The organism is Streptomyces sp. NPDC027672 (assembly GCF_055566335.1).
On sequence record NZ_JBVHSO010000004.1, the window covers coordinates 57,234 to 114,285 of the forward strand.

The following is a 57,052-nucleotide window of genomic DNA, read 5'->3' on the forward strand; positions in this document are numbered from 1 at the left end:
GCGGGGGCGTCGTGGCCGGGCGCGCAGTTCCCCGCGCCCCTTCGGGCGCGCTCCCCCCGCCGGGCGCGGGACGAGGACCGGGTGCTTCGGAGGTGGCGCCAGGTGCGGGAGCGTCGTGGCTGGGCGCGCCGTTCCCCGCGCCCCTTCGGGGGCGCTTTCCGCGCCGGGGGCTGTGGGGGTTTCAGCGTCGGGCGGTGAAGTGGTCCGCCAGGAGGGTCCGTACGCGCTCCACGTCTCCCGCGGCCAGCGCGTCCAGCAGGGCCAGGTGGTGTGCCGCGTCCGCGGCGAGGTCGGCCCGGGCCGGCGGCCACTGGGCGCGGCGGTGCAGGTCCTCGGCGATCCGCAGGAGCTGCTCGTTGCCCGCCAGGGCGAGCAGCGCGCGGTGGAAGGCGCGGTCCGATTCGGCGTACGCCGCCGGGCAGCCCGTGGCCGCCGCGCGCGCCGTCTCCTCCGCCAGCGGCCGCAGCCCGGCCCACCGCTCGGCCGGCACCGTGCGCGCGAGCCGCAGCAGCACCGGCACCTCGATGAGCGCGCGCACCTCCGCCAGCTCGGCCAGTTCCCGCGCGCCCCGCTCGACCACCCGGAAGCCGCGGTTGGGCACGACCTCGACGGCGCCTTCCAGCGCGAGCTGCTGCATGGCCTCCCGCACGGGCGTGGCCGAGACGCCGAAGCGCTCCCCGAGGACCGGCGCCGAGTAGACCTCGCCGGGCTTCAGGTCGCCGGTGACCAGTGCCGTGCGCAGCGCGTGCAGGATCTGCCCGCGCACCGAGGAGCGCCGCACCTCGGCCCGGGGCCCGGGCTCCGGCCGCTCGGCGTGGGCGTGCTCGCCGCGCGCCGGGCGTGACTGCGCCGGCACCCGGGCCGCGACCGGCTTGCCCGGGGGGCCCTGCACGCCCTGCTTCACGGGTCCTCCTGGCGGCTTGTCGGCACTTGGGGTCATTAACGACGGCTTGTCGGTTGTCCGTCAAGCACCTTAGGCGTACCCGGCGGCAGTTCAAACTCCACCGGGGTGGGTAAGGTAAGGCTTACCTGTGAAGTCCGGTCCGTGTGCGCGGACGTACCGAGAGATGGGTGGTACCGCCATGCCCGCCGCCGCCTCGCCGCTCACCGCCGCCTACGACCGCCTCACCGCGGTCTTCCCCGGGCTGACCGTGACCGAGCTGGGCCCGGACGACCCGGCGCCCTGCGGCCCGGAGTGGACCGGGGCCGCCGGGCTCGCGGCGGGCGGCGCGGAGCTGGACGCCTTCCTCGCCTGGGACGCGGCCCAGGTGGCGCGGGACCACGGCCGGCCCGCCCGCCCGGACGTCGTCGCCGGCTTCGGTCTGCACCGCTACGCGTGGGCCGCCTGCCTGCTGATCACCGTGCCGTGGTTCCTGCACCGCCGGGTGCCCCGGCTGCCCGTGACGCACGTCTCCTACGACCGTACGGGCGGCCGGATGGCCGTACGCCGCCCCGTCTCCGTGGCCTGTCTGCCGGGCGACGGCGCCGCCGCGCTGCCCGGCACGGTCGTCGTGGCGGACGAGGAGGCGCTGCGGGCCGAGGTGCGGGCGGCCGTGGCCGAGCACCTGGAGCCGGTGCTCGCGGCCTTCGGGCCCCGGATGCGGCGGCGCGGACGCGCGCTGTGGGGCATGGCGACCGACGAGGTCGTGGAGGGGCTGTGGTACGTCGCCGGGCTGTTCGGCGAGCGCGCGGCGGAGCGGGCCGTACGGGAACTGGAGCTGCTGCTGCCGGGTTCGGCCGCGCCGTACGCCGGCTCCGCCGGGTTCCGGGTGCTGACGGGCCCGGACGGCTCGGCGCTGCCCACCCGGGACCGGGTGAGCTGCTGCATGTTCTACACCGTGCGCCCGGAGGCCGCCTGCGTGACGTGTCCGCGGGTGTGCGACGGCGACCGGGTCGCCCGACTGACCGCCTCCGCCGCCGCCTGAGGAGACGTCAGGTCACGGGCGGGGCCGGCCGTCCACTAAGATCACCGGCATCGGGGCGCCCGGCCGCGGAACCGGCTCCCGGGCAGGTGCTGCACAATTTCCTCACCTGTCACGGGAACTTTCCGCGGAACCACCCGGACGGGTAGTCTTATTCGAACTCAACTCCCGCCCCTCATGCGGCAGTTCGAGCAGAAAGCCGTCCTGGGCATCCCTCTCGCACTCCCTTGGCGGCCTCTTGCCCCGAAACCCCCTGAGGGCCGTCGGGAGTGGGCCACTATGGCGGGCGTTACGCCCTATCCCCATGCAAGGGACCCTCTGATGAGACTGACCGACATATCGCTGAACTGGCTGCTTCCGGGCGCCGTACTGCTCCTGGGCATGCTGGTGGCGGTGGCGGTGCTCGCGCGCGGCAAGCGCTCCTCCGGGGACAAAGCGAGCGCGGACGACTCGTGGGAGCGCAGCGAGGAGCGCCGCCGGCGCAAGGAGGCCATCTACGGCACGGCCTCCTACGCGCTCCTGTTCTGCTGTGCGGCGGTGGCGGCGGCCCTGTCCTTCCACGGCCTCGTCGGCTTCGGCGAGCAGAACCTCGGCCTGACCGACGGCTGGCAGTACCTGGTGCCGTTCGGCCTGGACGGCGCGGCGATGTTCTGCTCCGTCCTCGCGGTGCGCGAGGCCAGCCACGGTGACGCGGCCCTCGGCTCCCGGATCCTGGTCTGGCTGTTCGCCGCGGCGGCGGCCTGGTTCAACTGGGTGCACGCGCCGCGCGGCGTGGGACACGCGGGCGCTCCGCAGTTCTTCTCCGGCATGTCGCTGTCGGCCGCCGTGCTGTTCGACCGGGCGCTGAAGCAGACCCGCCGGGCCGCGCTGCGCGAGCAGGGCCTGGTACCGCGTCCGCTGCCGCAGATCCGCATCGTCCGCTGGGTGCGCGCGCCCCGGGAGACCTACCGGGCCTGGTCGCTGATGCTCCTGGAGGGCGTCCGCAGCCTGGACGAGGCGGTCGAGGAGGTCCGCGACGACAAGCGGCAGAAGGACGAGACCCGGCAGCGCCGGCGCGACCAGCAGCGCGTGGAGCGGGCCCAGCTCAAGGCGATCAGCCGGGGCCACCGCGGCTTCGCCGGCCGGGGCGCCGGCCGGCAGGTGGAGGTGCAGACGGTGGAACGCGCTCCCGCCCCGGCGACCGCGGAGCCTGCCATAGCGGCCGAGCCGCTGCCGGTGCGCGCCCGGCCCTCCCTGCAGCCGGTCCGCGGCAAGACCGAGCCCGTGACCGTCGACCTCACCGCCGAGGACGACACCATGGCCCTGCCGCGCCTGGACTCGCTGGAGCGCAAGCTGAAGGACCTGGAGCAGCAGTTCGGCTGACGGCCGGCGCGCGGTGCGACCGCGCCACGGGACGGGGCGTGACCACGGCGGTCACGCCCCGTCCCGTTGCCGTCACCGGCTCACGCCGCCTCGGCGTCCAGTTCGAACCACACCGACTTGCCCACCCCGTGCGAGCGCACGCCCCAGGCGTCGGCGAGGGACTGCACCAGCACCAGCCCCCGGCCGTGGGTGTCCTCGTCCGTGGCCGGGCCGTGCACCTCGGGTCTGCGGCCCACGAAGTCCCGCACCTCCACGCGCAGGACGCCGCAGTCCACGACGGCGGTGAGGACGGCGTCCTCGTCGGTGTGGACGAGCGCGTTGGTGACGAGTTCGCTGGTGAGAAGTTCGGCGATGTCCGAGCGGCCTGGTTTGCCCCAGTGCCGCAGCAGTTGGCGCAGTTCCCGGCGGGCCTGGGGCACCGCCTTGAGATCCGCCCGGCCCAGCCGCCGCCGGAGCCTGCGCGGATGATCCGTGATGATGCCGGCCCCGTCCCCCGTCGTCTGCGAGAAGGCCCCGACGGTCCCGGGACCGCCCCCTCGTGCCTGCCTCTTCATGACCCCCGCCCGCACGCCGCCGGTCCCTGCCCTTCCTGGTCGAACACGTTCACGGGGGGATGCTTGCCCAGCGGGCACGGGGGCAGTCCTGGCACACGGCCGATGCCCGGCTGTTCGGCCATCCCCGCGGGCCGCCCCGGCCGGTCACCGCACCCGGCCGCCACCGCGCCTCGGGCGCCCCGGACGCCGCTGGGCGCCACGGACGCCACGCGGCGGCGGTCCGGTGCCGTCCGGCACCGGCGGTCGGCACGCCGTCACGCGCCGTGAAACTGGCCGGATTACGCTCCTCCGGCACCGTCAGGGGCGCGGCACGTTGCGCAGGTTGGAGCGGGCCATCTGGAGCATCCGGCCCACCCCGCCGTCCAGGACGATCTTGGAAGCGGACAGGGCGAACCCGGTGACCATCTCCGCGCTGATCTTCGGCGGGATGGACAGGGCGTTGGGATCGGTGACGACGTCCACCAGCGCGGGCCCCTTGTGCCGGAAGGCGTCCTTGAGGGCCCCGGCGAGCTGCTTGGGCTTCTCCACCCGCACGCCGTGGGCCCCGCAGGCCCGGGCGACGGCGGCGAAGTCCGGGTTGGTGTTGGCGGTGCCGTACGAGGGCAGGCCCGCGACCAGCATCTCCAGCTCGACCATGCCGAGCGAGGAGTTGTTGAACAGCACCACCTTGACCGGCAGGTCGTACTGCACGAGCGTCAGGAAGTCGCCCATCAGCATGGCGAAGCCGCCGTCCCCGGACATGGCCACCACCTGCCGGCGCCGGTCGGTGAACTGGGCGCCGATCGCCATGGGCAGCGCGTTCGCCATCGACCCGTGGGAGAACGAACCGATGATCCGGCGACGGCCGTTGGGCGAGACGTAACGGGCGGCCCACACGTTGCACATGCCGGTGTCGACGGTGAACACGGCGTCGTCGGCGGCGACTTCGTCGAGTACGGCGGCCACGTACTCGGGGTGGATCGGGACGTGCTTGTCGACCTTGCGGGTGTACGCCTTGACCACGCCCTCCAGCGCGCCGGCGTGCTTCTTCAGCATCCGGTCGAGGAAGCGCCGGTCCGTCTTCTCCCGCACCCGCGGGATCAGGCACCGCAGCGTCTCGCGCACATCGCCCCAGACGGCGAGGTCGAGCCGGGAGCGGCGGCCGAGCACCTCGGGCCGCACGTCGACCTGGGCGATCCGCACGTCGTCGGGGAGGAAGGCGTTGTACGGGAAGTCGGTGCCGAGCAGGAGCAGCAGGTCGCACTCGTGGGTGGCCTCGTAGGCGGCGCCGTAGCCGAGCAGTCCGCTCATGCCGACGTCGAACTTGTTGTCGTACTGGATGAACTCCTTGCCGCGCAGCGCGTGTCCCACCGGTGACTTGATCTTCTCGGCGAACTCCATCACCTCGGCGTGCGCGCCGGCCGTGCCGCTGCCGCAGAACAGGGTGACCTTGCCGGCCGCGTCGATCATCTCCACGAGCCGGTCCAGTTCGGCGTCGCCGGGCCGCACGGTGGGCCGGCTGGTGACGAGCGCGCTCTGCGGGGCCTTCTCCGGTGCCGGTTCGCCGGCGATGTCGCCGGGCAGCGCGACCACGCTCACGCCGCGCCGCCCGACCGCGTGCTGGATGGCGGTCTGCAGCAGCCGGGGCATCTGCTTCGGGCTGGAGATCAGCTCGCTGTAGTGGCTGCACTCCTGGAACAGCCGGTCGGGGTGCGTCTCCTGGAAGTAGCCGAGGCCGATCTCGCTGGACGGGATGTGCGAGGCGAGCGCGAGCACCGGGGCCATGGAGCGGTGGGCGTCGTACAGGCCGTTGATCAGGTGCAGGTTGCCGGGGCCGCAGGAACCGGCGCAGGCGGCCAGCCTCCCGGTGAGCTGCGCCTCGGCGCCGGCCGCGAACGCGGCGGTCTCCTCATGGCGTACGTGGATCCAGTCGATGGCGGCGTTGCGGCGGACGGCGTCCACGACCGGGTTGAGGCTGTCCCCGACCACACCGTAGAGGCGGCGCACGCCCGCGCGGACGAGGATGTCGACGAACTGCTCGGCGACGTTCTGTTTGGCCATGGCGCGTCTGCCCCTTCGCTGTCCCGGGATACGGCCCTCCCGTCCCATCAATTCACAGGGCCCGCGGTTACGCCTCCCACAGCGCCGCCGCCGCACGGCCGCCTGCGTGGCCCCTGCCCCGCGTCCGGGCGGCGGCGGAACCCGGCGGGGTACGGCCGGACCAGCGGCGGGCCGGGCGGACGCGCAGGCCGCACTCTTCGCACAGTGGCCCGGCCAGGCCCGCCGTGCCCACCACCCGCGCATCACCCGGGCGGGCTATCGAGGCCCGGCACGGGAACGGCGCGCGAGGCGACCCGGCCGCGGCTGCGAACGGGTGAGGCGAACACCGGGCCCCCGACGCCACGGCCGCCCGCCCGGGCGGCGCGTCCGGCTCGACGTCCTGCCAGGCACCGTCCCGCAGCCGGAACAGCCCGCCGTCGTCGGCGCCGGAGACCACGCGGGCAGGGCAGCCCGGGCGCCCGGGCAGCGGCGGACAGCACGGGCATCGGGCGCGAGGCCCTGCCCGGCGGCGCTCGCCCGGACCCGGCCGAGGCCACGGCCGGTGAGCCGACGCGGCCCCGACCTCAGGCCATCGCACCGAGCCGCCCGGACACCGGCCACGAGCCACTGCCCACCACAAACCGCTGACAGCCGCGGCCCACGGACCGCGCGAGCCGCCGGCACACCTCGGCCGCCACCGGGCGTGCCCGGCGAGGTCCCCGCGCCGGGCGCCCTCGCCGCGAGGGCCGGCCGGAGCCGACGTGGCCGAGAGCGGCGGCTGCCGGGGTCGCGGGCGGCCGGGCCGGCACCGCGGTCCGGGCCGGGGTGAACCGGGTGGCCGGGGAATCGGGCGCCGTCGTGGGGGTCCGTGTCCCCGGCGGGCCGTCGTACGGCCGCCGCCACCGGTTCGCCCCGTGACGGGCGGCCCGTCACCCTGCCGGCTCATGCCTCCGCCGGTCCGGGAAGTCAGGCCGCGCCGCCGGGAGTTGCGGGTGGGCGGCTGAACGGCCTTAGGGGCGGCGGTGGTTGTCGCCGGGCGGTCCCACCCCCCACGGGAGGACCGCCCGGCGACGTGTGAAGTGGCCCGGTCCCGGTTCCCCTACCCGCGCTCGCGCGCGTCCGGGTCCGGGCCACGGCATCGGACGGGTTCCCGGCGAGGCGCCGCAGGACCCGGCGAACGGCCTTGTGTGCCACGGCCGCTGCCACCTTGGCAGACGGGCCGCCGGTACGGCGATGATGTCGGGTGGCGGGTTCGCGCCGTGGCCGTTTCCCGCCATGGCGCCGCACCGCACCAGGGCGTTGGCGGGAGAAGGGACGCGGGGGATGCTGGCGGCGATAGGGCTGGACGAGACGCACGAGGCGGTGTACCGGGCGCTGGTGTCCGTGGGCGCGGCCGATGTGGCCGGTCTGGCGCGGCGGCTGCCGCTGGCCGAGCAGGACACCGAGCGGGTGCTGCGCCGGCTGGAGCGGCACGGTCTCGCCGCCCAGTCCCCGGCGCGGCCGGGCCGCTGGGTCGCGGCGCCGCCCGGGGTGGCGCTGGGCGCCCTGCTCGCCCAGCGGCGGCACGAGCTGGAGCGGGCCGAGCTGGCGGCGGTGCTGCTCGCCGAGGAGTACCGGGCGGCGGCGGCCGAACCGGCGGTGCACGACCTGGTGGAGGTGGTGACCGGCGCTTCCGCGGTCGCCCAGCGCTTCCTCCAGCTCCAGCTCGGCGCGGCCGAGGAGGTGTGCGCGCTGGTGACCGCCCACCCGGTGGTCGTCTCCGGGATGGAGAACGAGGCGGAGGAGCGGGCGGCGGCACGCGGGGTGCGCTACCGGGTGGTGGTCGAGCGCGCGGTGCTGGACCTGCCGCACGGGCTGACCGAGCTGACGGCGGCGCTCGGCCGGGACGAGCGGGTCCGGGTGGCGGACCGGGTGCCGACGAAGCTGGTGGTGGCCGACCGTTCGCTGGCGATGGTGCCGCTGACCTCGAAGACGGCGGAGCCGGCCGCGCTGGTGGTGCACGCCAGCGGGCTGCTGGAGCTGCTGGCGGGGCTGTTCGAGTCGGTGTGGCGCCAGGCGCTGCCGCTGCGGCTCGGCGCCACCGGGGTGACCGAGGAGCGGCCGGACGGCCCGGACGCCGCCGATCTGGAGGTCCTCTCGCTGCTGCTGGCCGGGCTGACCGACGCGAGCGTGGCGAAACAGCTCGGCGTGGGCCTGCGGACCGTGCAGCGCCGGGTGCGGCGGCTGATGGAACTGGCGGGCGTGACGACCCGGATGCAGTTGGGCTGGCAGGCCCTCGACCGGGGCTGGGTCACCCGGGAGGACCCGCGCTGAGCCGCGCCCGGGCGCGCCGGGCCGGATGTCAGGGCGCCGGTCGGCGGATCAGCGCGCGGTGGACGGTGTCGGCCACGACGGCCATGCCCGCGTCGGTGAAGTGCAGGTGGTCGCCCGGGTCGTAGGCGGGCAGCAGCCGGGACGGGGCGGCCGGGTCGCGGAGGGCGGCGTCCGCGTCGGCGACGGCGTCGAAGGCGCCGCCGGTGCGGATGAAGGCGTTCACCCGCTGCCGTACCGCCTCGCCGGCCGCCGTCCAGGCGGGATAGCCGGCGTACGGCGTGAGCGTGACGCCGACGACCGGGATGCCGCGGGCGTGGGCGCGGGCGACCAGGGCGCGGTAGGCGTCCGCGTAGGCGGCGGGGTCGCTCGCCTCCGGGGCGCCCTTGATGTCGTTGATGCCCTCGAAGACGACCAGGGTCCGCACCCCGGCCCGGTCCAGGGCGTCGGCGTCCAGCCGGGCGAGGGCGCTCGGTCCGGTGCCGTCGCGCAGCAGGCGGTTGCCGGAGAGGCCGGCGTTGAGGACGCCGGTCCGGTGTCCGCGCAGCCGCCGGGCGAGCCGGTCGGGCCAGCGGCGGTTGGTGTCGGGCGTGGAGCCGTCGCCGTCGGTGAGCGAGTCGCCGAGCGCGGCGACGCTGCCGGCGGCGGGCCCGCGCACGTCGACACCGGTGACGTAGTACCAGCGGCTGGTGGTCGCCGTGTACGCGCCGCCGTCCACGTCGGCGGCGCGGCCGGCGCCGGACCGGGCCAGGTAGCTGGTCTGGAGGGCGGTGCGGTGGTAGGTGGCGGGCCCGGAGTCGTCCGGGGTGTACACGGTGACGAGCAGGTCGGCGGCGGCCGGCACGGACAGGGCCACCGCGTCGGTGACCGTGTCGGCGCCCGGCGGGACGGTCACCGAGGCGGCGCCGTGGAAGGTGGCGGTGCGCAGGGTGCCGGGTACGGCGCCGGGGCCGGCCGCCCGGCGCAGCGCGACGGTGACCGCGCCGAGCCGCAGCGGCCGGGTGCCGAACCGGTTGCTGAGCCGGACCCGGACGGCCAGGCCGCCGACGCTGAGGTGGACGACGTTGCGCAGGGCGGCGCCGGGCAGCGCGGCGGCGGTGCCGGAGGGTGCGGTCTCCCAGCTGCCGGTCCAGGGCAGCGGGGCCGGCTCGGCGACGGCCGGTGCCGTCAGGCCCGGCAGCAGCAACGGCAGCAGCACCGCGAGGACCCGTACGACCATGGCCATGTGTGCCCGCCCTTCCCCGGCACCCCCGGGGACTCCCCCGTGGCCCGTCGCAGGCGACCGTGTCACACGGCCGGGGCGCCGCGCCGGAACAACGGGGTCGGTCCACCCGCTCGGCGCAACGCGGGGCGCCGGGGCGGAAGGTTCCGGCGGGCGGCGGCTCACCCGAGCACACCCTCCAGGGTGAGCAGCCACACCTTGCGCTCCACGCCGCCCGCGTAGCCGGTCATCGTCCCGTTCGCGCCGATGACCCGGTGGCAGGGGCGCACGATCAGCAGCGGGTTGGCGCCGATCGCCCCGCCGACGGCGCGCACGGCCGCGCGGGGCGCGCCGATCCGGGCGGCGATCTCCCCGTAGGTGACGGTGGCGCCGTAGGGCAGTTCGTCCAGCGCGGTCCACACCCGCTGCCGGAACGGGGTGCCGGCCGCCCGCAGCGGCAGCCGGAACTCGGTCAGCTCACCGGCGAAGTACGCGGCGAGCTGGTCGACGGCGGCGCGGAACGGGCCGGGGTCGTGCCGCCAGCCGTCCTCGGCGGTCCGGCCGCCCTTCTGCCCGGGCACGGACACCGAGGTGAGCGCGCCCTCGGCGTCCGCGGTGAGCAGCAGCCGCCCGACGGGGGCGTCCAGGTGGGTGCAGTAGACGGTGCTCATCTGGCTGGTGTACCTCGGCGTTTCGGTGGTGAGTTCGGCGGTCGGCAGGTGCGGGGCGGGCGGGCGGATGGCCGACGGGAGGCGGGCGGCCGGCGGGCCGGCGGTCACGGGAGCGGCTCCCCCGCCACCCGCAGGTGCTGCACGGCGTACGACCGCCAGGGCCGCCAGCCGTCGGGAACGGGTGTGCCCGGCGGGGCGGTGTCCGGGTCGCCGAGGGCGCGGACCCGCAGGGCGGCGACGGTGTCCGGGTCCATGCCGGGCAGGGCGAGCAGGGCCGCCTCGGCGCCGTCCCGGTCGGCGCCCGCGTCCAGCCGTACCACGCCGTCGGCGAGGGCCGCGGCCAGTGCGCCCAGCGGGCCGCCGGGCTCGGCCTCGGCGAGCGCCGCGGGCTCCGGGAAGAGGTGGGTGAGGCCGCCGTGCGGCGCGTCGAGCAGTTTGCCGTAGCGCCGGACCAGCCACTCGGCCCGGTCCCGTCCCGCCAGGGCGTGCACGGCGGGTTCCAGCGGGTCGACGGCGCCGGGGACGCGCAGTCCGGGCCGGGCGGCGACCAGCGGGGCGAGCCGCGGGTCGGCGGCGAGCCGTTCGTCGACGGCGTAGGGATCGGCGTCGAGGTCGAACAGCCGGCGCAGCCGCTGCACGGCGGTGGTGAGGTCCCGGGGGTCGGTGAGGTGCAGCCGGGCGTCGAGCCAGCCGCCCGGGCGGGTGCCGGTGCGGGCGCGGGGGGCGCGGACGCGTTCCTGGACGGCGGCGATGCCGGTGCCGTACGGCAGCCGCAGGGTGCGCCGGTAGGTGCGGGCGCCGGGGACGCCGGTCACCTCTTCGACGCCCGGTACGGCCTCGCGGGCGAGTTGGTCGAAGACGGGCGCCGCCTGGTAGGGGCCGCGGTGGGCGAGCCGGAGCGGGATGCCCGTGGCCGGTGCGGTGCGGCGGGCGGCGCGGTCCCGGGGGGCGGCGGCCCGCAGTCCGGTCGGTGTCGTGGCGTACACCTCCCGGACGGTGTCGTTGAACTGCCGCACGCTGGCGAACCCGGAGGCGAACGCGATCTCGGTGACCGGCAGGGCGGTGGTCTGGAGCAGGACGCGCGCGGTGTGGGCGCGCTGGGCGCGGGCCAGTGCCACGGGGCCGGCGCCCAGTTCGGTGGTGAGCTGCCGCTGCACCTGCCGGGCGCTGTAGCCGAGCCGTGCCGCGAGCCCGGCGACGCCCTCGCGGTCCACGACGCCGTCGGCGATCAGGCGCATGGCCCGGCCGACGACGTCCGCGCGGACGTTCCACTCCGCCGAGCCCGGCACGGCGTCCGGCCGGCACCGCCGGCAGGCCCGGAACCCGGAGCCCTGCGCGGCGGCGGCGGTCGCGAAGAACCGCACGTTGTGCCGTTTCGGTGTCACGGCGGGGCAGCTCGGGCGGCAGTAGATGCCGGTGGTCTCGACGGCGAAGAAGAAGACTCCGTCGAACCGCCCGTCGCGGCTGCGCACCGCCTCGTACCTGCTGTCTTCGTCCTTCACATGCTCCAGTGTGGGCCCCGGGAGAGGGCCGGGCCAGCGGAAATCGGACATGGAGGTGTGGGTGTCGCCACGCCCCGCTCCGGCCGGACTCCCGCGTGCCCCGCCCCCGGCGCCCGGTGTCGTTCCCCTACATCCAGCGCCCCCGCTTCGCCTCCATCGCCGCCCTGCCCTCGGCGCCCTTGCGCTTCCAGTCCTTCTTGATCTCGGCGCGGACCCGCGCGTCCGTCTTGGCGACGATCCGCTGGTTCTCCCGGATCAGCTTGCGGTAGCTGTCCAGGCGCCGCGGCGGGAGTGCGCCGTCCTCCACGGCGGAGCGCACCGCGCAGCCGGGCTCGCTCTCGTGCGCGCAGTCGTGGAACCGGCAGTCCTCGGCGAGTTCCTGGATCTCGGCGAACACCTGCCCGACGCCGGTCTCCGCGTCGAAGAGGCCGACGCCCCGCAGTCCGGGTGTGTCGATGAGCACCCCGCCGGCCGGCAGGGCGAGCAGGTTGCGGGTGGTCGTGGTGTGCCGGCCCTTGCCGTCGACGTCACGGGCGGCCTGGACGTCCATCACGTCGGCGCCGACGAGGGCGTTGGCGAGTGTGGACTTGCCCGCGCCGGACTGGCCGAGCAGCACGCTCGTACCGGCACCGGCCAGCGTCACCAGGGCGTCGAGTCCGTCGCCGTGCAGGGCGCTGACGGCGAGCACGGGCACGCCGGGCGCGCTGGTCTCCACGTCCCGCACGAGGTGGGCCAGGGTGACCGGGTCGGGCACGAGGTCGGCCTTGGTGAGGACGACGACGGGCTGCGCGCCGGACTCCCAGGCGAGGGCGAGGAAGCGTTCGACGCGGCCCAGGTCGAGGTCCACGGCGAGGGACACGGCGATCACGGCGTGGTCGACGTTGGCGGCGAGGATCTGCCCCTCGGACCGCTTGGAGGAGGTGGAGCGGACGAACGCGGTGCGGCGCGGCAGGTACGCGCGCACGTAACGGGGGTCACCGGCGGCGTCGACGGCGACCCAGTCGCCCGTGCACACGACCTTCATCGGGTCGCGGGGCACGACGAACTCGGTGTCGCCGCGGACGGTCCCGGCCGCGGTGACGATGTCGCACTGGCCGCGGTCGACCCGGACGACCCGGCCGGGCAGCAGGCCGTCGGCGGCGTACGGGGCGAACGCGTCGGCCCACGCCTCGTCCCAGCCGTAGGGAGCGAGCGCGGAGGAAGCGGTGGAGCTGGAAGTCAAGGCAGACCCTTCACAGGGGTGGCCCCGGGCAGCCGCGTACGGTGCGCGGCCGGTTCAGCCGGTGGCCACGGAGGTGGACGTGAGACGTTCCTGGATGCGGGCAGCGCCCGGCACAGTGACAGCCATCGGTCGACACCTCCTCGTCCTCGCTCGTGTGTGCGCACACCACCGTGGCGTGCGGGGCAACTCTAGCCCGTGCGCGGGGCCGCGCGTCAACGGCTTTTCCGCGCGACCGGCCCCAACCCACCGCGCGGGGCGCGCCGTTCGCGGAGAACCGCGTGGGGCGCGCCGTTCGCGGAAGACCTCGCGGCGGGGCACAGGGCCCGTCCCGTTCCCGTCCGGCGAGCGGCCGGTTCACCTCCGGTGACCGGCCGCCGTGGCCGTCCGGCTCACCCCCGCGCCGGTGCCTGCGGCCGCTGTTCCGTCGTGGCCGCGGGCAGGCTGTCCATGAAGGAGCTGACGGAGAACACGGCACGGCCGGGGCCGGGCGGGCCGTAGCCGGGCGGGGAGGACAGGCCGAAGTCGTCCATGGTCTGCCGGTAGGCCTGGAGCAGCCGGATGTGGTACTCCAGCGGCGCGCCCTGCGGGTTGGCCTTGCCCAGCGGTGTGGTGGGCTCCGGGCACCAGGTGGTGAAGCGGGGCGTGATGCCGTGCGACATGAAGAAGCGCAGGCCCTCGGTGGTGGAGGCGATGGCCTCGTCGACGGTGGTGAAGCCGAACGGCTCGGCCATCTCGACGCCCGCCACGAAGTTCGGGATCACGTTGCGGGCGCCGAACACCTCGGCGGAGTCCAGGATCCGGCGGTGCCACTCGTCCCGGCCGACGTAGCGCTCCTTGCCGGGGCAGTACAGCTCGAACAGGCGGCGGTCCCACACCTCGAAGTTGGGGTGGTAGATCTGCACGCCGTAGTCCTTGAACCGCTGCACGTCCGCCTTGGGCAGCGCCTGGGCGACGACCTTGCCGATCCAGCGGCCCGGGAAGCGCTCCTCGATGGCCTTGGCGTAGTGGCCGTAGAAGTCGGCCTCGTCCCGGCCCGCCACCTTGGAGGTGATCGCGCCGCCGGTGAGGGTGTAGGCGGTGGACGCCTTCTGGGTGTCGTACCGGTCGATGATCTCCAGGGCTTCGAGGACCTCCTCGACGTCCTTCACGCCCGTGTACGGCCGTCCGGCCGCCTTGTGCTGGCGCCAGTTGTGGTTGATGTCGCAGTACTGGCACTCCTCCTTGGCGCCGAAGTACTGGCAGACCCGGAAGACGGTCAGATAGATCAGGTAGCCCCACTGGATGGTCGGCGCGACCTCCATCACGGACTTCCCGTTGGAGAGGGTGTGCCGGTAGTACTCGGGCATCGGCGGCACGCCGACGTCGGCGATGCGCCTGCCGTCGAGGTACAGCCCGAGCAGGCCCTCCTCGTCGGCGGCGACCCGGTAGGGCGAGGCGGGGTTCACCCGCACGGAGACGACCGTGCGCCGCAGGTCGTACGGCCCGCCGGTGAGGATGATCTCCTCCGGGGGGCGGCGCAGCGCGGCCTCGCCCAGCTCGGGCAGGGTGCCGTGGTCGAAGGAGAAGATGAAGTAGGACTTCGGCTTGACGTCCCCGGCCTCGTTGTCGCTCAGGGCGGACTTGTCGAAGGCGACACCGCCCCGCAGCAGGTCCTCCTTGACGACGGCCTCCCGCGGCACCTGCGGGAACCGCTCCATCAGATCCTCGACCAGCGCGGTACGACTGCCCATTCGTCTTTCTCCTCCCGGTTCAGGCGTACGGCTCTCACCGTATGCCCCCGCCGCGGGCCCGTCCGTGCCGGGTCCCCGCCCGGCACGTGACGTGTTCCGGTACGGCGGCCCCGGGTCGTATCCCGGGTACGGCGGCGGGCCGTGCGGTCAGGCCGTCCGCTCCAGCTCCGCCCGGTCCACGGCGTACCGCAGCGCCGCGCCGGACGACAGCCGCTCGGCCTCCTCCACCACCACCCGGCCGAGCCGGGCCAGCTCGTTGCCCTGGGAGCCGGCCAGGTGCGGGGTGACGAAGGCGTTGGGCAGGTCGTACAGCGGGGAGCCGGCGGGCAGCGGCTCGGGGTCGGTGACGTCCAGTACGGCGCCGAGGCGTCCGGCGCGCAGCTCGGCGGTGAGCGCCTCGTGGTCGACCAGGGCGCCGCGCGCGGTGTTGATCAGCACCGCGCCGTCGGGCATGAGGGCGAGTTCGCGGGCGCCGATCAGACGGCGGGTCTCGGCGGTGTGCGGGGCGTGCAGGCTGACGGTGTCGCTGGTGGCGAGCAGTTCGTCCAGCGGCAGCAGCGGTACGCCGAGGCGGGCGGCCTCCGGCGCGTCCACGTACGGGTCGGCGAGCGCGACCGCGAGGTCGAAGGGGCGGAGCAGTTCGATGAGGCGGCGGCCGATGCGGGAGGCGCCGACCACGCCGACGCGGCGGCCGAGGTTGCCGACGCCGGTCAGGACGCCGTCGTAGGGGAAGGCGCGCCCCTCGCGCAGCCGGTCGCGCAGCGCGAAGACGTCCTTGCCGGTGAGCAGGATCATGGCGAGCGTGTACTCGGCGACGGGCAGGGCGTTGGCGGCGGCGGCCGAGGAGACGGCGATGCCCCGCCGCCACACCTCCGGGCCGGTGAAGCCCTTGACCGAGCCGGCCGCGTGCAGCACGGCGCGCAGCCGCGGTGCCGCATCCAGCACGTCCGCCTCCAGGCGCGGGCAGCCCCAGCCGGTGACGAGGATCTCGGTGCGGGCGAGGGCGGCGCGCACCCGGGGCTCGGTGAAGTCCCGCGCCACCAGGGCGGGATCGATGTCCACGCAGGCGCGCAGCCGGGCCAGCAGTTCCGGCGGGAAGACGAGCGGCAGGTTCTCGGCCGTCATGGCGAACAGGGCCTGCACGCGCTCGGTCAAGGAGGGGGCCTTCCGGCTCGGCGACGCACGGACAGCAATCGGTCTCTACGGTAGGTCCCGGCCAACCAGAGGGTCAACGGACCCGCAGGCGGGGAGGAAACCATGGCAGACATGCCGGAGACGGTCACCAACTGGGCGCGCAGCGTCACGTATACGGCCAAGGAGTTCTACCGGCCGGACACGGTCGAGGGGTTGCGGGCCGTGGTGGCCGGCAGCGGGAAGGTGCGGGTGCTGGGCAGCGGGCACTCCTTCAACCGGATCGCCGATCCGGGCGGTGAGGGCGTGCTCGTGTCGGTCGCCGGTCTGCCGCCGGTGATCGACGTGGACGGCACGGCCCGTACGGTCCGGGTCTCCGGCGGCGTCCGGTACGCGGAACTCGCCCGTGCCGTGCACGCCCGGGGTCTCGCTCTGGCCAACATGGCGTCGCTGCCGCACATCTCGGTGGCCGGATCGGTGGCGACCGGCACCCACGGGTCGGGCGTGGGCAACGGTCCGCTCGGGTCGGCGGTGCGCGAGGTGGAGTTGCTGACCGCCGACGGCTCGACGGTGGTGCTGCGCCGGGGCGACGCCCGCTTCGACGGCGCCGTGACCTCGCTCGGCGCGCTGGGCGTGGTCACCGCGCTCACCCTGGACCTGGAGCCGGCCTACGAGGTCGAGCAGCACGTGTTCACGGAACTGCCGTTGGCGGGGCTGGACTTCGCCGCGGTGTCGGCGGCGGCGTACAGCGTGAGCCTGTTCACCGACTGGCGGCGGCCGCAGTTCAGGCAGGTGTGGGTCAAGCGCCGGACGGACCAGCCGGCCGTGGACTTCCCGTGGGCGGCGCCGGCGGCCGAGGCGGTGCACCCGGTCCCGGGGATGCCCGCGGCCAACTGCACCCGGCAGCTCGGCGTGCCGGGCCCCTGGCACGAGCGGCTGCCGCACTTCCGGGCGGAGTTCACACCGAGCAGCGGCGAGGAGATCCAGTCGGAGTACCTGCTGCCGCGCGGGGCGGCCCTCGACGCGCTGCACGCGGTCGACGGCATCCGGGACGCGGTCGCCGGTGTGCTCCAGATCTGCGAGGTGCGCACGGTCGCCGCGGACGCGCAGTGGCTGAGCCCGGCGTACGCGCGGGACTCGGTGGCGCTGCACTTCACCTGGGTGCGCGACGAGGCGGCGGTGCTGCCGGTGGTGCGCCGGCTGGAGGAGGCGCTCGCCCCCTTCGATCCGCGCCCGCACTGGGGAAAGGTGTACGAGATACCGGCGGCGGACCTCCGTGACCGGTACCCGCGACTCGGCGATTTCCGCGCCCTGGCCCGCTCCCTGGACCCCACGGGCACGTTCACCAACACCTTCGTACGGGAACTCCTCGACGACTGACCCACCAGACCGTCACGACCGCCCTCTCGATCCTGCCCCTGCTGTCGGTGTTCCTCTTCCTCCAGCGCCGGCTGGTGCGGGGATCGCGCAGACCGGCAGCAAGGGCTGAGCTAGGAGACCCATGTCCGTCCGCACGACCACCGCGTACGTCGAGGACGTCTCGCCGGGCTCCGGAGCGCTGCCGCCCCGCGCCTGGTACGCGGCCTGCGACTCCCCCTCCCTGTCCCTCAACGGGCGCTGGCGCTTCCGGCTGTCGGACACGGCCGACGCGGAGGACGACTCCTTCGCGGCGAAGGACTTCGACACCGGCGGCTGGGCGGAGGTGTCCGTGCCCGGCCACTGGGTGCTCCAGGGCCGCGGCTCGCCCGTCTACACCAACCACCTCTATCCGTTTCCGGTCGACCCGCCCCGGGTGCCGACGGAGAACCCGACCGGCGACCACGTGCGCGTCTTCGCCCTGCCCGCCGGCTGGCCCGCGGACGGCGGCGCCGTGCTCCGCTTCGACGGGGTGGAGTCCTGCGCCCGCGTCTGGCTGAACGGCACGGACCTCGGCGAGTTCAAGGGCTCCCGGCTGCCGCACGAGTTCGCGGTCGGGCACCTGCTGGAGCCCGGCCGCAACGTGCTGGCGGTCCGTGTCCACCAGTGGTCGGCGGGCTCGTACCTGGAGGACCAGGACCAGTGGTGGCTGCCGGGCATCTTCCGGGACGTCACGCTGCTGCACCGGCCGCCGGGCGGCGTCGGGGACTTCTTCGTGCACGCCTCGTACGACCACACCACCGGCGAGGGCACGCTGCGGGTCGACGCCGACGTGGCCGGCCGGGTGACCGTCCCGGACCTCGGCGTCGACACGGCGACCGGCGAGCCGGTGACGGTGCCGGCCGAGCCGTGGTCGGCGGAGACACCCCGGCTGTACGACGGCGTGCTGGCCGCCGGGGGCGAGCGGGTGGCGCTGCGCATCGGGTTCCGCACGGTGGAGCTGGCCGACGGCCTGATCAAGGTCAACGGCCGCCCGGTGCTGTTCAAGGGCGTCAACCGGCACGAGTGGCACCCCGAGAAGGGCCGGGCGCTGGACCACGCGACCATGCGCGAGGACGTGCTGCTGATGAAGCGGCACAACGTCAACGCGGTCCGCACCTCCCACTATCCGCCGCACCCGGCCTTCCTCGACCTGTGCGACGAGTACGGCCTGTGGGTGATCGACGAGTGCGACCTGGAGACGCACGGCTTCACCGAGCAGGGCTGGCGGGACAACCCCGTCGACGACGACCGCTGGACGCCGGCCCTGCTCGACCGGGCGGCCCGGATGGTCGAACGGGACAAGAACCACCCCTCCGTGGTCGTCTGGTCGCTGGGCAACGAGGCCGGCACCGGGCGGGGCCTGACCGCGATGGCCGAGTGGATCCGCGCCCGGGACGGCTCCCGGCTGCTGCACTACGAGGGCGACCCCACCTGCCGAGACACCGACGTGTACTCCCGGATGTACGCGGACCACACCGAGGTGGAGCGGATCGGCCGGCGCCTGGACGGCGGCCCGCGGCGGCGCCGCGCCCTGCCGTTCCTCCTGTGCGAGTACGCCCACGCCATGGGCAACGGGCCGGGCGGACTCGCCGACTACCAGTGGCTGTTCGACACCCACGACCGGCTCCAGGGCGGCTTCGTCTGGGAGTGGATCGACCACGGCATCGCCCATCCGGAGCTGGGCTACGCCTACGGCGGCGACTTCGGCGAGGAGCTGCACGACGGCAACTTCGTCTGCGACGGCCTGCTGTTCCCGGACCGGCGGCCCTCGCCCGGCCTCGTCGAGTACAAGAAGGTGATCGAGCCGGTCGCGATCACCGGCGACGGCCCGGCCGGCGCCGTCCGCGTCACCAACCGGTACGACTTCGCGGACCTGTCGGCGCTGGCCTTCACCTGGTCCTACGAGGTCGACGGCGAGCCCGCCGGCTCCGGCACCCTGACGGTGCCCCCGCTGGCCCCCGGCGAGTCCGCCGCCGTCGAACTGCCCGCCGTGCCGGACGGCGCGCCGGACGGCGAGGCCTGGTGGACCGTCCGGGCCCGGCTCGCCGCCGGCACCTCGTGGGCGCCGGCGGACCACGTGGTCGCCTGGGGCCAGCTCCCGGTGTCGGGGCGCCGCACGCCGCGGGTCGCCGCGACCGCCCGGCCGGTGCCCGGCGACGGGACCGTGACGCTGGGCCCGGCCGTGTTCGACGCCCGGACCGGCGCGCTGCGCAGCGTCGGCGCGGTGTCCGTCACGGAGCTGCGGCTGGACGTGTGGCGGGCCACCACGGACAACGACGACGGCGCCGCCTGGCAGAGCGGCCCGCGCTACGGGACGCTGTGGCGGAAGCTGGGCCTGCACCGGATGCGGCACCGCCTGGACGCGGTGGAGGTGGGCGCGGACGCCCTGACGGTCCGTACCCGGGTAGCGGCGGCCGGCCGGGAGCCGGGACTGAGGACGGAGTACCGGTGGACCTCGGACGGGGACCGGCTCCGGCTGACGGTGTCCACGGTCCCGGACGGCGACTGGACCGTCCCGCTGCCCCGCCTCGGCGTCCGCCTGCGCCTGCCGGCCGCCGACCGGGTGCGCTGGTACGGCGGCGGCCCGGGCGAGGCGTACCCGGACACCAGGGCGGCGGCGCTGACCGGCCGCTGGGAGTCGACCGTGGACGCGCTGCAGACGCCGTACGTGCGCCCCCAGGAGAACGGCGCCCGGATCGACGTGCGCTGGGCCGAGCTGGGCGGGCTGCGCATCGAGGGCGACCCGGCGTTCTTCCTCACCGCCCGCCGCTGGCCGACGGAGCTGCTGGACGCCGCGACCCACCGCACGGATCTGGTGCCGGCCACCGGGGACGTGTGGGTCAACCTGGACCACGGCCAGCACGGCATCGGCTCCCAGTCCTGCGGCCCGGGCCCGCTGCCCCGCTACCACCTGCGCGCCGAACCGGCCCGGTTCTCCTTCGTCTTCTCCGCGGCCGACGGGACCTCCCCGCCCGTTTCCTAGATACTCTAGGATGACGCCTAGACATCCAAGGAGGCGGGCGTATGGCACGGGCGGGGCTCAGCGCGGAGCGGCTGGTGGCGGGGGCCGCCGAACTGGCGGACGAGGTCGGTCTCGACCGCGTCAGCGTCTCGGCGCTGGCCCGCCGCTTCGGCGTCAAGGACGCGAGTCTGTACTCGCACGTCCGCTCGCTCCAGGACCTGCGCACCCGGCTCGCGCTGTACGCGGGCGGGGAGCTGATCGACCGGATCGCGGCGGCCGTGGCCGGCCGGGCGGGCAAGGAGGCGCTGACGGCGTTCGCCGGCGCCTACCGCGCCTACGCCCTGGAACACCCCGGCCGGTACGCGGCCACCCAGCTCCGCGTCGACCAGGCCCTGATCGCCGACTCCCCCGCGCTGCGCCGCACCGCCGAGATCACCTACGGCATGCTCCGCGCCTACGGCCTGGCGGAACCGGACCTCACGGACGCGGTGCGGCTGCTGCGCAGCACCTTCCACGGCTACTGCGTCTTGGAGAGCGCGGGCGGCTTCGGCGCGGACCGGGACGTACGCGCCTCCTGGGACAAGGCGGTCGAGGCCCTGCACCTCGCCCTCAGCCACTGGCCCCGGGAGCACCGGGCGGAGCAGCAGAAGCGGGAGGAGCACGACGATGTCTGACACGCCGTCCTACGAGGTGACGGGGCGCGGTCCCGTGCTGCTGCTGGTGCCGGGCGGGGCCGGGCACCCGATGGGGCTCGACCCGCTCACCGACCGGCTGGCCACGCGCTTCACCGTGGTGACGTACGACCCGCTGGGCCTCGCCCACGGCCGGCTCGGCGAGCCGGTCGCCGAGCAGCGGGTCGCGGACTGGAGCGAGGGCGCGCGGCGGGTGCTGGAGGAGGTGCTGCCGGCCGGCGACACGGCGTACGCGTGCGGCACCAGCTCCGGCGGCATCGCGGTCCTCGACCTGCTGGCCCGGTATCCGCAGCGGCTGGCGCACGTGGTCGCGCACGAGCCGCCGTGCGTGACGGTGCTGCCGGACGGGGCGGCGCGGCGGGCCGAGCTGATCGGACAGCTGGACACGGAGCCGCGGCCGGCCGCCGAGGGCGGGTCGGCGACTCCCATGGGCGTCTTCCTGGGCCGGGTGCTGCGCCCGTTCACCCGGTACGCGCCCGCCGTGCCGGCCTTCCCCGGCCGGCTCACCGTCGCCGCCGGCACCGACTCGCGCGGGCAGCTCCTGCACCGCACGGCCGAGGCCGTCGCCGGGCGGCTGGGGTGCGCCTTCACCGAGTTCCCCGGCGGGCACCTGGGCGCCCTCGACCACCCGGCGCACTTCGCGGACCTGCTCACCGAGACGCTGCGCCCGAGCGCGCGGACGCGGTCGTAGCGGACGCAGTCGTAGTCGTAGCGGACGCAGTCGTGCGAGAGCGCCGTCCCCGCCCGGGACGGCCGGCCGCCGCGTCCACGGCCGCGCCCGGCGCCCCGCGGTACGGCGGCGAGCCGAGGCAGGCCCGGCGCACGGGGCCCCGGACGGCCGGGGGCGGCTCAGCCCGGCGTGACCGACCAGGCGTTCCCGTCCGCCGGGGTGAACCGGAAGACGGCGGCCGGGCCCTCCGCCCAGCTCACCCGCACCTCGCGGTCCTGCCCGGCGCCCGCCTCCGCCCGCACCGCCACGGACACCAGCTCCGCGAGTGGCGCCGGTTCGGGTTCCCCGGTGAGCCGGGCCAGCGCCACGAAGAGCGCCGGCTCGCCGTCCGCCCCGGTGACCCCGGTCAGCTCCGCCGACAGACCGGCGGCCGGGGCGAGTTCGGCGTGCACGCCGTCCCCGGCCGGCCAGCCCGTCACCCGCACCGGTGTCCCGGGGGCCGCGCCCGCCACCAGATGGGCCCGCACCTCCACGGCACCCCGGACCGCCACCAGCGTGGTGACGGTGATCCCGGCGCGCACGGTGTGCCGGGAGGCGGCCCAGTCCGCGCCCGTGCCGAGCGGCTCGATCCCCGTGCGGCCCGGTTCGCCGCCGACGAGCACGCTGTTGTCGTACGACGGCACGGGCGCGGTGGCGGTCGAGTAGGCGAGCCGGGTGTAGTACGGGTCGTACCGCGCGTCCTCGCTGCCGTGGTTGTGCAGCCGGACCAGTCCGTCCGAAGCGGTGGACTGGAGCAGCCAGTTGGCCGCGGGCACCGGGTGCGCCGCGTCGGCGCGTTCGGCCGGTGCCGGTTCCTCCGGTGCCGTCCACACCTCGTGTCCGGGCGGCAGCAGCAGGCCGAGGAAGCCCTTGCTGGCCCAGTACGGCGAGGCGGGGCCCGAGTAGCTCTGCACGAGCGAGGTGTCGGGGCCGAACCAGCCCAGCGGCAGCAGGCCCCGCTCGTCGACCGCGCCGCCGTCGACGAAGTACCGCAGGGCTCCGGAGGCCAGGCGCCGGGTCTGTCCCGGGGGCAGGGGCGTGTGCCCGGTCAGCGCGCCCAGCCAGAGCGGGGCCGCCGTGGCGAACCGGTAGGTCAGCGAGCGGCCCTGGCGCAGCGGGGCGCCGTCGCCGCCGAACAGGCGGGCGTAGTCGGCGAGATGGCGGGAGAGCCGGCGGCCGTAGCGGGCGAGCAGGCCGGCGTCGCCGGCGAGCCAGGCGTGCAGGACCGGGTACAGGTGCAGGGCCCAGCCGTTGTAGTAGTCGAACTTCCGGCCGTCGCCGTCGGTGTACCAGCCGTCGCCGGCGTACCAGCGCTCGATCCGCTCCAGGCCGCGGTCGACCGCCTCGCGGGCCTCCTTCTCGCGGTGGCCGATCTCGGCGAGGAAGCCGCCGACGGTGACCGGGAACAGCTCCCAGTTGCACGGCCAGGGCACGGCGGTGAGCGCGTCCGCCAGCCAGTCGGCGGTCCGCCCGCGCACCGCGTCGTCGAGGCGGTCCCACAGCAGTGGCCGGGTCAGCCGCAGGGCGAGCGCGATCGAGGCGGCCTCGACCAGCGGCTGGCTGCGGTCAGTGATGCCGGGCCAGACGCCGCGGGGGCCGGCGGCGAGGCCCTCGGCGTACCGGCCGAGCGCGGTCTCGTCCCGGCGCAACGCGGCCAGCAGCAGGGTGCGGGCGTAGCCCTCCAGGCCGTCGGAGAGGCGGCCGGAGTGGCTGACGTGGTCGCCGGGCAGGTGGTAGAGCGCGCGGTCGGGGCTGGCGTACGGCTCGACGGCGGCGAGCAGCGCGTCGGCCGCGGCCTCCCAGTGGGCGCGGGTGTAACCGGTGTACGGGCTGGTCTCGCGGTCGTCCTCGGGCAGTTCGATCACGGCGGTGGCCGTCCTTCCTCGACGGGGAACCCGGGACGCCCCGGTTCCGGCCGGAGCGCCCCGGGCGTCCATCCCACCCGTACCGCCCCCGCGGGCACCAGACCCCGGGCGAACGGTTCGTCACGGACCAGGCCCGCGGCCGACGGCACCGTGGCCGGGCACCGGGCGCTTCCCGCCCGCCCGCGCCTCCGTCCGGCATCCTCCCGCGCCGGCCGCGCACCGCGTCGACTAGCGTCGTGTCATGACCAGCGACGACACCTCCATCGGCCTCGCCGCCGCCCTCGCCGCCGGGACGGTCGTCCTCGACGGCGGCATGTCCAATCAACTGGAGGCGGCCGGGCACGACCTGAGCGACGAGCTGTGGTCGGCACGGCTGCTCGCCGAGCGGCCCGAGGCGGTCACGGAGGCCCACCTCGCCTACTTCCGCGCCGGCGCGAGCGTGGCGATCACCGCCAGCTACCAGGCCACCTTCGAAGGCTTCGGCAGGCGCGGCCTGGACCACGCGCGGGCCGCGCGGCTGCTCGCCCGCAGCGTGGAACTGGCCCGCACGGCGGCCCGGCAGGCGGCGGACACCGGCATCCGGCGCCCGCTGTGGGTGGCGGCGTCGGTCGGACCGTACGGCGCGATGCTCGCGGACGGCTCCGAGTACCGGGGCCGGTACGGACTGAGCGTGGCGGAGCTGGAGCGCTTCCACCGGCCCCGGCTCGAGACGCTGGCCGCCGCCGCGCCGGACGTGCTGGCGCTGGAGACCGTCCCGGACACCGACGAGGCCGCCGCGCTGCTGCGGGCGGTGCGCGGACTGGGGGTGCCGGCCTGGCTGTCGTACACGGTCGACGGAGCGCGGACGCGGGCCGGCCAGCCGCTGGAGGAGGCGTTCGCGCTCGCCGCCGGTGCGGACGAGGTGATCGCGGTCGGGGTGAACTGCTGCGCGCCGGCGGACGTCGGGCCCGCCGTGGAGACCGCGGCGCGGGTCACCGGCAAACCGGTCGTGGTCTATCCCAACAGCGGCGAGGACTGGGACGCCCGGGCCCGCGCCTGGCGGGGGCGGACCACGTTCGACGCGGAGCAGGTGAACGCCTGGCGGACCGCGGGCGCCCGGCTGATCGGAGGCTGCTGCCGAGTGGGCCCGGAGGCGATCGAAGCCCTGGCGCACACGGTGGCGGCCGCCTGAGGCCCCTCTTCCACGGAGCGCGGGGTCCGGCGGCGGACGGGTCCCGGGAGGGACCGGCGGCCCGCGCCGGCCGACACGGACGCGCGGCCGACGTGCCCCGGGCGCACCGGCGGGCACCACCCGGCGGCCGAACGGACGCGTAGCCGACAGGCCCCAGGTGCACCGGCGGGCACCAACCGGCCGACACGGACGCGTAGCCAGCGCGCTTCGGGCGCACCGACGGGCACCGCCCAGCCACCACGGACGCGTGGCCGGCACCGGACGCGTGCCTGGCACGCCCCGGGCGCACCGGCGGGCACCACCCGACCAGCACAGACGCGTGGCCGGCAGGCCCCAGGCGCGCCGGCGGGCACCACCCGGCCGGCCCCTGAGGACGTTCGGCCCGTGCCGCGCCACCGGCGCGCGCTCCGCCCTCCGCACCGCCGGGACCGCTCCCCCGCGCGGTCGCGGACCCGGTCCGGCGACCCGGCCGGCGCTGAGCGACGTACCCGTGTCGCAGGGCGCCCGCCGGGCGGTGGTTCAGTGCCGCAGGGCGCCCACCGAGTGGCGCAACCGGCGCATCGCGGCGGCGAGTTCGGCGCCGGGCGCGCGGGGCACGGCCTGGCGCGGGGGTTCCGGGACGGTGGCGGCGGCCGTCCACAGGGCGATCTCCGCGTCCCGTGGCCCGTACACGGTGTGCGGGTCGCCGTCGCCGAAGACCCGGACCGGGTGGGTGGCGTCCCAGGCCGGCCAGCCGGGGTCCCCGGTCGCCGCGAACCGCACCCAGGCGGTGTGCATCGCCTCGGACAGCGCGCGCGGGGCGCCCTCGCCGGCCAGCTTCTTCGCCTCGGGCAGGTCTCCGGTGCCGAAGACGAACCCCAGTTCCAGCGCGTGGCAGGCGCCGAGACCGGGCAGCCGGGACGGCCAGGCGAACTCGTACAGGTAGCTGCTGCCGGGCCGGGCGTCGGCGAGCCGGTGCAGCGGCACCCGCAGCAGGTGATCGGTGACCATCTGGCCGACGATCTCGGCGGTTCCGGCACCGGGGCGCAGGGCGCGGTAGCCGCGCGGGATCTCGTGACCGGCGCGGCAGCGGGCCATGGCCCCGGCCAGGGCGACCGCGCCGAGCCGGTCGACGCGCTCCAGCAGCCCGCCGGGCACCAGCCACAGCCGGTACTCGTCCCGGGTCCAGCCCATCAGCAGTTCGGCGTCCGGGGCGGCGGTGCCGTCGGTCAGCGCCTTCAGCGGGTCGCGGGGTACGAGGTCGCCGTCCACGACGATGCCGAACGCCGGGCCGCCCAGCACCGGGCTGCCGAGCCGGCCGACCTCGGCCTGCGTGCGCAGCAGCAGGGCGCGGTCGACGGCGGCGAACGCCTCGGCGGTGGCGGGAATCCGCAGCCGGGCGGCCATCCGGCGCACCATGCGCCGCACCTTGTCCCGGTCCGCGACCTCGGGCGGGCCGCTCTGCAGCACCGCCCGCCGGATCAGCCCGCGCGTGCGGGGCGCGGCGAGCAGGACTCCGGTGCCGATGGCGCCGGCCGACTGGCCGCACAGGGTGATCCGGCCGGGGTCGCCGCCGAAGGCCGCGATCGTCTCGTGCACCCAGCACAGCGCGGCGAACTGGTCCCGCAGGCCGGGGTTCGGGGGCGCGTCCGGGAACAGTCCGAAGCCCTCCACGCCCAGCCGGTAGTTGACCGACACGCACACCACCCCGTCGCGCGCGAAGCCGGCGCCGTCGTACACCGGCACCGCCGACGAGCCCCTGGTCAGCGCGCCGCCGTGCAGCCAGACCAGCACCGGGAGCCGGGCGCCGGGGCCGGGCTCGGGCGTCCAGACGTTGAGGTTCAGGCAGTCGTCGCCGGGGACGGCCGGGTCGGACAGGTACGGCGCGAAGGCCTCCGAGTACGGCGGTTTCGGCGCGGTCGGCCCGAAGGCGGCGGCGTCCCGGACGCCGTCCCACGGCTCGGGCGGCCGGGGCGGGCGGAACCGCCGGGGACCGAAGGGCGGCGCGGCGTACGGAATGCCCCGGAAGACGGCCACTCCCCGCTCGTACCGGCCGCGTACGGCTCCGTGAGGCGTTCCGACCACGGGGCCCGTCTGGTCTGCCGTCATCGCCACCCGCCCTTCACCGCGCCCGCGCACGCGCACAGCGGTGCGTGCACCGTTCACATAAGAGCGCCACCACGCCCGGATGTATTCCGCTGCACGCAGGTGCCGCCCAGGCCGCCGGAGGGGGCGTGAGGCGCGGCCTCCGCGTCACTCCGTCTTCCCGGGCCGCCGGGCGGTGACCCCGCCGCCGCGCGGGTCGTTGGCCGGGTATGAACCACACCACGCGTATCGCTGCGGCCCTCGCCGTGGCCGCGGCAGCCCTGCCCACCGGCTACGGCGCGGCCCAGGCCGGCGGCCGCACGCTCGCCCCCGGACCGCAGCGGGTCACCGTGGCCGCGCCCGCCGACGAGCACGACCCGGAGGAGGATGTCGAGCTGGACGAGAACGGCCGCCCCGATGTCACGGAGGACTGAGCCGGGCCGCCGGGCGGCGGTCCCGGCACGGTGACGGCCGGGCACTCCCCGCACGGGGTGCCCGGCCGCCGTCGGAGTCCGTCGTCCCTCAGTCCTCCCCGCCCCGGCCGCCGGCGGCGACGAGGGCCTCCACCACGTCCACGGCGCTGCCGTCGTGGTCGCTGCCGGCGGTGCCGCTGCCGTTCTGCACATTGGCCGCGCGATCGACTTCGAGCCAGGAGTCGGCATGGGAGTTGTCGATCACGGTGATCAGGCTGTCGGACGCGACGACGGGTGCGGCACCGGCCCCGAGGAGCGCGGCGGCGGCCGTCGTGGCCATGCCGAGCCGGGACACGGCACGGTTCACACGCCCACGCCCTCGGGAGTGAGCCGCTCGGGGGCGATGTTGCGCTCCAGCAGGCTGGTGGACGCCTGCACGCCGACCCCGCTCGCGGGGTCCACCTCGGGCAGCCGGCCGTCGGCCTCCTTCAGGCCGGTGAGCGCGGTGTCCATGGCCTCGTGCGCGGCGAACAGGCAGGGGGTGCTGTAGATGGCGACGTCCACGCCGAGGCCGGACAGCTCGCCGAGGGAGAGCCGGGGCGACTTGCCGCCGGCGATCTGGTTGAACAGCAGCGGCTTGTCCCCGACGACCTCCCGGATCCGCTTGATCCACTCGACGCTGCGCACCCCGTCGACCAGCACCACGTCGGCGTCGGTGGCCGCCAGCCGTTCGGCGCGGTGCAGGATGTCGTGCTCGTCCGTGGCGTCCGTGCGGGCGACGACGACCAGGTCCTTACGGGTCTCCAGGACCTTGTTCAGCTTCTCCAGGTACTCGTCCAGCGGCAGCACCTGCTTGCCGTCGGCGTGACCGCAGCGGCGGGGCCGCTTCTGGTCCTCCAGGATCACGCCGGAGGCGCCGATGCGCTCCAGCCCCTCCACGACGTGACAGGCGACCTCCGGGTCGACGTACCCGTCGTCGATGTCGACCAGCAGATGGTGGTGAGGGAACGCGCCCCGCAGCCGCTGCACGAAGGCCACCATGTCCGGCCAGGCGATGAATCCGATGTCCGGCAGCCCGTAGTACGAGGCCGCGAAGCCGAAGCCCGAGACGAACATCCCGTCGTAGTGCTTGGCCGCGATCGACGCCGAGTACATGTCGTACACGCCGATCAGCGGTGTGGTCCCGGGCCCGGCGATGCGTGCGCGCAGCTTTTTACCGTAAGTCAAGGTCCGGCTCCTTCTGTGGGAGGTGACGCGGGCGGGGACGGACCGCGCGTCCCGACGCCCTTTGCCAAGACAAGAGCATCTCTAGATAGACACGTGACCATCCCTGTACGCGACCTTTAGTCACCCCAACGGAGGAACGGGTTCACCGCAGAAACGTCACTCGGCGCGGCCCGCCGCCCATGTGAGCCCGCCGTTCAGGTGCGCCAGGAAGTCCGGGTCGCGGTACGCGCCGGCGGCGTGCCCGAGGGCCGTGTAGAACACCCGTCCGCCCGCCGGGCCGCGCTCACGGCACCAGGCCAGCGGATGGTCCGCGCCCATCCCGCCGCCGTCGTACGACGTCTCGTCGGCGCGCAGCAGCACCCGGGCCCGGCCGCCCGGGGCGCGGTCGAAGTCGTACCACTCGTCGGTGAACTCCCACACGGCCGGCAGCCGCCGGGTGGCGGGATGGCCGGGGTCGGCGACGAGGACCCGGCCCGGCTGGTAGGCGGGGTGGCGGGTGAAGCGGGCGCCGAGGAGCCGGCCGTAGTACGGCCAGCCGTACTCGGTGCAGGCCGCCGCGTGCACCCCGGCGAACGCGCCGCCCGACCGCGTGTACTCCGCCAGCCGCTCGCGCCCGGCCGGTGTCAGCACCTCTCCGCTGGTGGACAGGAAGACCACGGCCGCGAACCCGTCCAGCGGGCGCTCCAGGTCCGCGGGGTCCTCGGTGTGCTCCACGGCGAACCGGCCGAGCGCCCGGACGGCGGCCACGGCGTCCGGGAGGGAGTCGTGGCGGTAGTCGGCGGTGCGGGTGTACAGGAGCAGCAGGGCGGGCGCACCCGGGGCCCCCGGTCCGGCCGACTCCGTCCCGGCACCACCGGGCTCCGTTCCGGCACCGCCGGCCGCTCCGGTGCCCGGCCCGGTCAACCGCCCTCCCCCACGCTGTTGTCGGGCGCTCCGTCGCCGTACGGCGGGAGGTCGCCGCGCTCCACCGGGGCCGTCGCCGTGCGGGGCGGCGGCAGGAGACCGGCCAGTTCCGTGGGTGCGGGACGGTGGACGGCGTCCGCGGCCCGCCGCAGCACGCCGGGTGCGGTCTTCTCGCCGCTGATGCGGACCACGTGCCCCTTCGCCGGCGCCAGGCAGACGTAACTCTCGGGGCAGTCGGCGGCGCTGCCCCGCTCCGCGTAGAGGTGCAGGACGGCGCCGTTCCGGGCCCAGTACGAGAGGGAGAAGCCGTCGTCGCCGTTGACCCCGAGGGACTGCTGCGCGGGCGTGAAGCCCGGTACGTCGGTGACGTACACGAGTTCCGGCGCGATACCCAAGGCCCGCAGCCGCTCGTCCAGTTCGGCCTGGCCGGGCGCGGCGGACGCCGATGCCCGGGCACCCCCGGCCGCCGCCTTCCCGGTCCCGGCACCGGTCCCGGTCGTCCGGGTGCCGGCGCCGGCCGTCACGTCGCCCGGGTCCGCCTTCTCGGTCCCGCACGCCGTGAGCAGCGCGGGCAGGAGCAGGAGCAGCGGCAGGGCGCGTGCGGCACGGATCATGTCCCCCATGGTGCCGCACAGGCGTTCCCCCGGGCGGGCCGATCCCGTAACGTCTCGCCGATGAACGCCGTTCCGCCGCTGCTGGACCATCTCGTCCTCGCCACACCGGACTTGGCCGCGACGGTCGCCGGCTTCGCCCGGCGGACCGGGATCACCCCCGCGCCCGGCGGGGCGCACCCCGGGCTGGGCACGCGGAACCATCTGGTGGGCCTCGGCGGCCGGAGCTATCTGGAGATCATCGGCCCTGATCCGGAGCAGCCGGAGCCCACCGGACCGCGCCCCTTCGGCGTCGACCGGCTGACCGGGCCCGCCGTGCTCACGTGGGCGATCAGCCCGCCCGATCTGGACGCGGCGCTCGCCGCGGTCCGGGCGCGCGGCCACGACCCGGGGCCGGTACGGCCCATGAGCCGTCGCACGCCGGACGGCACCGTGCTGCGGTGGCGGCTGACCGGCGCCGGCCCCGGGGACGCCCCGGATCCCGTGCCGTTCCTCATCGACTGGGGCGACTCCCTCCATCCGGCCGCCTCGGGGCTGCCGGTCGCCCCGCTGCTTGCGGTGTCGGCCTCGGCGCCCGACCCGGAGGCGGTGCGTGACCGGCTGGCCGCACTGGGCACCTCGCTGCGGCTCACCGCGGGGCCGGCCGCGCTCTCCTTCACCGTGGACACCCCGAACGGCCCGGTCACCTTCGGCTGACCGCCCGGCGAACCGTTGTCCCCTGTGCGGGCTACGGAGGGAGCCCCTGTCCCCTCCACGGGCTACACGGAATCGCCCACCGCGCGGTGACGATCCGGGCCCGCCGAACCCCTAGCGTTCGAAGCGTCCCCGAGCCGCGGCACGGGTGGCCCGTTCGCCGGCCCATGTCCGCGCGCCACCGTCACGGTCGGGCGCCGCGTCGTCCGTGGGGACCGGACCGTTCATGCGACACCGAGGGAAAAGGGGGGCGGAACATGTCCGCATCGCTCAAGGCCCAGCTCGCTCTGGTGGCCGGGAAGCTGCTGCTGCGGGCCGAGGATCTGGCGGCCGCGCAGTGCGAGGCGACCGCCGGGATCGGCTCGTATCGCGTGGTCCCGACGCCGGAGGTCCGGCAGTCCGTGCACCGCGATGTCGTCCGCGTGGCCGCCGCCCTTCAGGGCGAGGAACACCCCGGCGACGAGGTGGCGCGGGACGAGCGGGAGACCGGACGGCGCCGGGCACTGCAGGGCGTTCCCGTCGCCGACGTCCTGGCCGCCTACCGCCACGGCATCGCCCTGCTGCGTGACGAGTTCCTCCGGATCGCCCGGGACCAGGGCGTCTCCACCGACGCCATGCTGCTCGGCGTCCAGCGGATCTGGCGGCTCGGCGACCACTACGGCGACGAGCTGCTCGCCGGTCACCGGGAAGCCGGGATGGACCTCACCCGTCGTGCGGAGCGGCAGCGGACGACCCTGCTCGCCCATGTGCTGGAGGGCACGATGACGACTGAGCAGATGGTCGCGGCGGGGGCCGGGTTCGGGCTCGCCGCAGACCGTCGGTTCTGGGTGCTGCGGGCCCGGTCGGCGAGCACCGACCCCTTAGCGCTCACCCGCATGCTGGAACGTGCGGCCGGTCCGCGGCACACGGTCCTGGCCGGCGCCTACGGCGGTGATGCCGCAGCCGTATTGTCCCGCCCCGTCACCGGCGAGCCGGCCGACGACGTCACGGCGGGGCTGGCCGGCCCGGCCGTCCTGTCGCAGTTGCACGACGGGTTCGCCGAGGCCACGCGGCTGCTCGAGGCGGCGACCCGGTTCGGCCACCGCGGGATCGTGGACCGCCGGCGCATGGCGCTGCGGCTGCCCGTGGTGAACGACCCGGAGCTGGGGAAGCACCTGCACGCCCGGTACATCGCGCCGGTGGAGGCGGAGAGCGCCATCGGCGACACCCTGCTCACCAGCGTCGAAGCCTATCTGTCCCGGCGACGGTCGATCCCCGAGGCCGCCGCCGCGCTGTCCATCCACGTCAACACGCTCCGCTACCGCTTGGACCGCTTCGCCGCGCTGACCCGGGCAGACCTCCAGAACACGGAGACGACGTTCGAAATCTGGTGGGCCCTGCAATACCGCAGCTTGTGCGCATCTCCGCTGTGAGACGGCGGACCGGACCGCATTGGGCGCGGAAAGCCTCATTGTTTTTGGCTGCTACTCGCCGTCAAAGACAATGAGGCCGTGTACCACGGACGGCTCAGAGGATGCGGATCGCCTCTATCTTCACCCCACCAGGGTAATTCGGCCAGAACATGGCGGTGTTCTTGCCGATCGCCTCGGAAGGCTGCCACCGCTGGTCCCCGAACCACTGGACACGGTTGTTCCCGGTCCAGATCTTGGTGACGTACATGCCCTGTGCGTACTGGTCCCAGAACCAGAAGTCGCCGGCGTTGGCGAAACACGCGTGCACCTGGTCGCCGGAAATGGCGTAGTGGAAATCGACGGCCACGAACTCGTTGTTGTTGCACGTCACGTTATCGATCGCATAGGCCGAGCCGCTGGTCGTCCCGACCGCCATACCGACGGCGGCCAGAGCGACCACTACGAGTTTCTTGAGCTTTCCAGCCAACTGGACCCTCCACAGTAGGAGTGCTGATGTGCCGAAACCGCATCTGGCGACGCGTGCCGGCCGGAAAAACGTAACAATCGCCCCGAGAAGCGGGCAACGTACGGCGGTACAACATCAGCGGAGGCCGAATTGGAGATCCCTATAAAGCGCGGCCGGCGCACCGTTCGACGGTGGTGCGGCGCAGACGGCCGCGGATCGCGCGGGACGAACCGGTCCGCGGCGCCGCCGCAGTTACGGACGCGGCGGGCCCTGGTCGAAGCCGCCGCCACCGCCCGGGTTCTCGCCGTTGGCCTTGTGGTGCGTCTGGGGCGGGTTCTTGGCGTGGGCGCGGAGCCGGGCCGAGACGTCCTCGGGCGGCAGGAAGCGGGACCAGCGCTCGGGGAACTCGGAGGGCATGTCGGGGTCGTCGGGGTCGATGTCGCGGGCCGCCGCCGCGCGGGCGACGTACTCGGCGACCTGCGCCTCCCGCATCCGCTCGTTGGCCTCGCGCGCGGCGGCCGTGGCGGCGGCCGGCCAGACCCGGTCGATGGCCGCGTTCACGGCCGCGCCCGCCAGCACGGCGAAGGCGGACACACCGATCCACAATAGGACGGCGACGGCGGCGGCCAGTGAGCCGTAGATCGTGGCGCCCTCGATGGTGTACGTGAGGTAGATGCGCAGCAGGAAGCTGCCCAGGACCCACATCGCGAGGGCGACCAGGGCACCGGGCACGTCCTCGATCCACGGGGAGCGGACCGGCACCGACACGTGGTACAGGGTCGTCAGGAAGACGATGGACAGGACGATCACGACCGGCCAGTACAGCACCTGGACGACCGTCTCCGACCAGGGCACGATCCGGACCACCGCGTCCGGTCCGGCCACCATCAGCGGCAGCGCCACCGAGCCGACCAGCAGCGCCACGATGAACAGCAGGAACGCCATGATCCGGGTCTTGACGATGCCCCGGACGCCGTCGAGGCCGTACATCACGGTGATGGTGTCGATGAAGACGTTCACCGCGCGCGAGCCCGACCACAGGGCGAACAGGAAGCCTATGGAGATGACGTCCGGCCGGCCGCCCTTCAGCACGTCGTCCAGGATCGGTTCGGCGATCTCCTTGACGCCCTTGTCGGACAGCACCGTGCGGGAGGCGTCCAGGAGGTTGGTCTCCAGGCTGTGGATGGTGTCGGCGCCGGTCCAGGCGTCGACGTAGCCGAGCAGTCCGATCAGGCTCAGCAGCAGCGGCGGCACGGACAGCAGCGTGAAGAACGCCGCCTCGGCCGCCAGGCCCAGGATGCGGTACTCCATGCAGGAGTTGACGGTGTCCTTGAGCAACAGCCAGGCGGTCCTGCGCTTGGAGACGTTCCGGTAGAGGGCTCTGGCCCGGTGGAGCCGGCCGGCCGGGCGCTCGGGGGTTTCACTTGCTGGCTGCACGAGCCAAAGGTATCCGCAGCACGGGACCGCCCTCACCTTCCGGGGCCCGCAACCGGTTCCTCCGGGGCCGCGGAGCCGGTCCCGGTGCGCGGCGGGGCCCGGCCGAGCCCCTCCGGAGGCCATCACCGCGGCCTTCCCGGGTAGGTTGCCCACCATGGCAGGCACCTCCACGCACACCGTGACCAACCAGCCTCCCCCGCTGGTCGGCTACGACGTCTTCACCGCCGACCGCGCCCTCGCCGAGGCCGTCGGCCGGTACACCGTCCCGGACGTCCGGGACGAGGTGCGCGCGGAGCTGTCCGCGCTCGGCCGGGCCGCCGGCTCGGCGCAGCTACGGCAGTGGGCGGTGCAGGCGGACGAGCAGCCGCCGCGGCTGCGCGGCCACGACCGGTACGGCCACCGCATCGACGAGGTGGAGTTCCACCCGGCCTGGCACCGGCTGCTCGGCAAGGGTGTCTCGGCCGGGCTGACCGGCGCCTGGACGCGGCCGGCCGGGCACGTGCGCCGGGCGGCCGGGTTCCTGGTGTGGACGCAGGTCGAGGCGGGCACCTGCGGTCCGCTGTCGACGACGCACGCGGCCGTGCCCGCGCTGCGCGCCGACCCGGAGCTGGCCGCCGAGTGGGAGCCACGGCTGGCGTCCACGGTCTACGACCCGGAGCTGCGGCCCGCCGGGCGGAAACCCGGCGCGCTGTTCGGGACGGGGGTGACGGAGAAGCAGGGCGGCAGCGACCCGAGCGCCGGCACGACCGAGGCGCGGCCGCTCGCCGAGGCCGGGACGTACCTGCTCACCGGGCACAAGTGGTTCTGTTCGGCGCCCATGTCCGACGGGTTCCTGGTGCTGGCGCGGGCGCCGGGCGGGCTCACCTGCTTCCTGGTCCCCCGGGTCCTGCCGGACGGCAGCCGCAACGTCTTCCTGATCCAGCGGCTGAAGGACAAGCTGGGCAACCGCGCGAACGCCACCGCCGAGGTCGAGTTCGACGGCACCTGGGCGCGCCGGGTCGGCGAGGAGGGGCGCGGTGCGCACGCGCTCGCCGGGATGTCGGCGGCGATCCGGCTGGACTGCGCGCTCGGCTCGGCGGGGCTGATGCGGCAGGCCGTGGCCCAGGCGGTGCACCACTGCGCGCACCGGGAGGCGTTCGGCGGGAAGCTGATCGACAAGCCGCTGATGCGCAACGTCCTCGCCGATCTCGCGCTGGAGTCGGAGGCGGCGACGGCGCTCGCGCTGCGGCTGGCCGCGGCCTGCGACGACGGCGGCGAACAGGAGCGCGCGTTCCTGCGGCTCGCGGTGCCGGCCGCCAAGTTCTGGATCACCAAGCGGTGTGCGCCCGTGGTCGTGGAGGCCGCCGAGTGCCTGGGCGGCAACGGGTACGTCGAGGAGTCCGGGCTGCCCCGGCTGGTGCGGGAGTCGCCGCTGAACTCCCTGGGGGAGGGTGCCGGGAACGTGCAGGCGCTGGACGTGCTCGGGGCGCTGCGCCGGGAGCCGGGCGCGCTGGACGCCTGTCTGACCGAGATCGGCCGGGCGCACGGCGCCGATCACCGTCTGGACCGGGCGGTGAAGGACCTGTTCACCGAACTCGCCGACCTGGAGGGCGTCGAGGGCCGGGCCCGGCGGCTGGCGGAGCGGCTGGCGCTGGTGCTCCAGGGATCGCTCCTGGTACGGCACGCGCCGGCGGAGGTGGCCGACGCGTTCTGCGCCTCCCGCCTCGGCGGCGACCACGGCGCGTCCTTCGGCACCCTGCCGACGGGCCTGGATCTTGAAGCGGTGGTACGACGGGCACGGCCGACGGAGTTCGACTGAGGGATACGCCTGACGGCGTCCGGTTGCCGGGACTGTCCTGACAGCGTTCGGCTGAGGAGGTTCGTGCAGGGCGCGGCCGGCTGCACTCGCCCGGGGGCGCCGCCGCCCGGGCCCGCGTGGGTGAAGCTGCCCTACGAGAGGCGGCGAACTCCGCGATCCGCGCGCCGGGCCGGGCATACCGGACGCCCCGCGCTCAGCCGTCCCCGGCGCCGCCGGTCCCGCCGGCGGCAGGGGGTGGTGCCGCGCCGACACGGCACCACCCCCACCGCCTGGGCCCGTTGAGCCCCGCGGACGCGCAACGCGTCGGGTCAAGTCTCGGCCGACTCGCCGCGCTTCACCAGGGTTGCAAGGGGTTGCAACTTATGCGGGCACGTGTGCGGAGTCTGTGCTTCCGCCGGGCCCGGACCGGCAGTATGAGTGCACAGTCGGACCGGAAACCGCCGCCCGGACGGCTTTACACGTGTGTTCGACACCCATTTCCGGGAGGACAGCAGTGGGGAACCCGCCGATGGATGTGGCGCGTCTGGCCGCCCTGGACGCGGCACAGGCGGCGCGGCTGCTGAGCGAGGTGCGCGAGGCCGCGCTCGCCGGACGGCGTGCGCGGATCGCGCCCCGGCCGGTGATCGAGCAGTCCTGGGGACGGGTGCTGCGCAGTGGCGTCGACCCGGAACGCGACCGCCGGTCCGGACTGCTGTCCTGTGACGAGGTGCGGCGCCGGCGGGAGGAGTCTCCGCTGCGGCACGTCCTGCCGGTGCTCCGGGAAGGTCTCCTGCCGGTCGCGGACGCCGTGCAGCACATCATGGTCGTGGCGGACGCCGACGGGCGGGTGCTGTGGCGGGAGGGCGCCTCCGCGGTGCTGCGCCGGGCCGACGGACTCGGGTTCGAACCGGGCGCGGACTGGCGGGAGGACGTCGTGGGCACCAACGGGGTGGGCACCCCGGCGGTGGTCCGGCGGCCCGTGCAGGTCTTCGCCGGGGAGCACTTCGTCCGCTCGCAGACGTCCTGGACCTGTACCGGCGCGCCGATCACCGACCCCCGGGACGGCCGGCTGCTCGGCGTGGTGGACGTCAGCGGTCCGCTGGAGACGATGCACCCGGCCACGCTGGCCTGGGTGGACTCGGTGGCCAAGCTGGCCGAGGCCCGGCTGCGGGACCTGCACCTGGCCTCGCTGGAGCGGCTGCGGGCAGTGGCGGCACCGGTGCTGGCCCGGCTGGCCGGGCGGGCCGTGGTGGTGGACCGGGACGGCTGGACGGCGGCGGTGACCGGGATGCCGTACGTGCGGCGCGTGACGCTGCCCAAGTCGCTGGCACCGGGCCACCTGCGGCTGGCCCCGCTCGGCTCGTGCGCGGTGGAGCCGCTGGCCGGGGGCTGGCTGCTGCGGGCGCAGGAGCGGCCGCTCGCCCGGGCCGCGCGCCGCGTCGTGCTGGACCTGGCCCGGCCGGACCGCGCCGCGGTGGCGGTCACGGACGCGACGGGTCACTGGTCGCGGGAGCTGAGTCCGCGCCACGCCGAACTGCTGTTCCTGCTCGCGGAGCACCGCGCCGGGTACGGGGCGGCAGGGCTGGCCGAGGATCTGTTCGGTGATTCATCCCGGACGGTGACCGTCCGCGCGGAGATGTCGAGAATACGGCGGTACCTCGGGGAACTCCTCCAGCATCGGCCGTATCGTTTCTGCGACGATGTGGAAGTGGAAGTTTCTCTTCCGGATGACCCATGTGCCCTGCTCCCCCAGTCGACGGCACCGACGGTGACGCAGAAACGGAATGCCGTCCACGAGGCACGGATCGCCGCGCTGGAGACCGTGGACGCGCCGCTCCCCGGATGAGCGCCCGGACCTCCGGTCCCGTCGGTGTCCGTACCGATTCCTCTCCGACCGCGCCATCCCGCCCCTGTCCGGCCCGTTCCTGCCGTAGCATCCCGTACGGGCCTCCCCACCTGCTCCTCGCGTCAACGTACGGACCATGAGGCGCAGTTGGCCCGCCGTCTGGAGGAGAGATGAAGCAACGCGGCAGACACCGCCGGCGCAGACGGAGCGCGGCCCTGCGGGCCGTCCTGGCCGGGACCGCGCTGGCACTCACCGCCGCCGCCACCCTGATCAGCGCCTCCCAGGCCCAGGTCACCGAGGACTCCGGCGCGCTCAAGCCACTGACCTCCCCGGCCGACACCGCGCGGTTCCGGCTCCAGGAGCACATGGTGCCCGCCCGCGATCTGGACCGGCTCGCCGCCGGGATGGGCCGCCCGGTCGGCGTGGACGCCGTCCTCGCCAGCGCCGACCGCACCCTGCGCACGGCGGACGACTGCTCCGCCGACGACCGCGCGTCCCTGCCCCTCTCCCCGGCCGCCGCCCGCGCCTACTGCTGGGACCCGGCCGACACCGCCGGCGGCTGGCGGCCGGCCTCGGTGACCGTCTCCGACGACGACGGCGCCCGGGGCGCCCACCGGGTCGTGCTGGCCGGCTGGACCCACGGCACGGGCACCGGCCGGCCCGGCGAGCGGGGCCTCGCCCGGGTGGCCTTCGTCGACGCGCACGATCCCGCGCACCTCGCCTACCGCTCGGCGCTGCTGGTGGTGCCGGTGGCCGGCGGCCGGGACTACCGGGGCCTGGTCTCCGATGTCTCCGGCATGGTCCGGTACCGGGACAAGCTGCTGGTGACCACCACGGCCGGCGCGGCCGACGCGCTCTACGTCTACGATCTGCGCCGCATCCAGCGCACCACGGTGGACGCGCCCGCGATCGGCCGGGTGCCCGGCGGCTGGTCCGCCGACGGCCACCGCTTCGTGCTGCCCGCGGTCGGCTCCTACCGTTTCACCGCCGGGCACTGCGCCCCGGCCGGGCCGCCCTGCCCCGGCGCGCTGGCCCTGGACCGCGGCACGGCACCCGGCAGCCTGGTGGCCGCGGAGCGGACCGAACCGGGCAGCGACCGGGCCGCACGGCTGTGGCGGTACGCGCTGACCGCCGGTCCGGCGCGGCCCGGACCGCTCGCCACGGACGCCCGGGGACGGGCGGACGCGGTGGAGGCGTACCGGACCCGGGCGTCCGGCATCCGGGGCGTGCTGTCGTACCGGAAGGCCGGGGCGGACCGGCCGTCCTGGTATGTGGGACGGCTGCCCGATGCGCAGGACGGACACGGCGGGCTGTGGCGGCAGGACACCGGGCGGGGCCGGGCGGCGCACTGTGGCGCCGACGCCTCGGACCACTGCTGGGCCCGGGGCGCGGGCTCGCTCTCCTACTCCCCGGAGACGGGCGAGGTGTGGTCCCTGTCGGACAGCATGCTGTTCACCGTTCCCCTGCCGGCCCTCGACCGTGCCGTGGACTGACCGACCGGCACTGCCGTCCCTCCGCCTACCCCGAGGAGCCCACTCCCCCGAACCGACCCATCGGGCCCGGGGGCGGACCCGGCGCCCCACTGCCGTCCCCCGCCCCCCAGCCTCCGCCCCCGATCGACAGAGCGGGCGGAGGGATGATTGCCTGGCGCGCATGAGCAGCGTCCCTGTCACCACCTGGTCCCTGGAGCAGACCTCCCCGGCCGATCTCCTGCCCGCCGCCGCCCCCGACGGCGATGTCCGGATCGTCCGCGCCGAGGTGCCCTCGCCCGAGTTCAGCCGGTTCCTGTACACCGCGGTCGGCGGTGACATCCACTGGACCGACCGGCTCGACTGGAGCCACGCCCGCTGGCGGGAGTTCCTCCAACGGCCCGGCGTGGAGACCTGGGTGGCCTACGACCGGGGCACCCCGGCCGGTTACATCGAGCTGGACCCGCAGGACGACGGCGCGGTGGAGATCGCCTACTTTGGACTGGTCCACGCCTTCCGCGGCCGGCGCATCGGTGGCCACCTGCTGGCGTACGGCACGGCCCGCGCCTGGGACCTGGCCGAGCGGTGGCCGGGGCGGACGCCGACCAAGCGGGTGTGGGTGCACACGTGCAGCAAGGACGGCGAGCACGCGATGGACAACTACCTGCGGCGGGGCTTCAAGCTGTTCGACACCAAGGTGGCACCGGAACCGGACCTGCCCACTCCCGGGCCGTGGCCCGGGGCATACCCCGCCTGACCTGCCAGGACAAGGAGCCGGACGGCGCATGTGAGCGACGACACCCTTGTCTCACATTCCGGGACAAGGATGTCCGGATGATGGATAAAGCTGGACTGTGTCCAGAGCCCCGTGACACGCTTCCGTCATGTCCGGAACTGGAATTGCCTTGGTGAGTCGGCTCCACGTCGACCTCGGCCGCATGTCCAGCGCCATCTGTCCGGCGAGCTGACGCCCAGCACGCCGCGAACACCGCACCCCCCTCTCCTTGCGCAACGACGCGCACGCCTGCCCGCGTGCGCGCGTCGACGCAGGTCAGCTGATTCCCACGGTCCCGGAGGACGTAGAACCATGGCCGCCACCCCACAACACCCCGACGCCTCCGCGCCCCGCCGGAAGGTGAGCCGGCACCGCGGCGAGGGCCAGTGGGCGGCCGGCCATTTCACCCCTCTCAACGGCAACGAGCAGTTCAAGAAGGACGACGACGGTCTCAATGTGCGGACACGCATTGAGACGATCTACTCCCAGCGCGGCTTCGACTCCATCGATCCGAACGACCTGCGCGGCCGGATGCGCTGGTGGGGGCTCTACACCCAGCGCAAGCCCGGGATCGACGGCGGCAAGACCGCGATCCTGGAGCCGGAGGAGCTGGACGACCGCTACTTCATGCTGCGGGTCCGCATCGACGGCGGGGCGCTGACCACCCGGCAGCTACGGGTCATCGGCGAGATCTCGCAGGAGTTCGCGCGAGGCACGGCCGACATCACCGACCGGCAGAACGTCCAGTACCACTGGATCCGGATCGAGGACGTGCCCGAGATCTGGCAGCGCCTGGAGGCCGTGGGCCTGTCCACCGTGACCGCCTGCGGCGACACCCCGCGCGTGATGATCGCCTCCCCGGTCGCGGGCATAGCCGAGGACGAGATCATCGACGCCACGCCGGCGCTGGAGGAGATGAAGCGCCGCGTCCTGAACAACAAGGCGTACTCCAACCTCCCGCGGAAGTTCAAGACGGCCATCTCGGGCTCGCCGCTGCTGGACGTGGTGCACGAGATCAACGACGTCGCGTTCGTCGGCGTACGCCACCCCGAGCACGGCCCGGGCTTCGACGTGTGGGTCGGCGGCGGCCTGTCCACCAACCCCAAGCTGGGCGTGCGGCTCGGCGCCTGGGTGCCGATCGACGAGGTCCCGGACGTCTACGAGGGCGTCATCTCCATCTTCCGTGACTACGGCTACCGCCGGCTGCGCAACCGCGCCCGGCTGAAGTTCCTCGTCGCGGACTGGGGCGCGGAGAAGTTCCGCCGGGTGCTGGAGGACGAGTACCTGGGGCGCGCGCTGACCGACGGGCCCGCGCCCGAGCAGCCGGTGCAGCAGTGGCGCGACCACATCGGCGTGCACCGCCAGCGGGACGGCCGGTACTACGTCGGCTTCGCGCCGCGGGTCGGCCGGGTCGACGGCGCCACGCTCACGAAGGTCGCCGACCTCGCCGAGGCACACGGCTCGGGCCGGGTGCGCACCACCGTCGAGCAGAAGATGATCATCCTCGACGTCGCGCAGGACAAGGTGGAGTCGCTGGTCGAGGGCCTGGAGGCGCTGGACCTGACGGCCCGGCCGTCCTCCTTCCGGCGCGGCACCATGGCCTGCACCGGCATCGAGTTCTGCAAGCTGGCCATCGTGGAGACCAAGCAGCGCGGCTCCCAGCTGATCGACGAGCTGGAGCGCCGCCTGCCGGACTTCGACGAGCCGATCACCATCAACCTCAACGGCTGCCCGAACGCCTGCGCGCGCATCCAGGTCGCGGACATCGGTCTCAAGGGCCAGCTCGTCCTGAACGACGCGGGCGAGCAGGTGGAGGGCTACCAGGTGCACCTGGGCGGCGCCCTCGGCCTGGAGCCGGGCTTCGGCCGCAAGGTGCGCGGCCTGAAGGTGACGTCGGACGAACTGCCCGACTACATCGAGCGGGTGCTGAAGCGCTTCCAGGCCGAGCGCACGGCCGGCGAGCGGTTCGCCGCCTGGGCCGAGCGTGCTTCCGAGGAGGCGCTGTCGTGAGCGAACGGGCCACGCCGTTCTACTGCCCCTACTGCGGCGACGAGGACCTGCGTCCGCACGAGGAGGGACATGGGGCCTGGGAATGCGGGGCGTGCAACCGCGCATTCCAGCTGAAGTTCCTCGGGCTGCTCGCCCGGGGACTCCAGCGAGCCGACCACGGAGGGGATGAGCGGATATGACGACTGCTCAGCGAGAGCGTACGGACGAGGAGTTGAAGGCGCTCGCCGAGCGGGCGGGCCGTGAGCTGGAGGACGCCTCCGCACTGGAGATCCTCCGGTGGGCGGCGGACACCTTCGGGGAGAGGTTCTGCGTCACCTCCTCCATGGAGGACGCCGTGGTCGCCCACCTCGCCTCGCGCGTGCGCAAGGGCGTGGACGTCGTCTTCCTGGACACCGGCTACCACTTCCCGGAGACCATCGGCACCCGGGACGCCGTCGAGGCCGTGATGGACGTCAACGTCATCACCCTCACCCCGCGGCAGACGGTCGCCGAGCAGGACGCGCAGTACGGCCCCGCGCTGCACGACCGCGACCCCGATCTGTGCTGCAGGCTGCGCAAGGTGCGGCCGCTGGACGAGGGGCTGGAGAACTACCAGGCGTGGGCGACGGGCCTGCGCCGGGACGAGTCCCCGACCCGGGCGAACACCCCGGTCGTCGGCTGGGACGAGAACCGGCGGAAGGTCAAGATCTCGCCGATCGCCCGCTGGACCCAGGACGACGTGGACGCGTACATCACCGAACACGGCATCCTCACCAACCCGTTGCTGATGGACGGCTACGCCTCCGTCGGCTGCGCCCCGTGCACCCGCAGGGTCCTGGAGGGCGAGGACGCGCGGGCCGGCCGCTGGGCCGGACGCGCCAAGACCGAGTGCGGACTGCACGGATGACGAACGACTCGATTCAGGAGAACCACGTGACGACCGGAGCCACCGTCTGGCTCACGGGTCTGCCGAGCGCGGGCAAGACCACCATCGCGTACGAGCTGGCGGGCCGGCTGCGCGCCGCGGGCCGCCGCGTCGAGGTGCTCGACGGGGACGAGATCCGCGAGTTCATCTCGGCGGGCCTCGGCTTCACCCGCGAGGACCGGCACACCAACGTGCAGCGCATCGGTTTCGTCGCCGAGCTGCTGGCCCGCAACGGCGTCACGGCGCTGGTGCCGGTGATCGCGCCGTACGCGGACAGCCGGGAGGCGGTGCGCAAGCGGCACACGGAGAACGGGACGCCGTACCTGGAGATCCACGTGGCCACCCCGGTCGACGTGTGCAGCGTGCGGGACGTGAAGGGCCTGTACGCCAAGCAGGCCGCGGGCGAGCTGACCGGGCTCACCGGCGTCGACGACCCGTACGAGGAGCCCGAGACGCCTGATCTGCGGATCGAGTCGCAGCACCAGACGGTCCAGGAGTCCGCGGCGTCGGTGTACGCCCTGCTGAGCGAGAGGGGACTGGCATGACCGCGGCCGCCAAGCCGGAGGACGGCACGGAGAGCCCGTACGCCCTGTCGCACCTGGACGCCCTGGAGTCGGAGGGGGTGCACATCTTCCGTGAGGTGGCGGGCGAGTTCGAGAACCCGGTGATCCTGTTCTCCGGCGGCAAGGACTCCATCGTCATGCTGTACCTGGCGCTGAAGGCGTTCACGCCCGCGCCGGTGCCGTTCACCCTGCTGCATGTGGACACAGGACACAACTTCCCGGAAGTCCTCGAGTACCGGGACCGTGTGGTGGCCGCACATGGGCTGCGCCTCCATGTGGCCTCCGTCCAGGACTACATCGACCGCGGTGTGCTCAAGGAACGTCCCGACGGCACCCGCAACCCGCTCCAGACCCTCCCGCTCACCGAGAAGATCCAGAGCGAGAAGTTCGACGCCGTCTTCGGCGGCGGCCGGCGCGACGAGGAGAAGGCCCGCGCCAAGGAACGCGTCTTCTCCCTGCGCGACGAGTTCTCCCAGTGGGACCCGCGCCGTCAGCGCCCCGAGCTGTGGAACCTGTACAACGGCCGGCACGCCCCCGGTGAGCACGTCCGCGTCTTCCCGCTGTCCAACTGGACCGAGCTGGACGTCTGGCAGTACATCGCCCGCGAGGGCATCGAGCTGCCGGAGATCTACTTCGCGCACGAGCGCGAGGTGTTCCAGCGCGGCGGCATGTGGCTGACCGCCGGCGGCTGGGGCGGGCCGAAGGACGGCGAGACGGTGGAGAAGCGGCGGGTGCGCTACCGCACGGTCGGCGACATGTCCTGCACCGGCGCCGTCGACTCCGCCGCCGACACGATCGAGAAGGTCATCACCGAGATCGCCGCGTCCCGGCTGACCGAGCGGGGCGCGACCCGCGCCGACGACAAGCTGTCCGAGGCCGCGATGGAAGACCGCAAGCGCGAGGGGTACTTCTAAGCATGAGCACGACCACGACCGAGGCGCTCTCGGCCACCACGCTGCTGCGGTTCGCCACCGCCGGCTCCGTCGACGACGGCAAGTCCACGCTCGTCGGACGGCTGCTGCACGACTCCAAGTCGGTCCTCACCGACCAGCTGGAGGCCGTGGAGCGGGTCTCCGCGAGCCGCGGCCAGGACGCCCCGGACCTCGCCCTCCTCACCGACGGCCTGCGCGCCGAGCGGGAGCAGGGCATCACCATCGACGTCGCCTACCGCTACTTCGCCACCCCGCGCCGCCGGTTCATCCTCGCCGACACGCCCGGCCATGTGCAGTACACCCGCAACATGGTGACCGGCGCGTCCACCGCCGAACTGACGGTCGTCCTGGTCGACGCCCGCAACGGCGTGGTCGAGCAGACCCGCCGGCACGCCGCCATCGCCGCCCTGCTGCGCGTCCCGCACGTCGTCCTCGCCGTGAACAAGATGGACCTCGTCGGGTACGAGGAGCGGGTCTTCGCCGCAATCGCCGAGGAGTTCACGGCGTACGCGACCGAGCTGGGCGTCCCGGAGGTCACCGCGATCCCGATCTCGGCGCTGGCCGGCGACAACGTGGTGGAGCCGTCCGCGAACATGGACTGGTACGGCGGCCCGACGGTGCTGGAGCACCTGGAGACCGTGCCGGTCAGCCACGACCTGGCGCACTGCCACGCGCGGCTGCCCGTGCAGTACGTGATCCGGCCGCAGACCGCCGAGCACCCCGACTACCGGGGCTACGCGGGCCAGATCGCGGCCGGCACCTTCCGGGTCGGCGAGGAGGTCACCGTCCTGCCGTCCGGGCGGACCACCCGGATCACCGGCATCGACCTGCTGGGCAAGCCGGTCGGCGTCGCCTGGACGACCCAGTCGGTGACGGTCCTGCTGGCGGACGACCTCGACGTCTCGCGCGGCGACCTGATCGTGCCGACGAAGGACGCCCCGGCGACCACGCAGGACGTGGAGGCGACCGTCTGCCATGTCGCCGACGCCCCGCTCACCATCGGCCACCGGGTGCTGCTCAAGCACGGCACCCGCACGGTCAAGGCGATCGTGAAGGACATCCCGTCCCGGCTCACGCTCGACGACCTGTCCCTGCACCCGCACCCGGGACAGCTCGTCGCCAACGACATCGGCCGGGTGAAGATCCGTACCGCCGAGCCGCTGCCGGTGGACTCCTACGCCGACTCGCGGCGCACGGGCTCGTTCATCCTGATCGACCCGGCCGACGGCACCACGCTCACCGCCGGCATGGTCGGCGAGTCGTTCGCCTCGCCCGCGCCGGTCCTGGATGCGGCCGACGACGACGCCTGGGACTTCTGACATGAGGACGACCGACGTCTATTCGACGTTCGCGAAGGAGGGCGGCCGCGTCGGCAGCGGAGCCCTCGGGAGCGGGCAGGGCGGCGTGGCACGATGTGCGCGCTGACGTACGCGCACCGCTTGCGCGCCCCGTCCCCCCACCCGACGTCCCGGTTGCGACGAAGACCTCAGCCGAATTCCCGGCCACGACCTGAGAGACCGTGACCGCCGGGCCAACGAGAGGAAACCCTCCCGTGCCTGCCAACAGCTCATCGCTCCTGCGCCGCGGCATAGCAGCGATCGCCGCTCTCCCCCTGCTCACCCTGGCCGCCTGCGGCTACGGCTCCGAGTCCAAGGACGACGGTACGACCAAGGTCGCCGCCGGGGCCGAGAAGACCGACGGACTCGACTCCGTCAAGATCGGCTACTTCGGCAACCTGACCCACGCCACCGCGCTGGTGGGCGTGCAGAAGGGCTTCTTCCAGAAGGAGCTGGGCGCCACCGCGGTGAAGCCCGCCATCTTCAACGCCGGGCCGTCCGAGATCGAGGCCCTCAACTCCGGTTCCATCGACATCGGCTGGATCGGCCCGTCGCCCGCCATCAACGGCTACACCAAGTCGAACGGCAAGAGCCTGAAGATCATCGGGGGTTCGGCCTCCGGCGGGGTGAAGCTGGTCGTCAACCCGGCGAAGATCAAGTCCCTGAAGGACGTCAAGGGCAAGAAGATCGCCACGCCCCAGCTCGGCAACACCCAGGACGTGGCGTTCCTCAACTGGGCCGCCGACCAGGGCTGGAAGGTCGACGCGCAGAGCGGCAAGGGCGACGTCACCGTCGTCCGCACGGACAACAAGATCACCCCGGACGCCTACAAGTCCGGTTCCGTCGACGGCGCCTGGGTGCCGGAGCCGACCGCGTCGAAGCTGGTCGCCGAGGGCGCCAAGGTGCTCCTGGACGAGTCGACGCTGTGGCCGGACAAGAAGTTCGTGATCACGAACATCATCGTGCGGCAGGAGTTCCTCAAGGACCACCCGAAGGCGGTCGAGGCCGTGCTGAAGGCGGCGGTCGAGACCAACCAGTGGATCAACGCCCACCCGGACGAGGCGAAGGCGGCGGCGAACAAGCGGCTGGAGGCCGCCTCCGGCAAGGCGCTCCCGGCGAAGGTCCTGGACCCGGCCTGGAAGTCCATCCAGTTCACCGACGACCCGCTGGCCGCCACCCTGGACGCCGAGGCCGCGCACGCGGTCAAGGCCGGCCTGCTGGACAAGCCGAACCTGAAGGGGATCTACGACCTGTCGATCCTCAACAAGGTCCTCAAGGCCGCCGGCCGGCCCACGGTCGACGCCGCCGGTCTCGGCACCAGCTGACGCCTGTCCCGACGCGTCCCCAGGAGGTGACGACCATGGCCACGACCCTCGCCAAGGCCGACGAGACCGTCGAGTTCGCGGCACGCCTTGAGCACGTCTCGAAGTCCTTCGCGGCACCGGGCGGGCAGCAGCTCGTCCTGGACGACATCAGCATCGATGTCGCACCGGGTGAGTTCGTCACCCTCCTGGGCGCCTCGGGCTGCGGCAAGTCCACGCTGCTGAACCTGGTGGCCGGCCTGGACCGGCCGAGCGCCGGCTCCATCACCACGGACGGCCGGCCGGCCCTGATGTTCCAGGAACACGCCCTCTTCCCGTGGCTGACCGCGGGCAAGAACATCGAACTCGCCCTGAAACTGCGGGGCGTGCCCAAGGCCGAGCGGCGCGGCCGGGCCGAGGAGCTGCTCGAACTGGTGCGGCTCAAGGGCGCGTACGGCAAGCGGGTGCACGAACTGTCCGGCGGGATGCGCCAGCGCGTGGCGATGGCCCGCGCGCTGGCGCAGGAGAGCAGTCTGCTGCTGATGGACGAGCCGTTCGCCGCGCTCGACGCCATCACCCGGGACGTGCTGCACGACGAACTGACCCGGATCTGGGCGGAGACGGGGCTGTCCGTCCTGTTCGTCACGCACAACGTGCGCGAGGCGGTGCGGCTCGCGCAGCGCGTGATCCTGCTGTCCTCCCGTCCGGGCCGGATCGCGCGCGAGTGGCGCGTCGGCATCCCGCAGCCGCGCCGCATCGAGGACGCGCCCGTGGCCGAACTGTCCCTTGAGATCACCGAAGTACTGCGAGGGGAGATCCGCCGCCATGGCCAGCACTGAGGCGACACCGGTCCAGGACGCCGGGAGCGTCGAGGCGGGCCTGGACGCGCTGGAGACCGCGGCCACCGGCCGGCCGACCCTGCGCCACACCCTCGTCAACAAGATCCTGCCGCCGGTCATCGCGATAGCGGTGGTCCTCGTCGCCTGGTACCTGCTGTACCCGGTCGTCGACGACCCGACGAAGCTGCCCTCGCCGGGCGCGGTCGGCAGCACCTTCCAGGAGGCCTGGCTCAAGGGCGACCTGCTCGGCTACATCTGGACCAGTGTCTCCCGCGGTCTGCTGGGCTTCGCCTTCGCGCTGGTCATCGGCACGCCGCTGGGTCTGCTGGTGTCGCGGGCGTCGTTCGTGCGCGCGGCGATCGGCCCGATCCTGTCCGGGCTCCAGTCCCTGCCGTCGGTGGCGTGGGTGCCGCCGGCGGTGATCTGGCTGGGACTGAACAACTCCATGATGTACGCGGTGATCCTGCTCGGCGCGGTGCCGTCCATCGCCAACGGTCTGGTGTCCGGTGTCGACCAGGTGCCGCCGCTGTTCCTGCGCGCGGGCCGGACGCTGGGCGCGACGGGCGCGAAGGGCATCTGGCACATCACGCTGCCGGCCGCCCTGCCCGGCTATGTGGCGGGTCTGAAGCAGGGCTGGGCCTTCTCCTGGCGTTCGCTGATGGCCGCCGAGATCATCGCCCAGTTCCCCGACCTGGGCGTGGGGCTGGGCCAGTTGCTGGAGAACGGCCGCACCGCCAGCGACATGGCCATGGTGTTCGAGGCGATCCTGCTCATCCTGTTCGTCGGCATCGCGATCGACCTGCTGATCTTCAGTCCGCTGGAGCGGTGGGTGCTGCGCAGCCGCGGCCTGCTGGTGAAGAGCTGAGCGACCGTGCGTACCGGGCCCGTTCTCCTCGTCATCGCCCACGGCAGCCGTGATCCGCGGCACGCCGCGACCGTGCACGCCCTCGTGGAGCGGGTCCGGTCGCTGCGGCCCGGCCTGCGCGTGGAGACGGGTTTCCTGGACTTCAACGTCCCGTCGGTGCACGGGGTGCTGGAGTCGCTGGCGGCGGAGGGCGTGCGGGACGTGGTCGCCCTGCCGCTGCTGCTGACCCGCGCGTTCCATGCCAAGGCCGACATCCCGGCCGTGCTGCGGGAGGCGCCGGCGCGGCTGCGGATCCGGCAGGCCGAGGTGCTCGGCCCGTCCCCGCTGCTGCTGTCCGCGCTGGAACGGCGGCTGTACGAGGCGGGGCTGACACCCGCCGACAAGTCCTCGACCGGGGTCGTGCTGGCCTCGGCGGGGTCCTCCGACCCGGAGGCGATCGCAGTGATCGCCGATATCGCGCGGGAGTGGTGGCACACCGGTTGGTGCGCCGTGCGGCCTGCGTTCGCCTCCGCTTCCCTTCCCCGCACCGAGGACGCGGTGCGGGAGCTGCGGCGGCTCGGCTGCGAGCGGGTCGCCGTGGCGCCGTACGTCCTGGCTCCCGGCTTCCTGCCGGACCGCATCGCGCGCGGCGCGGCCGGGGCGGACGTGCTGGCCGACGTCCTGGGCGCGGCGCCGGAGGTCGCCCGGCTGCTGCTGGAGCGGTACGACGCGGCCCGGCGGCCGGCCCTGGCGGTGCTCGGCGCCTGACCGCCGGACCGGCGGGACCTCTGGCGTTTCCCTAGGGGTGGGTGCTCGTGTCCTGTCCTCGCTTGCGGGCCGCCCTGGTGTGACAGTGGCGCCGAGAGGGCTGAAAATCGTCACCCGTCCGGGTGAGTGATGTCCGTTGACCGGCCTGTCGTCCGTGGTGCGGACGAGGGTGTCCGGCCGGTCGCCGGGGGGTACGGCCGGTGCGCGCGGTTTCGGCCGGGCCGGGGCGCATGGTGGCGCCCGGGTGCCGGTGCGCGGGGTGTCGCGGTGGTGTCGGTGTCGGCCTGCCCGCCACGCTCGTGCGCTCCCCTTCGGCCGTCCGTGCGCTGCACCCTGGGAACAGCGCGAGGGCTCGGCGCGTGGTGCGGTGAGCCGGACCAGCGCGGGGCGGGTGTGTGGTCAAGGCGGCCGCGGTCCGGCGTTCCCCTGTGACGTCGGACCGCGGCGACGTCTGGTTCTGCGTCCGCCGGGGCCGCCGTGTCACAGCCGGGGGCGCCGACCGGGCGCCGAGGGTCGCTTTTCAGCCAACTCGCGCAGCAGGCGCAGGCGTTCGCTCCGTCACGGCCGCGCGCGGGCACGCGGACGCGGCCGTCGTTCCCCGGAGGGGCCGGCGCGAGGGCCGCGCGCCCGCGTCGGGACGGGCCGCACGCGGCTTCCGCCGATGAGCGCGGGCCGGATCGGTCTCGGCACGCACCCGCGACTCGCCCCACGAGTGCCGCCGTCACAGGGCCGGTCTCCGCTGGTCGGAACGGGCGGGGGCGGCGGGCACACCGGCAAGGCGCCGCCGCCGGCCGTGCCCGGGGCCCGCCGTCCGCCGCGCCCGCGAGGGGGCCATCCGCCGCGCCCGCGGGCGCCGTCCGCCGGCGCGCGCTACGGCCGTCCGCGGACCGGCAGTTCGGCCTCGATGAGGTCGGCCGCCCGCCGGGTGCCGCCCTCCTGGGCCATCTCCGCCTGGATCTCTTTGAGCCGGTGCGCGACCCGGGCGTCGTCCACCAGGGCGAGGGCGGCCGCGCGGAGCCGGTCGGCGGTGGCCTCCTCGGTGGACAGCTTCCGGGCCACCCCGAGGCCCTGGAGCACGTCGGCGTTGCCGAACTGGTCGGCGGCCTGCGGTACGGCGATCATCGGTGTCGCGGTGGCCAGCCCCTCCTGGCTGCCGCCGGCGCCCGCGTGGGTGACGAACAGGTCGGCCTGGCGCAGGATCGCCAGTTGCGGCACCCAGTCACGCACCTCCACGCTGTCCGGCACCTCGCCCAGCTCGGCCCGGGTGACGTGCCGGCCCACCTGGAGGACGACGTGCCAGCCGGGCAGGTCGCCGAAGGCGCGCACGCACTCCCGGTAGAAGCCGGGCTGCTTGGTGAAGGCCGAGCCCAGCGACACCAGCACGACCTTGTCCGCGCCGGCGGGCCGCTGCCAGTCGCCCTGGTCGGCGCGGTCGCCCTGGCAGGCGCCGACGAAGGTGTACACGCGTTCGTCCACCCGGTCGGCGTGCGGCTGGAGCGCCTTGGGGATGAGCACCAGGGAGCGTGCCGGGCGGCCGGTGAACGGGTCCGGGTGCTGAGTGATGCCGTTCTCCGTCAGCCACGCCTGGAACCGGGCGTAGTACGCCTGTCCGCGCTCGGTCTGCCGCGGCTCCCGCCACATCGGCTCGGCGACCTCCTCCTCGTAGCCCTCCCAGGCGACGAGGTTCGGGGAGAGGGAGACCGCCGGGACGCCCCAGCGGTGGGCGAGGACGCGGGCCGGATAGGAGGCGATGTCGTGCAGGACGAGGTCGGGTGTGTCGCCGGCGTAGGCCGCGACGAGCTGGGGCAGCGCCTGGATCGCGTCGTCCAGGAACGGTTCGACGTTGTCCAGCAGGGTGGTGCCCCATGCGGAGGGGTCGGCGTCGGGGCCGGGCAGGGTGGAGGTGTAGGGCACGGGGCGGGCACCGGTGGCGGCCACCTTGTCGGCGAAGGCCGGCGGGATGGCGTAGGTGACCCGGTGACCCCGGGCGACGAGTTCCCGGATCACCTCCAGGCTCGGGTTCACGTGGCCGTGGGCGGCGATGGAGAACATGGCGATGTGGGCGGGTGCGGTTTCCGGGGTCATGGCGTCGACAGTATGCGAGACGATACGTCTCGTCTAATTCTTTTCCGTGGCCGCGGTACGTCCGGAGCGGGAGGCTCCTTCAAGGTCCGGGCGCGCCGGTGGGCCGCCCCGGTCTGCGGGTTCGTGGCCGTGAAGGCCCGCTCTCCCGTCGGGGGACCACGCGCGGTGGGCGGCCGGTGCGGATGCGAGACTGGCCGGGCGCCGCCCGCGCCCCGCGGCCGCGGCGGGCCCAGGGACGGCACGGGAAGACGGCACGGAGGCAGGACGATGGACGAGGCACGCGCGCGGGACGTACTGGCCGCGGCGAAGGTGCTGCCGGGCCCGGCCCGGGAGGCGCGGCTCCTGGCCCTGGGCGAGAACGCGGTGTTCGCCGCCGGCGGCCTGGTGGCCAAGGTCGGCCGGGACGCCGAGCTGCTGCCGCGGGCCGCACGGGAACTCGCCGTCGCCGCCTGGCTGGCCGGCGCGGACGTGCCGGCGGTGCGGGCGGCCGAGCCCGAGCCGCTGCTCGTGGACGGCCACCCGGTGACCGTGTGGCACCGGCTGCCGGACGCCGTACGGCCCGCCGAGCCGCGGGACCTGGCCGCGCTGCTGCGGCTCGTGCACGCCCTGGACTCCCCCGCGTTCGCGCTGCCGGCCCGCGATCTGCTGGGCGGCGTGGAGCGCTGGCTGCGGCTCGCGGGCGACGCCGTCGACCCGGAGGACGCGGCCTATCTGCGGGAGCGCCGCGACGGTTTCGCGGCCCGCGCGGCGGCGCTGACGCCGCGTCTGGCGCCGGGGCCGATCCACGGTGACGCGCTGCTGCGCAATGTGCACATCGGGCCGGACGGGCCGGTCCTGACCGATCTGGAGACCTTCTCCGCCGATCTGCGCGAGCACGACTTGGTGGTGATGGCCCTGTCCCGGGACCGGTACGGGCTGCCCGCCGAGGCGTACGACTCCTTCACCGGCGCCTACGGCTGGGACGTGCGGGAGTGGGACGGCTGCGCGGCGCTGCGCGGCGCCCGGGAGACGGCGAGCTGTGCGTGGGTGGCCCAGCACGCGCCGTCCAACCCCGGGGCGCTGGCCGAGTTCCGGCGGCGGGTGGCGTCGCTGCGGGACGGGGACGAGACGGTCCGGTGGTACCCGTTCTGAGGCGCCCGGCGCCTCAGGGGCCGGCGCACCGGGCCGGACGGGCCCTCAGACCCGCTCGTCCGCCGTCTTCCTGAGCGGCCAGGCCCCGTCCACCACGGCTGTCGGATCGCCCTTGCGGCGCAGGAACGCCTGGAAGTCCGCCGCCCACTGCGCGTACCACTCGATCTGGTGGCGGTGCAGTTCCGCCGGGCCCAGCGACGCGATCTTCGGGTGCCGGCCGGCTATCGCGGAGGCCAACCGGGCCGCGGCGAGGGCGTCGGCGGTGGCGTCGTGCGCCGCGCCGAGGACGATGCCGTACTCGGCGCACACCGCTTCCAGGTTCCGCTTGCCGCGGCGGTAGCGGTCGACCCAGCGGTCGATGGTGTACGGGTCGACGACCGGCGCCGGGTCGGCGCCGCCCAGCCGGTCGGTCAGCGACGGCAGGCCGTGCCGGCGCAGTTCGGCCGCGAGCAGGGTGAGGTCGAAGGCCGCGTTGTAGGCCACGACCGGGACGCCCGTCCGCCAGTACCCCGTCAGGACGTCCGCGATGGCGTCGGCCACCTGGTCGGCCGGGCGGCCCTCGGCCGTCGCGCGTTCGGTGCTGATGCCGTGCACGGCGACCGCGTCGGCCGGGATCTCCACGCCCGGATCGGCCAGCCATTCCCGGCGCCCCACAGGCTCGCCGGCTCTGACCTCGATGACGGCGCCCGTGACGATGCGTGCCTCGCGCGGATCGGTCCCGGTCGTCTCCAGGTCGAAGCCGATCAGCAGCTCCCGGTGCCAGCCCATCGGCGGCCCCCCTTCTTGGTGGTGCGTTCCCCCAGTGGCCTCCACCCTCGCACGGGGCACTGACAATCCACCGCCGGCCGCCGTCACACGGGGTCCCGAAGGGTCAGGACACCGGGCGCGAATCCGCCCAGGTCAGCTCGAACTCCTCACGGTATGTCGGGAAGAGACCCGCTTCGCCCGCATCGTCCGGCTTCACCAGCCGGCTGCCGTTGCGCAGCACGAGGACCGGCGACTCCATCCCGCGCGCCCCGCGCAGATAGGACTGCACCACGGCGATGCCGTCGGCGCCGTCGCCGTCCACCAGGTAGGCGGTGAAGCGGGGCGTCTCGTCGTACACCTGGATCTCGAACGCGCCCGGGTCGCGCAGCCGGGACCGCACCCGGCGCATGTGCAGGATGCTCATCTCCACCGAGCGGCTCAGTTCGCCCCGTTTCATCCCCAGTTCCCGCTCGCGGCGCTTGACCGCGCTGGAGGCCGGGTTGAGGAAGAGCAGCCGCACCCGGCAGCCGGTCTCGGCGAGCCGGACCAGGCGGCGCCCGGAGAAGTTCTGCACCAGCAGGTTCAGGCCGATGCCGATGGCGTCGAGCCGGCGGGCGCCGCCGAAGATGTCCTCGGCGGGGAACCGGCGCAGCAGCCGCACCCGGTCGGAGTGGACGGCGACGACGTCGGCGTACCGGTCGCCCACCAGGTCCTCGACCGCGTCGACGGGCAGCCGGCGGGCCGAGGGCACGTCCCCGCCCGCGCCGAGCATCTCCAGCAGCCGGGCGGAGGCCCGCTCGGCCTGGCCGAGCACCGCCTCGGACAGGGCCCGGTTGCGGGAGACGACGTTGCGGGTCACCTCCAGCTCGTCGAGCGCGAGTTCGAGGTCCCGGCGCTCGTCGAAGTACGGTTCGAAGCACGGCCAGTGCTGCACCACCAGCTCGCGCAGTTGCGGCAGCGTGAGGAAGCTGAGCACGTTGTCGTCGGCCGGGTCGAGCAGGTAGCCCTTGCGGCGGCTGACCTCGCGCACGGCGACCGCGCGCTGCACCCACTCCTGTCCGGCCGGGCCGGCCGCGGCCACCACCCACTCGTCGCCGTGGACGGGTTCGTAGACGGGCCGCAGCACGGCGGCCACGACCGCGCGCAGCCGCTGTTCGACGAGGTTCAGCCAGATGTAGGCCCGGCCGGCCCGCTGGGCGCGGGTGCGCACCTCGCGCCAGGCGTCGGCGTCCCAGTCCAGCTCCGGTCCGATGGACCCCGCGTCCATCGGCCGGGCCAGGGACACCGCGCCGGGCGGGATGTCTGTGGAGTTCCCCTCGTGACCCTCGTCACCAGGAGGCAGCTCCAGCCCTCCCGAGCCCACCCGTGCACCGCCTTCCGCCCCCCGGGCCTTTCCCGTCTCAACGATCAAGGAAGGGTACTCCGCCGACGGTCGGCGGTGCAGCCGGATGGACAGGTCGGTTACCCGTCTTTGCCCCTCAACTACGCGGTGCCCGGTGCCCGTTCCGCCATGCCCGTTCCCGGGGAGTGAGCGAATTCATCACCGTGACGTCGCGGCCGGGCCCCTCGGCGCCCGGCCCGGACGGCGGCGGACGCTCCCGCGCCCGTCCGTACCCCGCTCCCCCTGCCCCGGGGAGTACGTTTTCGGCCCTGCTGGTTCCGCGTGTGAGGGGTACCAGAAACGCCGTGCGCACGGGTCGACGGGTGAGAGGCGGGTGAGCCGAAAGAGGTTGCCTCACTTTCGGACAACACTCGGGGCCGGTGCGGCCCCGGCCGGACGGCACACCTGGGAGAGTCGTATTCATGCAGGTCTGGCCTGGAGAGGCGTATCCGCTCGGTGCCACCTATGACGGCGCCGGAACCAACTTCGCGGTCTTCACGGAGGCCGCTGACCGAGTAGAGCTGTGTCTGCTGCACGACGACGGCTCGGAGACGGCGGTGGAACTGCGCGAGAGCGACGCGTTCGTGCGGCACGCGTACGTGCCGGGGGTGATGCCGGGACAGCGCTACGGGTTCCGGGTGCACGGCCCGTACGACCCCGGGCGCGGGCTGCGCTGCAACTCGGCGAAGCTGCTGCTCGACCCGTACGCGAAGGCGATCAGCGGGTCGATCCGCTGGGGCGAGGAGGTCTACGGCTACCACTTCGACGCTCCGGAGCGGCGCAACGACCTGGACTCGGCGCCGCACACCATGACGTCGGTGGTGATCAACCCGTACTTCGACTGGGGCGACGACCGCCCGCCGCGCACCGAGTACCACCACACGGTGATCTACGAGGCGCACGTCAAGGGGCTGACCATGCGTCACCCCGGACTCCCCGAGGAGCTGCGCGGCACCTACGCGGGGCTCGCCCACCCGGCGATCATCGACCATCTGACCAAGCTGGGCGTGACGGCGCTGGAGCTGATGCCGGTGCACCAGTTCGTGCACGACCACCGGCTGTCCGACCTGGGCCTGAACAACTACTGGGGCTACAACACCATCGGCTTCTTCGCCCCGCACAACGCGTACGCCTCCTGGGGCGACCGCGGCCAGCAGGTGCTGGAGTTCAAGTCGGCGGTCCGGGCGCTGCACGAGGCCGGGATCGAGGTCATCCTCGACGTGGTCTATAACCACACCGCGGAGGGCAACCACCTGGGCCCGACGCTCTCCTTCAAGGGCATCGACAACCCGTCGTACTACCGGCTCGCCAAGGACCCGCGCTACTACACGGACACCACGGGCACCGGAAACTCGCTGCTGATGCGGTCCCCGCACGTCCTCCAGCTCATCATGGACTCGCTGCGGTACTGGGTGACCGAGATGCACGTCGACGGCTTCCGCTTCGACCTCGCGGCCACCCTGGCCCGGCAGTTCCACGAGGTGGACCGGCTGTCGTCGTTCTTCGACCTGGTGCAGCAGGACCCGGTGGTCTCCCAGGTGAAGCTGATCGCCGAGCCGTGGGACGTGGGCGAGGGCGGCTACCAGGTGGGCAACTTCCCGCCGCTGTGGACCGAGTGGAACGGCAAGTACCGGGACACGGTCCGGGACCTGTGGCGGGGCGAGCCGCGCACGCTCGCCGAGTTCGCCTCCCGGCTGACCGGCTCCTCCGACCTCTACCAGGACGACGGCCGGCGCCCGCTGGCCTCCATCAACTTCGTCACCTGCCACGACGGTTTCACGCTGCGCGACCTCGTGTCGTACAACGACAAGCACAACGAGGCCAACGGCGAGGACAACCGCGACGGCGAGAGCCACAACCGGTCCTGGAACTGCGGGGCCGAAGGCGACACCGACGATCCGGAGGTGCTGCGGCTGCGCGCCCGGCAGATGCGCAACCTCGTCGCCACGCTGATGCTGTCCCAGGGCGTGCCGATGATCAGCCACGGCGACGAGTTCGCCCGCACCCAGCGCGGCAACAACAACGCCTACTGCCAGGACAGCGAGATCTCCTGGGTGGACTGGCCGGAGTCCCTGGAGAGCGATCTGCTGCGGTTCACCCGCGCGATGGTGTGGCTGCGCCGGGACCATCCCGTCCTGCGCCGGCGCCGCTTCTTCCACGGCCGGACGGTGGAGGGCACCCAGGACGAGCTGTCCGACCTCACCTGGTTCACCCCGCAGGGCGCCGAGATGACCCAGCCGGACTGGAACGCGGCGCAGGCGTCCGCGCTGACGGTGTTCCTGAACGGCGACGCCATCTCCGAGCCCGGCCCGCGCGGGGAGCGCGTCACCGACGACTCCTTCCTGCTGATGTTCAACGCCTCGCCGGAGCCACTGGAGTTCCTGGTGCCGGCCGGCCACGGCCGGCAGTGGGAGGTGGTGGTGGACACCGCCCGCCCGGACGGGGCACCGCCCGGGACGGGCGAGAAGGTCGCGGCCGGCGACCGCCTCACCCTGGAGGACCACAGCCTGACGGTGCTGCGCCGGCCGTCGGAGTGAGGAGCGCGGCACACCGGCGGCGCCGTACGCCGGGCACGCGTGCGCGGGGGCGCGTGCCGCGCGCCTTCGGCGTACGCCGTGCCCTCCGCGTACGCCGTCGGGCGTACGGGCGCGGCGGGGCCGCAGGGCCTCCGCCGCCGCGCTGATCACCCGGATGGCGGAAGCCGTCCCGCCGTCCCC

The 57,052-nt window shown here is 74.3% G+C and carries 47 protein-coding genes and 1 pseudogene; 28 read left to right on the top strand and 20 right to left on the bottom strand.

Annotated elements, in window-relative coordinates; all coding sequences use genetic code 11:
- Positions 1-181: 181 nt before the first annotated feature.
- Positions 182-904, bottom strand: a complete 723-nt coding sequence (locus ACZ4SV_RS11515) for a GntR family transcriptional regulator (RefSeq protein ID WP_365883522.1) — start codon at positions 902-904, stop codon at positions 182-184.
- A gap of 178 nt (positions 905-1,082) precedes the next feature.
- On the opposite strand from ACZ4SV_RS11515, the gene ACZ4SV_RS11520 reads away from it, so the two are divergent.
- Positions 1,083-1,925, top strand: coding sequence for a (2Fe-2S)-binding protein (locus ACZ4SV_RS11520; RefSeq protein ID WP_468004126.1), 843 nt, complete (start codon positions 1,083-1,085; stop codon positions 1,923-1,925).
- Between the two features lie 318 nt (positions 1,926-2,243).
- Positions 2,244-3,284, top strand: a complete 1,041-nt coding sequence (locus ACZ4SV_RS11525; RefSeq protein WP_365882194.1) for a DUF2637 domain-containing protein — start codon at positions 2,244-2,246, stop codon at positions 3,282-3,284.
- Positions 3,285-3,364: 80 nt separating this feature from the next.
- Here ACZ4SV_RS11525 and ACZ4SV_RS11530 read toward each other — a convergent pair whose 3' ends face one another.
- Positions 3,365-3,838, bottom strand: a complete 474-nt coding sequence (locus ACZ4SV_RS11530; RefSeq protein WP_365882196.1) for an ATP-binding protein — start codon at positions 3,836-3,838, stop codon at positions 3,365-3,367.
- A 297-nt stretch (positions 3,839-4,135) separates the two neighbouring features.
- Positions 4,136-5,878: a pyruvate dehydrogenase gene (locus ACZ4SV_RS11535; RefSeq protein ID WP_365882198.1), complete on the bottom strand. Its 1,743-nt coding sequence runs from the start codon at positions 5,876-5,878 to the stop codon at positions 4,136-4,138.
- A gap of 1,302 nt (positions 5,879-7,180) precedes the next feature.
- Here ACZ4SV_RS11535 and ACZ4SV_RS11540 point away from each other — a divergent pair.
- Entirely contained in the window at positions 7,181-8,170 is a 990-nt protein-coding gene (locus ACZ4SV_RS11540; RefSeq protein ID WP_468003481.1) for a helix-turn-helix domain-containing protein, read from the top strand.
- A 28-nt stretch (positions 8,171-8,198) separates the two neighbouring features.
- Here ACZ4SV_RS11540 and ACZ4SV_RS11545 read toward each other — a convergent pair whose 3' ends face one another.
- The 6 genes from ACZ4SV_RS11545 to ACZ4SV_RS11570 all read right to left on the bottom strand — a co-directional run bounded on the left by ACZ4SV_RS11545 (position 8,199) and on the right by ACZ4SV_RS11570 (position 15,648).
- Positions 8,199-9,392: a GDSL-type esterase/lipase family protein gene (locus ACZ4SV_RS11545; protein ID WP_468003483.1), complete on the bottom strand. Its 1,194-nt coding sequence runs from the start codon at positions 9,390-9,392 to the stop codon at positions 8,199-8,201.
- Positions 9,393-9,550: 158 nt separating this feature from the next.
- Entirely contained in the window at positions 9,551-10,039 is a 489-nt protein-coding gene (locus ACZ4SV_RS11550; RefSeq protein ID WP_468004128.1) for a methylated-DNA--[protein]-cysteine S-methyltransferase, read from the bottom strand.
- A 104-nt stretch (positions 10,040-10,143) separates the two neighbouring features.
- Positions 10,144-11,592 carry a DNA-3-methyladenine glycosylase 2 family protein gene (locus tag ACZ4SV_RS11555; protein ID WP_468003485.1) on the bottom strand — a complete coding sequence of 483 codons (1,449 nt, stop codon included), beginning with the start codon at positions 11,590-11,592 and terminating at the stop codon, positions 10,144-10,146.
- 76 nt (positions 11,593-11,668) lie between these two features.
- Complete coding sequence (gene rsgA / locus ACZ4SV_RS11560) at positions 11,669-12,763, bottom strand: ribosome small subunit-dependent GTPase A (protein ID WP_468003487.1); 1,095 nt, start codon at positions 12,761-12,763, stop codon at positions 11,669-11,671.
- A 389-nt stretch (positions 12,764-13,152) separates the two neighbouring features.
- A complete protein-coding gene (locus tag ACZ4SV_RS11565) occupies positions 13,153-14,493 on the bottom strand; it encodes a radical SAM protein (protein ID WP_365941528.1) in 1,341 nt (446 codons plus the stop codon).
- Positions 14,494-14,640: 147 nt separating this feature from the next.
- Complete coding sequence (locus ACZ4SV_RS11570) at positions 14,641-15,648, bottom strand: hydroxyacid dehydrogenase (protein WP_365871893.1); 1,008 nt, start codon at positions 15,646-15,648, stop codon at positions 14,641-14,643.
- 111 nt (positions 15,649-15,759) lie between these two features.
- On the opposite strand from ACZ4SV_RS11570, the gene ACZ4SV_RS11575 reads away from it, so the two are divergent.
- The 4 genes from ACZ4SV_RS11575 (at position 15,760) to ACZ4SV_RS11590 (ending at position 21,367) form a co-directional block, all read left to right on the top strand.
- Positions 15,760-17,004: an FAD-binding protein gene (locus ACZ4SV_RS11575; protein ID WP_468004130.1), complete on the top strand. Its 1,245-nt coding sequence runs from the start codon at positions 15,760-15,762 to the stop codon at positions 17,002-17,004.
- A gap of 121 nt (positions 17,005-17,125) precedes the next feature.
- Positions 17,126-20,005 carry a glycoside hydrolase family 2 TIM barrel-domain containing protein gene (locus ACZ4SV_RS11580; protein WP_468003490.1) on the top strand — a complete coding sequence of 960 codons (2,880 nt, stop codon included), beginning with the start codon at positions 17,126-17,128 and terminating at the stop codon, positions 20,003-20,005.
- 41 nt (positions 20,006-20,046) lie between these two features.
- Positions 20,047-20,658: a TetR/AcrR family transcriptional regulator gene (locus ACZ4SV_RS11585; protein ID WP_468003492.1), complete on the top strand. Its 612-nt coding sequence runs from the start codon at positions 20,047-20,049 to the stop codon at positions 20,656-20,658.
- Complete coding sequence (locus ACZ4SV_RS11590; RefSeq protein WP_468003494.1) at positions 20,651-21,367, top strand: alpha/beta fold hydrolase; 717 nt, start codon at positions 20,651-20,653, stop codon at positions 21,365-21,367. Before ACZ4SV_RS11585 ends, ACZ4SV_RS11590 begins: the two co-directional genes overlap by 8 nt.
- A gap of 158 nt (positions 21,368-21,525) precedes the next feature.
- Here ACZ4SV_RS11590 and ACZ4SV_RS11595 read toward each other — a convergent pair whose 3' ends face one another.
- Positions 21,526-23,247 carry a DUF2264 domain-containing protein gene (locus tag ACZ4SV_RS11595; RefSeq protein WP_468004132.1) on the bottom strand — a complete coding sequence of 574 codons (1,722 nt, stop codon included), beginning with the start codon at positions 23,245-23,247 and terminating at the stop codon, positions 21,526-21,528.
- 244 nt (positions 23,248-23,491) lie between these two features.
- Between ACZ4SV_RS11595 and mmuM the strand changes: the two genes are divergently transcribed.
- Entirely contained in the window at positions 23,492-24,421 is a 930-nt protein-coding gene (gene mmuM, locus ACZ4SV_RS11600) for a homocysteine S-methyltransferase (protein WP_468003496.1), read from the top strand.
- 519 nt (positions 24,422-24,940) lie between these two features.
- Here the strand turns inward: mmuM and ACZ4SV_RS11605 are convergent.
- Positions 24,941-26,509 carry a carboxylesterase/lipase family protein gene (locus tag ACZ4SV_RS11605; RefSeq protein WP_468003498.1) on the bottom strand — a complete coding sequence of 523 codons (1,569 nt, stop codon included), beginning with the start codon at positions 26,507-26,509 and terminating at the stop codon, positions 24,941-24,943.
- 206 nt (positions 26,510-26,715) lie between these two features.
- Here ACZ4SV_RS11605 and ACZ4SV_RS11610 point away from each other — a divergent pair, with 206 nt between their 5' ends.
- Positions 26,716-26,919, top strand: a complete 204-nt coding sequence (locus ACZ4SV_RS11610; RefSeq protein WP_468003500.1) for a hypothetical protein — start codon at positions 26,716-26,718, stop codon at positions 26,917-26,919.
- A gap of 88 nt (positions 26,920-27,007) precedes the next feature.
- Here the strand turns inward: ACZ4SV_RS11610 and ACZ4SV_RS11615 are convergent, their stop codons facing one another.
- The 4 genes from ACZ4SV_RS11615 to ACZ4SV_RS11630 all read right to left on the bottom strand — a co-directional run bounded on the left by ACZ4SV_RS11615 (position 27,008) and on the right by ACZ4SV_RS11630 (position 29,642).
- The gene (locus tag ACZ4SV_RS11615) at positions 27,008-27,265 is read right to left on the bottom strand and encodes a hypothetical protein (RefSeq protein WP_365871877.1); all 258 of its coding nucleotides are present in this window, start codon (positions 27,263-27,265) and stop codon (positions 27,008-27,010) included.
- Positions 27,262-28,125 carry an isocitrate lyase/PEP mutase family protein gene (locus tag ACZ4SV_RS11620; RefSeq protein ID WP_365871875.1) on the bottom strand — a complete coding sequence of 288 codons (864 nt, stop codon included), beginning with the start codon at positions 28,123-28,125 and terminating at the stop codon, positions 27,262-27,264. The genes ACZ4SV_RS11615 and ACZ4SV_RS11620 overlap by 4 nt, the downstream gene beginning before the upstream one ends.
- A gap of 156 nt (positions 28,126-28,281) precedes the next feature.
- Positions 28,282-28,929: a ThuA domain-containing protein gene (locus ACZ4SV_RS11625; RefSeq protein WP_468004134.1), complete on the bottom strand. Its 648-nt coding sequence runs from the start codon at positions 28,927-28,929 to the stop codon at positions 28,282-28,284.
- A 95-nt stretch (positions 28,930-29,024) separates the two neighbouring features.
- The gene (locus ACZ4SV_RS11630; RefSeq protein WP_468003502.1) at positions 29,025-29,642 is read right to left on the bottom strand and encodes a membrane lipoprotein; all 618 of its coding nucleotides are present in this window, start codon (positions 29,640-29,642) and stop codon (positions 29,025-29,027) included.
- 60 nt (positions 29,643-29,702) lie between these two features.
- On the opposite strand from ACZ4SV_RS11630, the gene ACZ4SV_RS11635 reads away from it, so the two are divergent.
- Complete coding sequence (locus tag ACZ4SV_RS11635; protein WP_468003504.1) at positions 29,703-30,335, top strand: VOC family protein; 633 nt, start codon at positions 29,703-29,705, stop codon at positions 30,333-30,335.
- A 254-nt stretch (positions 30,336-30,589) separates the two neighbouring features.
- A complete protein-coding gene (locus ACZ4SV_RS11640) occupies positions 30,590-31,744 on the top strand; it encodes a PucR family transcriptional regulator (protein ID WP_468003506.1) in 1,155 nt (384 codons plus the stop codon).
- A gap of 94 nt (positions 31,745-31,838) precedes the next feature.
- On the opposite strand, the gene ACZ4SV_RS11645 is transcribed toward ACZ4SV_RS11640, so the two are convergent.
- Complete coding sequence (locus ACZ4SV_RS11645) at positions 31,839-32,210, bottom strand: beta/gamma crystallin domain-containing protein (RefSeq protein WP_468003508.1); 372 nt, start codon at positions 32,208-32,210, stop codon at positions 31,839-31,841.
- A 231-nt stretch (positions 32,211-32,441) separates the two neighbouring features.
- On the bottom strand, positions 32,442-33,626 hold the full coding sequence (locus ACZ4SV_RS11650; protein ID WP_468003510.1) for a YihY/virulence factor BrkB family protein: 1,185 nt from the start codon (positions 33,624-33,626) through the stop codon (positions 32,442-32,444).
- 154 nt (positions 33,627-33,780) lie between these two features.
- On the opposite strand from ACZ4SV_RS11650, the gene ACZ4SV_RS11655 reads away from it, so the two are divergent.
- The 15 genes from ACZ4SV_RS11655 (at position 33,781) to ACZ4SV_RS11725 (ending at position 48,991) form a co-directional block, all read left to right on the top strand.
- A complete protein-coding gene (locus ACZ4SV_RS11655) occupies positions 33,781-35,424 on the top strand; it encodes an acyl-CoA dehydrogenase family protein (RefSeq protein ID WP_468003512.1) in 1,644 nt (547 codons plus the stop codon).
- Positions 35,425-35,932: 508 nt separating this feature from the next.
- The gene (locus ACZ4SV_RS11660) at positions 35,933-37,249 is read left to right on the top strand and encodes a GAF domain-containing protein (protein WP_468003514.1); all 1,317 of its coding nucleotides are present in this window, start codon (positions 35,933-35,935) and stop codon (positions 37,247-37,249) included.
- 170 nt (positions 37,250-37,419) lie between these two features.
- A complete protein-coding gene (locus tag ACZ4SV_RS11665; RefSeq protein WP_468003516.1) occupies positions 37,420-38,742 on the top strand; it encodes a hypothetical protein in 1,323 nt (440 codons plus the stop codon).
- Between the two features lie 160 nt (positions 38,743-38,902).
- On the top strand, positions 38,903-39,475 hold the full coding sequence (locus ACZ4SV_RS11670) for a GNAT family N-acetyltransferase (RefSeq protein WP_397968956.1): 573 nt from the start codon (positions 38,903-38,905) through the stop codon (positions 39,473-39,475).
- Positions 39,476-39,602: 127 nt separating this feature from the next.
- Complete coding sequence (locus tag ACZ4SV_RS11675; RefSeq protein WP_318298835.1) at positions 39,603-39,686, top strand: putative leader peptide; 84 nt, start codon at positions 39,603-39,605, stop codon at positions 39,684-39,686.
- A 119-nt stretch (positions 39,687-39,805) separates the two neighbouring features.
- Positions 39,806-41,503, top strand: coding sequence for a nitrite/sulfite reductase (locus ACZ4SV_RS11680; RefSeq protein ID WP_397943073.1), 1,698 nt, complete (start codon positions 39,806-39,808; stop codon positions 41,501-41,503).
- The gene (locus ACZ4SV_RS11685; protein WP_468003519.1) at positions 41,500-41,682 is read left to right on the top strand and encodes a hypothetical protein; all 183 of its coding nucleotides are present in this window, start codon (positions 41,500-41,502) and stop codon (positions 41,680-41,682) included. Before ACZ4SV_RS11680 ends, ACZ4SV_RS11685 begins: the two co-directional genes overlap by 4 nt.
- Positions 41,679-42,389, top strand: coding sequence for a phosphoadenylyl-sulfate reductase (locus ACZ4SV_RS11690; RefSeq protein WP_468003521.1), 711 nt, complete (start codon positions 41,679-41,681; stop codon positions 42,387-42,389). The genes ACZ4SV_RS11685 and ACZ4SV_RS11690 overlap by 4 nt, the downstream gene beginning before the upstream one ends.
- A 26-nt stretch (positions 42,390-42,415) precedes the next feature.
- The gene (gene cysC / locus ACZ4SV_RS11695; protein WP_365871849.1) at positions 42,416-42,952 is read left to right on the top strand and encodes an adenylyl-sulfate kinase; all 537 of its coding nucleotides are present in this window, start codon (positions 42,416-42,418) and stop codon (positions 42,950-42,952) included.
- The gene (gene cysD, locus ACZ4SV_RS11700) at positions 42,949-43,884 is read left to right on the top strand and encodes a sulfate adenylyltransferase subunit CysD (protein ID WP_468003524.1); all 936 of its coding nucleotides are present in this window, start codon (positions 42,949-42,951) and stop codon (positions 43,882-43,884) included. The genes cysC and cysD overlap by 4 nt, the downstream gene beginning before the upstream one ends.
- 2 nt (positions 43,885-43,886) lie before the next feature.
- Entirely contained in the window at positions 43,887-45,221 is a 1,335-nt protein-coding gene (locus ACZ4SV_RS11705) for a sulfate adenylyltransferase subunit 1 (protein WP_365871845.1), read from the top strand.
- A 233-nt stretch (positions 45,222-45,454) separates the two neighbouring features.
- The gene (locus tag ACZ4SV_RS11710) at positions 45,455-46,564 is read left to right on the top strand and encodes an aliphatic sulfonate ABC transporter substrate-binding protein (RefSeq protein WP_365871843.1); all 1,110 of its coding nucleotides are present in this window, start codon (positions 45,455-45,457) and stop codon (positions 46,562-46,564) included.
- 35 nt (positions 46,565-46,599) lie between these two features.
- Positions 46,600-47,379: an ABC transporter ATP-binding protein gene (locus ACZ4SV_RS11715; protein ID WP_365871841.1), complete on the top strand. Its 780-nt coding sequence runs from the start codon at positions 46,600-46,602 to the stop codon at positions 47,377-47,379.
- Complete coding sequence (locus tag ACZ4SV_RS11720) at positions 47,366-48,244, top strand: ABC transporter permease (protein WP_365871839.1); 879 nt, start codon at positions 47,366-47,368, stop codon at positions 48,242-48,244. The genes ACZ4SV_RS11715 and ACZ4SV_RS11720 overlap by 14 nt, the downstream gene beginning before the upstream one ends.
- A 6-nt stretch (positions 48,245-48,250) precedes the next feature.
- On the top strand, positions 48,251-48,991 hold the full coding sequence (locus tag ACZ4SV_RS11725; RefSeq protein WP_468003528.1) for a sirohydrochlorin chelatase: 741 nt from the start codon (positions 48,251-48,253) through the stop codon (positions 48,989-48,991).
- Between the two features lie 870 nt (positions 48,992-49,861).
- Here the strand turns inward: ACZ4SV_RS11725 and mgt are convergent.
- A pseudogene (gene mgt / locus ACZ4SV_RS11730) lies at positions 49,862-51,119 on the bottom strand (macrolide-inactivating glycosyltransferase); the annotation flags it as partial.
- A 224-nt stretch (positions 51,120-51,343) separates the two neighbouring features.
- On the opposite strand from mgt, the gene ACZ4SV_RS11735 reads away from it, so the two are divergent.
- Positions 51,344-52,207, top strand: a complete 864-nt coding sequence (locus ACZ4SV_RS11735) for a phosphotransferase enzyme family protein (RefSeq protein WP_468003530.1) — start codon at positions 51,344-51,346, stop codon at positions 52,205-52,207.
- Positions 52,208-52,252: 45 nt separating this feature from the next.
- Here ACZ4SV_RS11735 and ACZ4SV_RS11740 read toward each other — a convergent pair whose 3' ends face one another.
- Together ACZ4SV_RS11740 and ACZ4SV_RS11745 are read right to left on the bottom strand one after the other, a co-directional pair.
- Entirely contained in the window at positions 52,253-52,975 is a 723-nt protein-coding gene (locus tag ACZ4SV_RS11740; protein ID WP_365871833.1) for a 3'-5' exonuclease, read from the bottom strand.
- Between the two features lie 103 nt (positions 52,976-53,078).
- Positions 53,079-54,317, bottom strand: coding sequence for an SAV2148 family HEPN domain-containing protein (locus ACZ4SV_RS11745; protein ID WP_365871831.1), 1,239 nt, complete (start codon positions 54,315-54,317; stop codon positions 53,079-53,081).
- 440 nt (positions 54,318-54,757) lie between these two features.
- On the opposite strand from ACZ4SV_RS11745, the gene glgX reads away from it, so the two are divergent.
- The gene (gene glgX, locus ACZ4SV_RS11750) at positions 54,758-56,872 is read left to right on the top strand and encodes a glycogen debranching protein GlgX (RefSeq protein ID WP_468003533.1); all 2,115 of its coding nucleotides are present in this window, start codon (positions 54,758-54,760) and stop codon (positions 56,870-56,872) included.
- The last annotated feature ends 180 nt before the right edge of the window (positions 56,873-57,052 follow it).

Excerpts from the sequence above, each read along its gene's own strand:
- ACZ4SV_RS11605 (WP_468003498.1), bottom strand. The coding sequence starts at position 26,509 with ATGACGGCAGACCAGACGGGCCCCGTGGTCGGAACGCCTCACGGAGCC.
- ACZ4SV_RS11705 (WP_365871845.1), top strand. The coding sequence starts at position 43,887 with ATGAGCACGACCACGACCGAGGCGCTCTCGGCCACCACGCTGCTGCGG.
- glgX (WP_468003533.1), top strand. The coding sequence starts at position 54,758 with ATGCAGGTCTGGCCTGGAGAGGCGTATCCGCTCGGTGCCACCTATGAC.
- ACZ4SV_RS11520 (WP_468004126.1), top strand. The coding sequence starts at position 1,083 with ATGCCCGCCGCCGCCTCGCCGCTCACCGCCGCCTACGACCGCCTCACC.
- ACZ4SV_RS11720 (WP_365871839.1), top strand. The coding sequence starts at position 47,366 with ATGGCCAGCACTGAGGCGACACCGGTCCAGGACGCCGGGAGCGTCGAG.
- ACZ4SV_RS11735 (WP_468003530.1), top strand. The coding sequence starts at position 51,344 with ATGGACGAGGCACGCGCGCGGGACGTACTGGCCGCGGCGAAGGTGCTG.
- ACZ4SV_RS11590 (WP_468003494.1), top strand. The coding sequence starts at position 20,651 with ATGTCTGACACGCCGTCCTACGAGGTGACGGGGCGCGGTCCCGTGCTG.
- ACZ4SV_RS11635 (WP_468003504.1), top strand. The coding sequence starts at position 29,703 with ATGAACGCCGTTCCGCCGCTGCTGGACCATCTCGTCCTCGCCACACCG.
- ACZ4SV_RS11545 (WP_468003483.1), bottom strand. The coding sequence starts at position 9,392 with ATGGCCATGGTCGTACGGGTCCTCGCGGTGCTGCTGCCGTTGCTGCTG.
- ACZ4SV_RS11665 (WP_468003516.1), top strand. The coding sequence starts at position 37,420 with ATGAAGCAACGCGGCAGACACCGCCGGCGCAGACGGAGCGCGGCCCTG.
- ACZ4SV_RS11640 (WP_468003506.1), top strand. The coding sequence starts at position 30,590 with ATGTCCGCATCGCTCAAGGCCCAGCTCGCTCTGGTGGCCGGGAAGCTG.
- ACZ4SV_RS11715 (WP_365871841.1), top strand. The coding sequence starts at position 46,600 with ATGGCCACGACCCTCGCCAAGGCCGACGAGACCGTCGAGTTCGCGGCA.
- ACZ4SV_RS11585 (WP_468003492.1), top strand. The coding sequence starts at position 20,047 with ATGGCACGGGCGGGGCTCAGCGCGGAGCGGCTGGTGGCGGGGGCCGCC.
- ACZ4SV_RS11630 (WP_468003502.1), bottom strand. The coding sequence starts at position 29,642 with ATGATCCGTGCCGCACGCGCCCTGCCGCTGCTCCTGCTCCTGCCCGCG.
- ACZ4SV_RS11550 (WP_468004128.1), bottom strand. The coding sequence starts at position 10,039 with ATGAGCACCGTCTACTGCACCCACCTGGACGCCCCCGTCGGGCGGCTG.
- ACZ4SV_RS11530 (WP_365882196.1), bottom strand. The coding sequence starts at position 3,838 with ATGAAGAGGCAGGCACGAGGGGGCGGTCCCGGGACCGTCGGGGCCTTC.
- ACZ4SV_RS11575 (WP_468004130.1), top strand. The coding sequence starts at position 15,760 with ATGCCGGAGACGGTCACCAACTGGGCGCGCAGCGTCACGTATACGGCC.
- ACZ4SV_RS11670 (WP_397968956.1), top strand. The coding sequence starts at position 38,903 with ATGAGCAGCGTCCCTGTCACCACCTGGTCCCTGGAGCAGACCTCCCCG.
- ACZ4SV_RS11525 (WP_365882194.1), top strand. The coding sequence starts at position 2,244 with ATGAGACTGACCGACATATCGCTGAACTGGCTGCTTCCGGGCGCCGTA.
- cysD (WP_468003524.1), top strand. The coding sequence starts at position 42,949 with ATGACCGCGGCCGCCAAGCCGGAGGACGGCACGGAGAGCCCGTACGCC.
- mmuM (WP_468003496.1), top strand. The coding sequence starts at position 23,492 with ATGACCAGCGACGACACCTCCATCGGCCTCGCCGCCGCCCTCGCCGCC.
- ACZ4SV_RS11680 (WP_397943073.1), top strand. The coding sequence starts at position 39,806 with ATGGCCGCCACCCCACAACACCCCGACGCCTCCGCGCCCCGCCGGAAG.
- ACZ4SV_RS11660 (WP_468003514.1), top strand. The coding sequence starts at position 35,933 with ATGGATGTGGCGCGTCTGGCCGCCCTGGACGCGGCACAGGCGGCGCGG.
- ACZ4SV_RS11535 (WP_365882198.1), bottom strand. The coding sequence starts at position 5,878 with ATGGCCAAACAGAACGTCGCCGAGCAGTTCGTCGACATCCTCGTCCGC.
- ACZ4SV_RS11555 (WP_468003485.1), bottom strand. The coding sequence starts at position 11,592 with ATGTCCGATTTCCGCTGGCCCGGCCCTCTCCCGGGGCCCACACTGGAG.
- ACZ4SV_RS11690 (WP_468003521.1), top strand. The coding sequence starts at position 41,679 with ATGACGACTGCTCAGCGAGAGCGTACGGACGAGGAGTTGAAGGCGCTC.
- ACZ4SV_RS11675 (WP_318298835.1), top strand. The coding sequence starts at position 39,603 with ATGTCCGGAACTGGAATTGCCTTGGTGAGTCGGCTCCACGTCGACCTC.
- ACZ4SV_RS11655 (WP_468003512.1), top strand. The coding sequence starts at position 33,781 with ATGGCAGGCACCTCCACGCACACCGTGACCAACCAGCCTCCCCCGCTG.
- ACZ4SV_RS11740 (WP_365871833.1), bottom strand. The coding sequence starts at position 52,975 with ATGGGCTGGCACCGGGAGCTGCTGATCGGCTTCGACCTGGAGACGACC.
- ACZ4SV_RS11610 (WP_468003500.1), top strand. The coding sequence starts at position 26,716 with ATGAACCACACCACGCGTATCGCTGCGGCCCTCGCCGTGGCCGCGGCA.
- ACZ4SV_RS11565 (WP_365941528.1), bottom strand. The coding sequence starts at position 14,493 with ATGGGCAGTCGTACCGCGCTGGTCGAGGATCTGATGGAGCGGTTCCCG.
- ACZ4SV_RS11580 (WP_468003490.1), top strand. The coding sequence starts at position 17,126 with ATGTCCGTCCGCACGACCACCGCGTACGTCGAGGACGTCTCGCCGGGC.
- ACZ4SV_RS11540 (WP_468003481.1), top strand. The coding sequence starts at position 7,181 with ATGCTGGCGGCGATAGGGCTGGACGAGACGCACGAGGCGGTGTACCGG.